At 62.9% G+C, this 57,671-nt stretch carries 47 protein-coding genes and 2 pseudogenes (1 of these 49 running past the window's edge); 17 read left to right on the plus strand and 32 right to left on the minus strand.

Annotated elements, in window-relative coordinates; translation table 11 throughout:
* Positions 1-181 precede the first annotated feature (181 nt).
* Both LUB09_RS08435 and LUB09_RS08440 read left to right on the plus strand, forming a co-directional pair.
* Complete coding sequence (locus tag LUB09_RS08435; protein WP_231422328.1) at positions 182-877, plus strand: thermonuclease family protein; 696 nt, start codon at positions 182-184, stop codon at positions 875-877.
* Between the two features lie 181 nt (positions 878-1,058).
* Complete coding sequence (locus tag LUB09_RS08440; protein ID WP_057008508.1) at positions 1,059-2,327, plus strand: malic enzyme-like NAD(P)-binding protein; 1,269 nt, start codon at positions 1,059-1,061, stop codon at positions 2,325-2,327.
* Positions 2,328-2,538: 211 nt separating this feature from the next.
* Here the strand turns inward: LUB09_RS08440 and LUB09_RS08445 are convergent, their stop codons facing one another.
* Positions 2,539-5,001: a penicillin-binding protein 1A gene (locus LUB09_RS08445; RefSeq protein WP_373460637.1), complete on the minus strand. Its 2,463-nt coding sequence runs from the start codon at positions 4,999-5,001 to the stop codon at positions 2,539-2,541.
* A gap of 220 nt (positions 5,002-5,221) precedes the next feature.
* On the opposite strand from LUB09_RS08445, the gene pilM reads away from it, so the two are divergent.
* The 10 genes and pseudogenes from pilM to hemE all read left to right on the plus strand — a co-directional run bounded on the left by pilM (position 5,222) and on the right by hemE (position 19,666).
* Complete coding sequence (gene pilM / locus LUB09_RS08450; protein WP_209987597.1) at positions 5,222-5,878, plus strand: type IV pilus biogenesis protein PilM; 657 nt, start codon at positions 5,222-5,224, stop codon at positions 5,876-5,878.
* The gene (locus LUB09_RS08455; RefSeq protein WP_209987600.1) at positions 5,875-6,426 is read left to right on the plus strand and encodes a PilN domain-containing protein; all 552 of its coding nucleotides are present in this window, start codon (positions 5,875-5,877) and stop codon (positions 6,424-6,426) included. The genes pilM and LUB09_RS08455 overlap by 4 nt, the downstream gene beginning before the upstream one ends.
* Positions 6,423-7,394, plus strand: a complete 972-nt coding sequence (locus tag LUB09_RS08460) for a pilus assembly protein PilP (RefSeq protein ID WP_231422329.1) — start codon at positions 6,423-6,425, stop codon at positions 7,392-7,394. The genes LUB09_RS08455 and LUB09_RS08460 overlap by 4 nt, the downstream gene beginning before the upstream one ends.
* Before the next feature lie 138 nt (positions 7,395-7,532).
* Positions 7,533-8,789, plus strand: a pseudogene (locus LUB09_RS08465) (type IV pilus secretin PilQ); the annotation flags it as partial.
* A 4-nt stretch (positions 8,790-8,793) separates the two neighbouring features.
* Positions 8,794-9,312: a shikimate kinase AroK gene (gene aroK, locus LUB09_RS08470; RefSeq protein ID WP_209987618.1), complete on the plus strand. Its 519-nt coding sequence runs from the start codon at positions 8,794-8,796 to the stop codon at positions 9,310-9,312.
* 114 nt (positions 9,313-9,426) lie between these two features.
* The gene (aroB, locus tag LUB09_RS08475) at positions 9,427-10,527 is read left to right on the plus strand and encodes a 3-dehydroquinate synthase (RefSeq protein ID WP_003237313.1); all 1,101 of its coding nucleotides are present in this window, start codon (positions 9,427-9,429) and stop codon (positions 10,525-10,527) included.
* A gap of 10 nt (positions 10,528-10,537) precedes the next feature.
* Positions 10,538-12,106 carry an SPOR domain-containing protein gene (locus tag LUB09_RS08480; protein WP_231422330.1) on the plus strand — a complete coding sequence of 523 codons (1,569 nt, stop codon included), beginning with the start codon at positions 10,538-10,540 and terminating at the stop codon, positions 12,104-12,106.
* A gap of 350 nt (positions 12,107-12,456) precedes the next feature.
* Entirely contained in the window at positions 12,457-16,902 is a 4,446-nt protein-coding gene (gene gltB, locus LUB09_RS08485) for a glutamate synthase large subunit (protein WP_231422331.1), read from the plus strand.
* Positions 16,903-16,934: 32 nt separating this feature from the next.
* Complete coding sequence (locus LUB09_RS08490) at positions 16,935-18,353, plus strand: FAD-dependent oxidoreductase (RefSeq protein ID WP_209987626.1); 1,419 nt, start codon at positions 16,935-16,937, stop codon at positions 18,351-18,353.
* 245 nt (positions 18,354-18,598) lie between these two features.
* A complete protein-coding gene (gene hemE, locus LUB09_RS08495) occupies positions 18,599-19,666 on the plus strand; it encodes a uroporphyrinogen decarboxylase (RefSeq protein ID WP_209987629.1) in 1,068 nt (355 codons plus the stop codon).
* A gap of 56 nt (positions 19,667-19,722) precedes the next feature.
* Here hemE and LUB09_RS08500 read toward each other — a convergent pair whose 3' ends face one another.
* The 3 genes from LUB09_RS08500 to LUB09_RS08510 form a co-directional block, all read right to left on the minus strand.
* Positions 19,723-20,364 carry a retron system putative HNH endonuclease gene (locus LUB09_RS08500; RefSeq protein ID WP_231422332.1) on the minus strand — a complete coding sequence of 214 codons (642 nt, stop codon included), beginning with the start codon at positions 20,362-20,364 and terminating at the stop codon, positions 19,723-19,725.
* Complete coding sequence (locus tag LUB09_RS08505; protein ID WP_231422333.1) at positions 20,361-21,632, minus strand: AAA family ATPase; 1,272 nt, start codon at positions 21,630-21,632, stop codon at positions 20,361-20,363. The genes LUB09_RS08500 and LUB09_RS08505 overlap by 4 nt, the downstream gene beginning before the upstream one ends.
* Before the next feature lie 76 nt (positions 21,633-21,708).
* A complete protein-coding gene (locus LUB09_RS08510) occupies positions 21,709-22,986 on the minus strand; it encodes an MFS transporter (protein WP_231422334.1) in 1,278 nt (425 codons plus the stop codon).
* 122 nt (positions 22,987-23,108) lie between these two features.
* On the opposite strand from LUB09_RS08510, the gene LUB09_RS08515 reads away from it, so the two are divergent.
* Positions 23,109-24,002, plus strand: coding sequence for a LysR family transcriptional regulator (locus LUB09_RS08515; RefSeq protein WP_231422335.1), 894 nt, complete (start codon positions 23,109-23,111; stop codon positions 24,000-24,002).
* Positions 24,003-24,135: 133 nt separating this feature from the next.
* Here the strand turns inward: LUB09_RS08515 and LUB09_RS08520 are convergent, their stop codons facing one another.
* The 19 genes from LUB09_RS08520 to LUB09_RS08610 all read right to left on the minus strand — a co-directional run bounded on the left by LUB09_RS08520 (position 24,136) and on the right by LUB09_RS08610 (position 41,233).
* Entirely contained in the window at positions 24,136-25,362 is a 1,227-nt protein-coding gene (locus LUB09_RS08520; protein WP_231422336.1) for a beta-ketoacyl-ACP synthase, read from the minus strand.
* Positions 25,362-26,090, minus strand: a complete 729-nt coding sequence (locus LUB09_RS08525; RefSeq protein ID WP_209987641.1) for a 3-ketoacyl-ACP reductase FabG2 — start codon at positions 26,088-26,090, stop codon at positions 25,362-25,364. The genes LUB09_RS08520 and LUB09_RS08525 overlap by 1 nt, the downstream gene beginning before the upstream one ends.
* The gene (locus LUB09_RS08530; protein WP_231422337.1) at positions 26,087-26,548 is read right to left on the minus strand and encodes a hotdog family protein; all 462 of its coding nucleotides are present in this window, start codon (positions 26,546-26,548) and stop codon (positions 26,087-26,089) included. The genes LUB09_RS08525 and LUB09_RS08530 overlap by 4 nt, the downstream gene beginning before the upstream one ends.
* Complete coding sequence (locus LUB09_RS08535) at positions 26,545-27,711, minus strand: beta-ketoacyl-[acyl-carrier-protein] synthase family protein (RefSeq protein ID WP_231422338.1); 1,167 nt, start codon at positions 27,709-27,711, stop codon at positions 26,545-26,547. Before LUB09_RS08535 ends, LUB09_RS08530 begins: the two co-directional genes overlap by 4 nt.
* Positions 27,708-28,190, minus strand: a complete 483-nt coding sequence (locus tag LUB09_RS08540) for a hypothetical protein (protein ID WP_209987650.1) — start codon at positions 28,188-28,190, stop codon at positions 27,708-27,710. Before LUB09_RS08540 ends, LUB09_RS08535 begins: the two co-directional genes overlap by 4 nt.
* Positions 28,187-28,921 (minus strand): class I SAM-dependent methyltransferase, encoded by a 735-nt coding sequence (locus LUB09_RS08545; RefSeq protein WP_231422339.1) that lies wholly within the window; start codon positions 28,919-28,921, stop codon positions 28,187-28,189. The genes LUB09_RS08540 and LUB09_RS08545 overlap by 4 nt, the downstream gene beginning before the upstream one ends.
* Positions 28,918-30,165, minus strand: coding sequence for an NAD(P)/FAD-dependent oxidoreductase (locus LUB09_RS08550; RefSeq protein ID WP_209987655.1), 1,248 nt, complete (start codon positions 30,163-30,165; stop codon positions 28,918-28,920). Before LUB09_RS08550 ends, LUB09_RS08545 begins: the two co-directional genes overlap by 4 nt.
* Positions 30,166-30,198: 33 nt before the next feature.
* Complete coding sequence (locus LUB09_RS08555; RefSeq protein ID WP_231422340.1) at positions 30,199-32,517, minus strand: MMPL family transporter; 2,319 nt, start codon at positions 32,515-32,517, stop codon at positions 30,199-30,201.
* Positions 32,501-33,184 carry an outer membrane lipoprotein carrier protein LolA gene (locus LUB09_RS08560; protein ID WP_231422341.1) on the minus strand — a complete coding sequence of 228 codons (684 nt, stop codon included), beginning with the start codon at positions 33,182-33,184 and terminating at the stop codon, positions 32,501-32,503. Before LUB09_RS08560 ends, LUB09_RS08555 begins: the two co-directional genes overlap by 17 nt.
* Positions 33,181-33,606, minus strand: a complete 426-nt coding sequence (locus LUB09_RS08565; RefSeq protein ID WP_209987661.1) for an acyl-CoA thioesterase — start codon at positions 33,604-33,606, stop codon at positions 33,181-33,183. Before LUB09_RS08565 ends, LUB09_RS08560 begins: the two co-directional genes overlap by 4 nt.
* Complete coding sequence (locus LUB09_RS08570; protein WP_209987664.1) at positions 33,599-35,140, minus strand: HAL/PAL/TAL family ammonia-lyase; 1,542 nt, start codon at positions 35,138-35,140, stop codon at positions 33,599-33,601. Before LUB09_RS08570 ends, LUB09_RS08565 begins: the two co-directional genes overlap by 8 nt.
* A complete protein-coding gene (locus tag LUB09_RS08575) occupies positions 35,124-36,059 on the minus strand; it encodes an LpxL/LpxP family acyltransferase (protein ID WP_209987666.1) in 936 nt (311 codons plus the stop codon). The genes LUB09_RS08570 and LUB09_RS08575 overlap by 17 nt, the downstream gene beginning before the upstream one ends.
* Positions 36,056-36,790, minus strand: coding sequence for a glycosyltransferase family 2 protein (locus LUB09_RS08580; RefSeq protein ID WP_231422342.1), 735 nt, complete (start codon positions 36,788-36,790; stop codon positions 36,056-36,058). Before LUB09_RS08580 ends, LUB09_RS08575 begins: the two co-directional genes overlap by 4 nt.
* Before the next feature lie 212 nt (positions 36,791-37,002).
* Positions 37,003-38,673 carry an acyl-CoA synthetase family protein gene (locus LUB09_RS08585; protein ID WP_231422343.1) on the minus strand — a complete coding sequence of 557 codons (1,671 nt, stop codon included), beginning with the start codon at positions 38,671-38,673 and terminating at the stop codon, positions 37,003-37,005.
* The gene (locus tag LUB09_RS08590) at positions 38,670-39,215 is read right to left on the minus strand and encodes a hypothetical protein (RefSeq protein ID WP_231422344.1); all 546 of its coding nucleotides are present in this window, start codon (positions 39,213-39,215) and stop codon (positions 38,670-38,672) included. The genes LUB09_RS08585 and LUB09_RS08590 overlap by 4 nt, the downstream gene beginning before the upstream one ends.
* Entirely contained in the window at positions 39,212-39,466 is a 255-nt protein-coding gene (locus LUB09_RS08595) for an acyl carrier protein (RefSeq protein WP_003187949.1), read from the minus strand. Before LUB09_RS08595 ends, LUB09_RS08590 begins: the two co-directional genes overlap by 4 nt.
* A 9-nt stretch (positions 39,467-39,475) precedes the next feature.
* Positions 39,476-39,745: a phosphopantetheine-binding protein gene (locus tag LUB09_RS08600; RefSeq protein ID WP_057008480.1), complete on the minus strand. Its 270-nt coding sequence runs from the start codon at positions 39,743-39,745 to the stop codon at positions 39,476-39,478.
* Positions 39,723-40,535: a lysophospholipid acyltransferase family protein gene (locus LUB09_RS08605; protein WP_231422345.1), complete on the minus strand. Its 813-nt coding sequence runs from the start codon at positions 40,533-40,535 to the stop codon at positions 39,723-39,725. The genes LUB09_RS08600 and LUB09_RS08605 overlap by 23 nt, the downstream gene beginning before the upstream one ends.
* Positions 40,511-41,233 (minus strand): beta-ketoacyl synthase chain length factor, encoded by a 723-nt coding sequence (locus LUB09_RS08610; RefSeq protein ID WP_231422346.1) that lies wholly within the window; start codon positions 41,231-41,233, stop codon positions 40,511-40,513. Before LUB09_RS08610 ends, LUB09_RS08605 begins: the two co-directional genes overlap by 25 nt.
* A 316-nt stretch (positions 41,234-41,549) precedes the next feature.
* Between LUB09_RS08610 and LUB09_RS08615 the strand changes: the two genes are divergently transcribed.
* On the plus strand, positions 41,550-42,320 hold the full coding sequence (locus LUB09_RS08615) for a ParA family protein (RefSeq protein WP_003237260.1): 771 nt from the start codon (positions 41,550-41,552) through the stop codon (positions 42,318-42,320).
* Positions 42,321-42,464: 144 nt separating this feature from the next.
* Here LUB09_RS08615 and trxC read toward each other — a convergent pair whose 3' ends face one another.
* Positions 42,465-42,899, minus strand: a complete 435-nt coding sequence (gene trxC / locus LUB09_RS08620; RefSeq protein WP_231422347.1) for a thioredoxin TrxC — start codon at positions 42,897-42,899, stop codon at positions 42,465-42,467.
* Between the two features lie 83 nt (positions 42,900-42,982).
* Here trxC and LUB09_RS08625 point away from each other — a divergent pair, with 83 nt between their 5' ends.
* Positions 42,983-43,384: a helix-turn-helix domain-containing protein gene (locus LUB09_RS08625; RefSeq protein ID WP_231422348.1), complete on the plus strand. Its 402-nt coding sequence runs from the start codon at positions 42,983-42,985 to the stop codon at positions 43,382-43,384.
* On the opposite strand, the gene LUB09_RS08630 is transcribed toward LUB09_RS08625, so the two are convergent.
* The 6 genes and pseudogenes from LUB09_RS08630 to LUB09_RS24040 all read right to left on the minus strand — a co-directional run.
* Positions 43,377-43,859: a GNAT family N-acetyltransferase gene (locus tag LUB09_RS08630; RefSeq protein WP_231422349.1), complete on the minus strand. Its 483-nt coding sequence runs from the start codon at positions 43,857-43,859 to the stop codon at positions 43,377-43,379. The two genes, LUB09_RS08625 and LUB09_RS08630, sit on opposite strands and share 8 nt — an antisense overlap.
* A 95-nt stretch (positions 43,860-43,954) precedes the next feature.
* Positions 43,955-45,418: a protein adenylyltransferase SelO gene (selO, locus tag LUB09_RS08635; RefSeq protein WP_231422350.1), complete on the minus strand. Its 1,464-nt coding sequence runs from the start codon at positions 45,416-45,418 to the stop codon at positions 43,955-43,957.
* Between the two features lie 48 nt (positions 45,419-45,466).
* On the minus strand, positions 45,467-48,850 hold the full coding sequence (mscK, locus tag LUB09_RS08640; RefSeq protein WP_209987698.1) for a mechanosensitive channel MscK: 3,384 nt from the start codon (positions 48,848-48,850) through the stop codon (positions 45,467-45,469).
* 51 nt (positions 48,851-48,901) lie between these two features.
* On the minus strand, positions 48,902-50,644 hold the full coding sequence (locus tag LUB09_RS08645; RefSeq protein WP_209987700.1) for a potassium/proton antiporter: 1,743 nt from the start codon (positions 50,642-50,644) through the stop codon (positions 48,902-48,904).
* A gap of 433 nt (positions 50,645-51,077) precedes the next feature.
* Positions 51,078-51,950 (minus strand): methyl-accepting chemotaxis protein, encoded by an 873-nt coding sequence (locus LUB09_RS24035; protein WP_373460638.1) that lies wholly within the window; start codon positions 51,948-51,950, stop codon positions 51,078-51,080.
* Positions 51,933-52,757, minus strand: a pseudogene (locus LUB09_RS24040) (MCP four helix bundle domain-containing protein); the annotation flags it as partial. The pseudogene LUB09_RS24040 and the gene LUB09_RS24035, both read right to left, overlap by 18 nt.
* Before the next feature lie 224 nt (positions 52,758-52,981).
* Here LUB09_RS24040 and LUB09_RS08655 point away from each other — a divergent pair.
* Both LUB09_RS08655 and LUB09_RS08660 read left to right on the plus strand, forming a co-directional pair.
* The gene (locus tag LUB09_RS08655) at positions 52,982-53,212 is read left to right on the plus strand and encodes a hypothetical protein (protein ID WP_209987708.1); all 231 of its coding nucleotides are present in this window, start codon (positions 52,982-52,984) and stop codon (positions 53,210-53,212) included.
* Positions 53,209-53,499, plus strand: a complete 291-nt coding sequence (locus LUB09_RS08660) for a cell division protein ZapA (RefSeq protein WP_057008469.1) — start codon at positions 53,209-53,211, stop codon at positions 53,497-53,499. The genes LUB09_RS08655 and LUB09_RS08660 overlap by 4 nt, the downstream gene beginning before the upstream one ends.
* On the opposite strand, the gene LUB09_RS08665 is transcribed toward LUB09_RS08660, so the two are convergent.
* Both LUB09_RS08665 and putA read right to left on the minus strand, forming a co-directional pair.
* The gene (locus LUB09_RS08665) at positions 53,496-55,298 is read right to left on the minus strand and encodes an acyl-CoA dehydrogenase (RefSeq protein WP_231422351.1); all 1,803 of its coding nucleotides are present in this window, start codon (positions 55,296-55,298) and stop codon (positions 53,496-53,498) included. The two genes, LUB09_RS08660 and LUB09_RS08665, sit on opposite strands and share 4 nt — an antisense overlap.
* 208 nt (positions 55,299-55,506) lie before the next feature.
* On the minus strand, positions 55,507-57,671 hold the 3' portion of the coding sequence (gene putA / locus LUB09_RS08670) for a trifunctional transcriptional regulator/proline dehydrogenase/L-glutamate gamma-semialdehyde dehydrogenase (protein WP_231422352.1). It continues 1,789 nt past the right edge of the window; 2,165 of the gene's 3,954 nt are visible here — the last part of the coding sequence; the start codon falls outside the window, past its right edge; its stop codon occupies positions 55,507-55,509.

Consider the following 57,671-nt stretch of genomic DNA (forward strand, 5'->3'; position numbering starts at 1 on the left):
TGGATGAGTCGGTGCTGATCTACAACGGGGAGCGGCCGCACTTATCCCTGAAATACAAAACGCCCGATGCGGTGCATCAGGCGTTTTGAGACTGAAACAGGTGTAAACCTATTTCAGGACTAGACACGGAATTTGGCTGTCCGCCGCCCAGGCCGAGGTGTTCTGTCCGGCGCCGGCCTCCGTGGCCCAGGTGCAGGTCAAGCGCGTGGTGGATGGCGACACGGTGCGCCTTACGGATGGCCGCAGCGTGCGCATGATCGGTCTCAATGCACCGGAAGCCGCCAGGAAAGGTCGCCCCGACGAGCCCTATGCCGTCGCTGCCCGTCAGCGTTTGCAAGCCTTGGTGCGCGCCAGTGGCGGTCGCGTGGGGCTGGTGCCGGGGCGCGAGCGCAAGGACCACTACGGCCGGACCCTGGCCCATCTGTACGGCGCCGATGGCAACAATCTGGAAGCGCAGTTGCTCGCCGAGGGCCTGGGGTTTCAGGTGGGCGTTGCACCCAATGTCGATCTCATCGCGTGCCAGCAGGCGGCTGAAAACGTCGCGCGCCAGCGTCGCCTGGGGCTGTGGCGCACATCGCCCGTGCGCAGCGTGGCGCAGGTCAGGCGCGCAGGGTTTGCCCTGATCAGCGGCCGGGTGAAAAAGGTCGAACGCAATCGCGGTGGCATCTGGATTCAACTGCCGGGTTCGCTGGTAGTGCGCATTGCGCCGAATGTGGCCGGGAAGTTCGACGCAGCCACGCTCAGTGGTCTGCAAGGCCAGACTGTCGAAGCGCGTGGCTGGGTGCAGGATCGCGCTCGACGTGGCCGTCTTGAAAACGGCCAGGCGCGCTGGCTGCTGCCGTTGAGCGATCCGGCCATGCTCAAGTCGTCTCACTGATAAAAATTGTAGACATTTAAAAGGTGCGATTGTGAACAGTTGCGCCCTTGTATCCCGTGGGCTGCGCCTAAAGTGCTTGATTGCGGGGACTAGAGGCCCGTGACTGCCCAGTCTTGTAGGGAAATTGCTTCGCGCGTATCCTCGGCGGTCCGTCGACCAACAGTAAAAGCGGAATGCCGATATGTCTGATTTGAAAACTGCCGCTCTCGAATATCATGCCCATCCTCGTCCAGGAAAGCTGAGTGTAGAGCTCACCAAAGCCACTGCCACTGCTCGCGACCTGTCGCTGGCCTACAGCCCTGGTGTTGCCGAGCCCGTACGTGAAATCGCCCGCGATCCTGAGCTGGCGTACAAGTACACCGGCAAAGGCAACCTGGTTGCAGTGATTTCCGATGGCACCGCGATTCTTGGCCTGGGTAACCTCGGCCCGCTGGCGTCCAAGCCCGTCATGGAAGGCAAGGGCGTGCTGTTCAAGCGCTTTGCCGGCATCGACGTGTTCGACATCGAAGTCGACTCCGAGAGCCCGCAGGCGTTCATCGACACGGTCAAGCGCATTTCCATCACCTTCGGTGGCATCAACCTGGAAGACATCAAGGCACCTGAGTGCTTCGAGATCGAAAAGGCGTTGATCGAACAGTGCGACATTCCGGTATTCCACGATGACCAGCACGGCACTGCGATTGTTACCGCAGCCGGCATGATCAACGCTCTGGAAATCGCCGGCAAAACCCTGGCTGAGGCGAAAATCGTCTGCCTGGGCGCCGGTGCCGCCGCCATTTCCTGCATGAAGCTGATCATCAGCATGGGCGCCAGGCTCGAAAACATCTACATGGTCGACAGCAAGGGCGTGATCCAGTCCGAGCGTACCGACCTGAACCAGTACAAGGCGATGTTTGCCCACCCGTCCTCCAAGCGCACCCTGGCTGACGCGCTCAACGGTGCCGACGTGTTCGTTGGCCTGTCTGGCCCGAACCTGCTGAGCGCTGAAGGCCTCAAGTCCATGGCGCCGAACCCGATCGTGTTCGCTTGCTCCAACCCGGACCCCGAGATCTCGCCTGAGCTGGCCCACGCCACCCGCAGCGACGTGATCATGGCCACCGGTCGTTCGGACTACCCGAACCAGGTCAACAACGTACTGGGCTTCCCGTTCATCTTCCGTGGCGCCCTGGACGTTCGTGCCAAGCGCATCAACGAAGAAATGAAAGTCGCCGCCGCCAATGCCCTGCGCGAACTGGCCAAGCTGCCGGTGCCACAGGACGTCTGCGACGCCTACGGTGGTGCTCCGCTGGCGTTCGGTCGTGAGTACATCATTCCGAAACCGATGGACAAGCGTCTGATCACTTTGATCTCCGACGCCGTGGCCAAGGCCGCCATCGAGACCGGTGTGGCAACCCTGCCGTATCCGAAGCACTACCCGCTGCAAAGCGTGGATGATGTGTTCAACGGCTAAGCCGTTGTAGCGCACCAACAAAAAGCCCCGGCTCGGATGAGTCGGGGCTTTTTTGTGACTTGGCGATCAACTTGAGGCCTGTGGAGATCCAAGTGTGGGAGGGGGCTTGCTCCCGATAGCGGTGGATCAGTCAATATATCCAGTGACTGTCACACTGCCATCGGGAGCAAGCCCCCTCCCACATTGGATCTGTATCAGGCCGCAGATCGGGTTAGAACAAGTCGATCGGTGCTGCCTCATCCGCCGGCAGCGGGCTGCCCGGTGCGACGCCGTTACCCAGTTCGTTGACCGACGGCGGCGTGTCTTCGCTCTTGAACAGTTCAAAGTACGCATTCGGCGTGCTCGGGGATGCGGCGCGGCCACTCACCGGGTCGATCCGCAGGCTGAGGATGCCTTCCGGTTCCGGCTGGGTGTGCAAAGGCTTGTCCTTCAGCGCGGCGCCCATGTAGCTCATCCAGATCGGCAGCGCGACGGTGCCGCCGAACTCGCGGCGACCCAGGCTTTCCGGCTGGTCGTAGCCGGTCCACACGGTGGTCACGTAGTCGCCGTTGTAGCCGGAGAACCAGGCGTCCTTGGATTCGTTGGTGGTGCCGGTCTTGCCCGCGATATCCGCGCGGCCCAGGGCCAGCGCGCGGCGGCCGGTGCCTTTCTTGATCACGTCTTCCAGGATGCTGTTGAGGATATAGGTGGTACGGCCATCGACAATGCGCTCGGCCACCGCAGGTGCCTGGGGTTCGGCCGGGTTGCCGGCATTCGTGGCCGGTGCTGCGCCCGGCGTCGGCTCGATGGTGATGCCGCCGTTGCTCGGCGCGGCCAGGCCATCGGTGGCAGCCACGCCATTGACCACGTCACCCGGCACGCGTGGCGGGTTGGCGGTGAACAGCGTATCGCCATTGCGGCTCTCGATCTTGTCGATCAGGTACGGCGCGATCTTGTAACCGCCGTTGGCAAAGGTGCTCCAGCCGGTGGCGATTTCCATCGGCGTGAGGGTCGCGGTGCCCAGGGCCAGGGACAGGTTGGGCGGCAGGTCCGACTTGGCAAAGCCGAAGCGCGTCATGTAATCGATGGTCTTGCCCACGCCCATTGCCTGCAGCAGGCGGATCGACACCAGGTTGCGCGACTTGTACAGCGCCTCGCGGATGCGGATCGGGCCGAGGAAGGTGTTGGTGTCGTTCTTCGGGCGCCAGACTTTGTCCAGGTACTCGTCGACAAACACGATCGGTGCATCGTTGACCAGGCTGGCGGCGGTGTAGCCGTTATCCAGCGCGGCGCTGTAGATGAACGGCTTGAAGCTCGAGCCGGGCTGACGCTTGGCCTGGGTGGCGCGGTTGTAGTTGCTCTGCTCGAAGGCAAAGCCGCCGACCAGCGCGCGAATCGCGCCGTTCTGCGGGTCCAGGGACACCAGGGCGCCCTGGGCGACCGGTACCTGGCTGAATTTGAGGCTGTCGTCCTTCTGGCGTTGCACGCGGATCAAGTCACCCACCTGCGCCACGTCCGACGGCTGCTTGGGCAGCGCGCCCATGCTGTTGGTGTTCAGGAACGGTCGCGCCCACTTCATGCTGTCCCAGGCCACGTGTGCTTCACCGGTGCGGGTCAGCACCTGCACGCCGTCTTTCTTCACCTGGGTGACAATGGCTGGCTCCAGGCCGCTGATCGTGCGCTGCTTGCCAAGCTCGGTGGTCCAGGCACTGAGGGTCTTGCCCGGCAGGCGCGATTCGGGGCCGCGGTAGCCATGGCGCTGGTCGTAGGCGATCAGGCCGGAGTGCACCGCCTCATTGGCGATGTCCTGCAGGTCGCTCGGCACGGTAGTGGTCACGCGGAAGCCTTCGGTGTACGCCTCGCTGCCATACCGGCCGACCATTTCGGCGCGGGCCATTTCGGCGATATACGGCGCGTTCACTTCCGGCGTCGGCACGTGGTAGCTCGCGTTCAGCGGCTCGGCCACCGCGCTTTCGTAGGCGGCCTGGTCGATCTTGCCCAGTTTGTACATGCGCCCCAGGATCCAGTCGCGGCGCTCTTTGCTGCGCGCCGGATTGGCCAGGGGGTTGAAGCGCGAAGGGGCTTTGGGCAGGCCGGCAATCATCGCCATCTGCGCCAGGCTGGCGTCACGAATCGACTTGCCGTAGTACACCTGCGACGCGGCTTCGATGCCGTAGGCGCGGTTGCCCAGGTAGATCTTGTTGACGTACAGCTCGAGGATCTCGTCCTTGGTCAGCTGACGCTCGATCTGCAAGGCCAGCAGGATCTCGGTGGCCTTGCGCGAAAAACTGCGCTCGCTGGTGAGGAAGAAGTTCTTCGCCACCTGCATGGTGATGGTGCTGCCACCGGATTGAATGTGTCCGCTTTTTACCAGCTGTGTGGCGGCGCGCACCAGGCTGCTGGGGTCCACGCCGTAGTGATTGGCGAAATTATCATCTTCTGCCGACAACAGCGCGCTAATGAAATTGGGCGGAATGTCGGCGAAACGGATCGGTGTCCGGCGCATTTCGCCGAACTCCGCGATCAGTTTTTCATCGCTGCTGTAGACCCGCAAAGGAATCTGCAACTGGATACTTCTGAGTGCCTCTACGGAGGGCAAACCCGGACTAAGGTAGAGATAGGCCCCGCTGAGGACGAGCAGGAGCCCGCAAACGATGGCGACAATGGAGTACCCGAAAAACTTCAGCAGACGAATCAAGGCTTTTGGATTTCCAGAGAAAAGAATGAGTTAGGCGCCGGGGCATGCATGACAAACGATGGATCGACCCGGGCAGCAGATAAAAGCGGAAAAAAACGCTGGGCATTAAAGCATTTTTCGACTTGGGGCGTCATTCGTGCCGGTTCAACAAGTCGACCGAATGCACGGTGCCCGGCGCCAATCAGGCGGTAAGACAGGCAAAGGTTTAGGGAGTTTTATGGGAAAGGGATTTTTCAGGCGAAAAGTCGACACCGTGCTCGGCGTCGACATCAATGACAGCGGGATCAAACTGATTGAACTGAGCCGTTCGGCCAGCGGCTATACCGTCGAAGGCTATGCCACGCAATCGCTGCCGAGCCGGGCGGTGGTCGATGGCAGCCTGCTCGACCTTGAACTGATCGGCCGGGCCCTGCACCAGGCTCTGCCGCGCCTGCGCACCTCGGCCCGGCAGGCGGCGGTGGCGGTGGCGAGCTCCTCGGTTATAACGCGGGTAATCGACCTGCAGGCACGGCTCAGCGAGCAGGAAATGGCCCGGCAGATCCAGTTGGAAGCCGACCAGTACATTCCTTACCCGCTGGACGACGTCGCCATCGACTTTCAAGTGCGCGGCCCTTGTGCCGACAACCCCGAGCGGGTGCAGGTATTACTGGCGGCGTGCCTGAAGGAACAGGTCGAAACCCGCGAGGCAGTTTTGGCCCTGGCGGGGCTGGTGCCGAGGGTGGTGGATGTCGAAGGGTTTGCATTGGAGCGCGCATGCAGTCAGGATTTCGCCAGCTTCACGCCGGGCCGTCGTGTCGATGGCGCACAATGGGCTGCGGATGCCCACGGGATGGGAGTGGCTTGCGGATTGGCCCTGAGGAGTTTCGCTGGATGACACGAATCAATCTTTTGCCCTGGCGCCAGGCGCTGGCGCAGCGTCGGCGCAAGTACTTCCTGGTATTTTTGCTGGCGTTCGCCTGTGTGGCGCTGGCGGCAGTGTGGCTGGCGGATCAGGTCATCGACCAGGCCATCGACCGCCAGGTAACGCGCAACAGCCATGTGGGCAAGGACGTGGCCGCCCAGGATGCACGGATCAAGACCATCGACGACCTGCAGGAGCAGAGCCAGCAACTGGCCGAGCGAATGAAGGTCGTGCAGGACCTGCACCAATCCCGTTCCGCCGGCACGCAGTTGCTGGACCAGTTGGCCCGCGCCGTGCCCGAGGGCGTGCATCTGCACGAGGTGGTTGCCCGGGGCGATAGTGTGAGCATCAGCGGCAGCGCCGAATCCAGCCAGGATATCGCCCAGTTGATGCGCAGCCTGGAGGCTTCCGCGGGTGCCCACGCTACCCGGCTGCAGCATGTGCGGGCGGAAGGCGCGGATGGCCGCAATGAATTTCAACTGATGGTGCGCCAGGGGGCATCCACCGAGGCCCAGCCATGAGCCTGCCCAGGCTCGATCTTTCTGCACTCACTCACCACGCTGCCAAATGGCCCTTGCCCGGCAAGGTTTTGCTTGGCTGCGCGCTGGCCGGGCTGGTGCTGGCGGTGGGCAACAGTGTGGTCCTGGCGCCGTCCCGCGAGCGGCTGCAGGTGCTCCAGACGCAGGAAGTGGCCTTGCAACAGGCGCTCGCGCAAAAGACCGATCTTGCCGCAAACCTTGAGCGTCGCAGCGATGAGGCCCAGGCGATGCAGGCGCGGGTTGGCGGGCTGTTCCGGCAATTATCCGCTGAGTCCGATATGCCCGGCCTGCTCGAAGACATCGCCCGGCTGGCCGCCGGTAATGGCCTGCTGGTCGAAGGCGTAAAGGTGTTGGACGAACAGCCTCGGCCGTTTTACATCGAAGCGCCGGTGCAGGTTGGCATGCTTGGCACCTACCATGACCTGGCGACCTTTGTGAGCGGCCTGGGCGGGTTGGCGCGGATCGTCACCGTGCATGATCTTGCGCTTGCGTCTGACGGGGCCTTGCTGCGTCTGGAGCTGTTGGCCAAGACCTACCGCAGTCTGTCGCCCCACGGCGAGCCTGGGCCGGTCGCGCAGTGGGGGCCGCGCTTTGCCTACAGCGCTGCGGCCCTGCGTGACCCGTTCCAGTCCTCGGCTATGCAGGTCGAGCATGCGCCCGGCAAACCTGCGTCCGCGCCGGACCTTTCACGGCCGCGCGGCGTGCTGGAAAGCCTGGCTGTCGACCAGTTCGAAATGGTCGGCACGCTGTCCCGTGGTGTTCAACGTTTCGTCCTGTTGCGCGCGGCCTCCAGCGTGCACCGCCTGGCGGTCGGCGACTACCTGGGGCCGAACCACGGCCGCGTCACGGCCATCCATGACGGCCACGTCGAGCTGGCCGAGTTGTTTCCCGATGAACAGGGCGCCTGGCTGCAGCGCTCACGAACCCTTGTGTTGAACGTCAACTCATAACGGAATCGAACAATGAAAAGGACTTTCTGGTCCTTCGGTGTGGCGCTATGGATAGCGTTCACGGCACCGATGGCTGCTGCTGTGCCCAATCGTGTAGACCTGATCCAGTTGCCGCCACCCGGTGGCGCAGCGTCGGGCGCCTATACCGGCGACACACTGAACCTCAATTTCCAGAACATCGACCTGCGCGCCGCGTTGCAGCAGATCGCCGACGTGGCGGGTCTCAATCTGGTTGCCAGTGACGAGGTGCAAGGCGCGGTCACCCTGCGCCTGAAGAATGTGCCCTGGGACCAGGCGCTGGACCTGGTGCTGCAAAGCAAGGGCCTGGACAAGCGGATGAAAGCCGGCGTGTTGCTGGTGGCGCCCGCCGACGAGCTGGCCGCGCGCGAACTGCTGACCCTGGAGGCGCGAAGGCAGATGGCCGACCTGGCGCCGTTGCGCCGCGAGCTGTTGCAGGTCAACTACGCCAAGGCGGCCGACCTGGCCAAGCTGTTCCAGTCGGTGAACGGCCTCGAAGGCACCCCCGACGAACGCGGCTCGGTGGCGGTGGATGATCGCACCAACAACATCATTGCCTACCAGACCGGTGAACGGCTCGAAGAGCTGCGGCGCATCGTGGCGCAGTTGGACATTCCGGTGCGCCAGGTGATGATCGAGGCGCGGATTGTCGAGGCCAATGTCGACTATGACAAAAGCCTGGGCGTGCGTTGGGGCGGGCGGCTCAGTCGCGGCAACTGGGGCGCCGGCGGTATCCCGAAATCCTTGGCCGAAGGCGCGAAGCCGCCGGAAAGCCCATCCGCCTCACCCTTCGTCGACCTTGGCTCGCTCGCCGGCGCGTCCGGGCTGGGCATCGCCTTCATCACCGATAACTTCCTGCTGGACCTGGAACTGAGCGCCATGGAAAAAACCGGCAATGGCGAAATCGTTTCACAGCCCAAGGTGGTCACCTCCGACAAGGAGACTGCGCGCATTCTCAAGGGCACCGAGATTCCCTATCAGGAGTCCAGTTCCAGCGGTGCCACCTCGGTGTCGTTCAAGGAGGCGTCGCTGTCGCTGGAAGTCACCCCGCAGATCACCCCCGACGGCTTTGTGATCATGGAGGTGAAAGTCACCAAGGATGAGCCCGACTATTTGAACAAACTCAATGACGTACCGCCGATCAAGAAAAACGAGGTCAACGCCAAGGTGCTGGTTCGGGACGGCGAGACCATCGTCATCGGTGGGGTTTTCTCCAATACCCAGAGCAAAGTGGTAGATAAAGTGCCATTTTTGGGCGATGTGCCGTATCTTGGCCGCCTTTTCCGGCGTGATGTGCTGGCGGAGAAAAAATCCGAGCTGCTGGTATTCCTGACTCCGCGTATCATGAATAACCAGGCGATTGCTGTGAGTCGTTGATTCTGTGCGAAATTTGATTCTTGTAGGGCCGATGGGCGCTGGAAAAAGCACCATCGGCCGTTTGCTGGCCAAAGAGCTGCGCCTGCCGTTCAAAGATTCCGACAAGGAAATTGAATTGCGCACGGGCGCCAATATCCCATGGATCTTCGACAAGGAAGGCGAACTGGGCTTTCGCGACCGCGAGCAGGCGATGATTGCCGAGCTGTGCGATTGCGACGGCGTGGTATTGGCAACCGGTGGTGGCGCGGTGATGCGTGATGAGAATCGTCGAGCACTGCATGCCGGTGGTCGGGTTGTGTATCTGCATGCGTCGGTCGAGCAGCAAGTGGGCCGCACCGCCCGCGACCGTAATCGCCCGTTGTTGCGCACGGCCAACCCGGAAAAAACCCTGCGGGATTTGCTTGCCCTGCGTGATCCGCTGTACCGGGAAATAGCCGATCTGGTGGTGCAAACCGATGAACGGCCGCCGCGGATGGTGGTGGTCGAGATTCTTGAGCGCCTGCATCGGCTGCCACCCCGTTAAAGCCTGGCCCGAAATGCGCTATTCTCGGCGGCGCGTCATCACCTTGAGGTGTGGCGTGGAGCCATCAGGCAGCGGACGTTGCCGGTCGTCAATCCATCTCTCACGCGGGGACACATGCAGACACTTAAGGTCGATTTAGGCGAGCGCAGCTACCCGATCCATATTGGTGAAGGCCTGCTGGACCAGCCTGACTTGCTCACGCCGCACATTGCCGGGCGGCAGGTGGCGATCATCTCCAATGAAACGGTCGCGCCGCTGTACCTTGAACGTCTGAGCCGCAGCCTTTCGGCGTACTCGGTAATTTCCGTGGTGCTGCCCGACGGCGAAGCCCACAAGAACTGGGAAACCCTGCAGCTCATCTTTGATGGCCTGTTGTCCGCGCGGCATGACCGCCGCACCACCGTGGTCGCCTTGGGCGGCGGCGTGATCGGCGACATGGCCGGCTTCGCGGCCGCCTGCTACCAGCGCGGCGTGGATTTCATTCAGGTGCCGACCACCTTGCTGTCCCAGGTCGATTCGTCGGTGGGCGGCAAGACGGGCATCAACCACCCGCTGGGCAAGAACATGGTCGGCGCGTTCTACCAGCCGCAGGCCGTACTGATCGACACCACGACGCTCAACACCTTGCCGCCGCGCGAGCTGTCGGCGGGGCTGGCGGAAGTCATCAAATACGGGCTGATCTGCGACGAACCGTTCCTCACCTGGCTGGAAGAGCATGTGGACGCTCTGCGCGCCCTCGATCAAGTGGCGCTCACCGAAGCCATTTCGCGCTCCTGCGCGGCCAAGGCGCTGGTGGTCAATGCCGATGAACGAGAGTCCGGCGTGCGCGCCACCCTCAATCTGGGCCACACATTCGGCCATGCGATCGAAACGCACATGGGCTATGGTGTGTGGTTGCATGGAGAGGCTGTCGCGGCCGGCACCGTAATGGCACTGGAGATGTCCCAGCGCCTGGGCTGGATCAGCGCCCAGGAGCGTGATCGCGGTATCCGTCTGTTGCAGCGTGCCGGTTTGCCGGTGATTCCACCCGCGCAGATGACCGAGGCGGACTTCCTCGAACATATGGCGGTAGATAAGAAAGTGATCGACGGTCGACTTCGACTGGTGCTGCTGCGCCGCATGGGCGAAGCGGTGGTGACCGACGATTATCCGAAAGAGATTTTACAGGCCACGCTGGGAGCGGATTACCGCGCCCTGGCCCAGCTTAAAGGTTAATAAGATCGCGATGACTAGTTTGCATGCCGACGAGGCGTTCCTCGGCCACTACCAGTTGAGCCACGACCCCTTCGCTCCACGGGTGCCTGGTTTCAAATTCTTCCCGGCCCAGCGCAAGCCGGTGCTGGGTCAGTTGCATCACCTTGCGCGCTACAGCCAGCTACTGCTGGTGGTGACGGGCCCGCTGGGCAGCGGCAAGACCTTGCTGCGCCAGGCGCTGGTTGCCAGCACCAACAAACAGTCGGTGCAGAGTGTGGTGGTGTCGGCCCGTGGTGCCGGCGATGCGGCGGGTGTGTTGCGTCAGGTCGCCCAGGCGCTGGACGTGGCCAACGCCGAGCCCAATGCCATTCTCAAGCAGGTGGTGCAGTTGGGCCTGACCGGTCAGGAAGTCTACCTGCTGGTGGACGACGCCGAGCAGCTCGACGAGTCCGCCCTTGAGGCGCTGCTGGCGCTGGCCGCCGGTACGCCGGAAGGCCGCCCGCATGTGTTCCTGTTTGGTGAGTCGTCGTTGATCGCCGATCTGGAGCAGATCAGCGGCGAACAGGAGCTGTTCCACGTTATCGAGTTGCAGCCCTACGAAGAAGAAGAAACCCGCGAATACCTGGCCCAGCGCCTCGAAGGCGCCGGGGCGGGTATCGAACTTTTCACGGCAAATCAGATCTCTGATATTCACGAAAGCTCCGATGGCTGGCCTGGAAACATCAATCAGGTTGCCCGCGATGCGATGATCGAAGCCATGATTGCCAGCCGCTCCGCGGTCAAGCGTCCAAAGATGGGGTTCACTATGCCTAAGAAGCACGTATTGGCCATTTCCGCTGTTGTCGTGGTCGCCGTTGCCGCCGCCTGGTTGATCCCGGGCCGCAGCAAGGCGCCGACCACGGCCGGCGCGCCAACGGAACAGGCGCAGTTGCCACTGGGCAAGCCCACACCGAACGTCGAGTTCGCCAACTCCGGTCAACCGACCAACCTGCCGATGGTCGGCCAGCCGGTGATGCGCGGTCCGCTCGCCGAAGAAGCCGGTGGCATCTCCGAAGGTGACGACGGCGTGCCGGTGGAAGGCTCCAGCGCCACTCCGCCGACCGTCACCACCACCGCACCGCCAGCCGGCGTACCGGCGGGCAAGCCTGCACCGGCACCTGCCGCAACCCCGACTCCGGCACCGACGGTCGCCACCGCCAAGCCCGCGCCGGTGACCAAGCCGGTCACGTCTGCACCTGCCGCCAAGCCCGCGCCGACCACCGCCGCCAAGCCGGCCGAGAAGCCAGCCACTGTCGCCAAGGCCGGCGCCGCCGGCAGCGGCTGGTACGCCAGCCAGCCTACCGGCAATTTCGTGGTGCAGATCCTGGGAACCAGCTCCGAAGCCAATGCCCAGGCGTTCGTGAAGGAGCAGGGCGGCGAGTACCGTTATTTCAAGAAAGTGCTCAACGGCAAGCCTCTCTACGTGATCACTTACGGCAACTTCACCAGCCGTGCCGCGGCTGATTCCGCGATCAAAACCTTGCCAGCGAAGGTTCAGGCTGGTAAACCTTGGCCTCGCACCGTTGCCAGCGTTCAACAAGAACTGGCAACTGCTCGCTGAAGATCCGGCGGCCTTACCCAGGCCGCCCTCCCGGCACCTCAAAAAAACTACAACAGCGTGCAGCCCTGAAGGCCGCGCGCTTTGTGGTGTCTGCGTCACGGTAGCTTTTGAGTCGTGGCAGTCAAAATTAAAAAAGTTTTGACTAGCACAGCATATCGCTTTAAACCTTTCATAAATGCGACATAGATTTGCGACATTTCGTCGCTAAATTTGTGAGCGTTCGTGTCGGTGTGTACAATGACCTCCCTTTTGCCCCCGCTAAGCCGGCGTACGTTCGGCGTGGAAGGTAACCGGTTGAATTGAAAAGAAATTTGCCTCGGTATAAGAGGCAGCCTGGTGAGAAAGTGTCTATGAAAGCAGGTCTGTACCAACCCGATGAATTCAAGGATAACTGCGGTTTCGGCCTGATAGCCCACATGCAGGGCGAGCCCAGTCATACCCTTTTGCAAACGGCCATCGAGGCCCTGACCTGCATGACCCACCGCGGTGGGATCAACGCCGACGGCAAGACCGGTGACGGTTGCGGCTTGCTGATTCAAAAGCCCGACCTGTTCCTGCGCGCTGTGGCCAAACAGCATTTTTCAGTCGACCTGCCCAAGCAATACGCGGTGGGCATGGTGTTTTTCAACCAGGACCCGGTCAAAGCCGAAGGCGCTCGCGAAAACATGAACCGCGAGATCGTCGCCGCCGGCCTGCAACTGATCGGCTGGCGCAAAGTGCCGATCGACACCAGCGTGCTCGGCCGTCTGGCCAACGAGCGCCTGCCGCAGATCGAACAAGTGTTCATCGCAGGCGACGGTCTGAGCGACCAGGACATGGCGATCAAGCTGTTCACCTCGCGTCGTCGTTCGTCGGTGCTCAACGCCGCCGACACCGATCACTACATCTGCAGCTTTTCCCACAAGACCATCATTTACAAAGGCCTGATGATGCCGGCGGACCTCGCCGCCTTCTATCCGGACCTGAGCGATGAGCGCCTGCAAACCGCAATCTGCGTGTTCCACCAGCGCTTCTCCACCAACACCCTGCCAAAATGGCCGCTGGCTCAGCCATTCCGCTTCCTCGCCCACAACGGCGAGATCAACACCATCACCGGCAACCGCAACTGGGCCGTGGCCCGTCGCACCAAGTTCGCCAACGATCTGATGGACCTCGAAGAGCTCGGCCCGCTGGTCAACCGCGTGGGTTCCGACTCTTCCAGCATGGACAACATGCTCGAACTGATGGTCACCGGCGGCATCGACCTGTTCCGTGGCGTGCGCATGATCATTCCGCCTGCGTGGCAGAACGTCGAAACCATGGACCCGGACCTTCGTGCATTCTACGAGTACAACTCGATGCACATGGAACCGTGGGACGGCCCGGCCGGCGTGGTCATGACCGACGGCCGCTACGCGGTGTGCCTGCTCGACCGTAACGGTCTGCGCCCGGCGCGTTGGGTCACCACCACCAACGGCTTTATCACCCTGGCCTCGGAAATCGGCGTGTGGGACTACAAGCCTGAAGACGTCATCGCCAAAGGCCGCGTGGGCCCTGGCCAGATCCTGGCCGTGGACACCGAAACCGGGCAGATCCTCGACACTGACGCCATCGACAACCGCTTGAAGTCGCGTCACCCCTACAAGCAATGGCTGCGCAAGAACGCCCTGCGCATCCAGGCGACCATGGAAGACAACGACCACGGCTCGGCTTTCTACGACGTAGACCAACTCAAGCAATACATGAAGATGTATCAGGTCACGTTCGAGGAGCGCGATCAGGTGCTGCGCCCGCTCGGCGAGCAAGGCTATGAGGCAGTCGGCTCCATGGGCGATGACACGCCAATGGCCGTGCTGTCCCAGCGCGTGCGCACGCCGTACGACTATTTCCGTCAGCAGTTCGCCCAGGTGACCAACCCGCCGATCGACCCGCTGCGCGAAGCCATCGTGATGTCCCTGGAAGTGTGCCTCGGTGCCGAGCGCAACATCTTCCAGGAATCGCCTGAGCACGCCTCCCGCGTGATCCTCAGCTCGCCGGTGATTTCGCCGGCCAAGTGGCGCTCGCTGATGACCCTGGAGCGTCCGGGCTTCGACCGCCAGATCATCGACCTGAACTACGACGAGAGTGTTGGCCTGGAAGCCGCCGTGCGCAACATCGCCGATCAGGCCGAAGAAGCCGTGCGTGCCGGGCGTACCCAGATCGTGCTGACCGACCGTCATATCGCGCCGGGCAAGCTGCCGATCCACGCCTCGCTCGCCACGGGTGCGGTGCACCACCGCCTGACCGAAAAAGGCCTGCGTTGCGACTCCAACATCCTCGTCGAAACCGCCACCGCCCGTGACCCGCATCACTTTGCGGTGCTGATCGGCTTCGGCGCTTCGGCGGTGTACCCGTTCCTGGCCTACGAAGTGCTGGGCGACCTGATCCGTACCGGTGAAGTGCTGGGCGACCTCTATGAGGTGTTCAAGAACTACCGTAAAGGCATCACCAAAGGCCTGCTGAAGATCCTGTCGAAGATGGGCATCTCCACCGTCACGTCCTATCGCGGCGCACAGTTGTTCGAAGCCATTGGCCTGTCCGAAGAAGTCTGCGAGTTGAGCTTCCGTGGTGTGCCGAGCCGCATCAAGGGTGCACGCTTCGTCGACATCGAAGCTGAACAGAAAGCCCTGGCAGCTGAAGCCTGGAGCGCGCGCAAGCCGATCCAGCAAGGCGGCCTGCTCAAGTTCGTGCACGGTGGTGAATACCACGCCTACAACCCGGACGTGGTCAGCACCCTGCAAGCCGCCGTGCAGCAGGGCGACTACGCCAAGTTCAAGCAGTACACGAGCCTGGTGGATAACCGCCCGGTGTCGATGATCCGCGACCTGTTCAAGGTGAAGACCCTGGACACGCCGATGGACATCGCCGAAGTCGAGCCGCTGGAATCGATCCTCAAGCGCTTCGACTCCGCCGGTATTTCCCTGGGCGCCCTGTCGCCCGAGGCCCACGAAGCCCTGGCCGAAGCCATGAACCGCCTGGGTGCGCGTTCCAACTCCGGCGAAGGCGGCGAAGACCCGGCGCGCTACGGCACGCTGAAAAGCTCGAAGATCAAGCAGGTGGCGACCGGCCGATTCGGCGTTACCCCGGAATACCTGGTCAACGCCGAAGTGCTGCAGATCAAGGTGGCCCAGGGCGCCAAGCCGGGTGAGGGCGGGCAACTGCCGGGCGGCAAGGTCAACGGCCTGATCGCCAAGCTGCGCTACGCAGTGCCCGGCGTGACGCTGATTTCGCCGCCGCCGCACCACGACATCTATTCGATCGAAGACTTGTCGCAGCTGATTTTCGACCTCAAGCAAGTCAACCCGCAGGCGCTGGTCTCGGTGAAACTGGTGGCGGAAGCCGGCGTGGGTACCATTGCCGCCGGCGTGGCCAAGGCCTATGCCGACCTGATCACCATCTCCGGCTACGACGGCGGCACTGGCGCATCGCCGCTGACCTCCATCAAGTACGCCGGTGCACCGTGGGAGCTGGGCCTGGCTGAAACCCACCAGACCCTGCGCGGCAACGACCTGCGCGGCAAGGTGCGGGTACAGACCGACGGCGGCCTGAAAACCGGCCTCGACGTGATCAAGGCCGCGATCCTCGGCGCCGAGAGCTTCGGCTTCGGCACCGCGCCGATGATCGCCCTGGGCTGCAAATACCTGCGCATCTGCCACCTGAACAACTGCGCCACCGGCGTCGCCACGCAGAACGAAAAACTGCGCAAGGACCACTACATCGGCACCGTCGACATGGTGGTGAATTTCTTCACCTACGTCGCCGAAGAGACCCGTGAGTGGCTGGCCAAGCTGGGCGTGCGCTCGCTGGAAGAACTGATCGGGCGCACCGATCTGCTGGAAATCCTTCAGGGTCAGACCGCCAAGCAACAGCACCTGGACCTCACGCCGCTGTTGGGCAGCGATCACATCCCGGCCGACAAACCGCAGTTCTGCGGCGTGGAGCGTAACCCGCCGTTCGACAAGGGCCTGTTGGCCGAGAAGATGGTCGATATGGCCGGCTCCTCGATCAATGACGCCAGCGGTGGCGAATTCGCTCTGGACATCTGTAACTGCGACCGTTCCATCGGCGCCCGCGTCTCCGGCGAAATCGCGCGCAGGCACGGCAATCAGGGCATGGCGAAAGCGCCGATCACCTTCCGCTTCAAGGGCACCGCAGGCCAGAGCTTCGGCGTGTGGAATGCCGGCGGTTTGCACATGTACCTCGAAGGCGACGCCAACGATTACGTGGGCAAGGGCATGACCGGCGGCAAGCTGGTGATCGTTCCGCCTGCGGGCAGCGTGTACAAGAGCCAGGACAGTGCAATCATCGGCAACACCTGCCTGTACGGCGCTACCGGTGGCAAGCTGTTCGCCGCCGGTACTGCGGGTGAGCGTTTCGCCGTGCGTAACTCCGGTGCCCACACCGTGGTGGAAGGCACTGGCGATCACTGCTGCGAATACATGACCGGGGGCTTTGTCGCGGTACTGGGCAAGACCGGTTACAACTTCGGTTCGGGCATGACCGGCGGTTTCGCCTACGTGCTCGACCAGGACAACACCTTCGTTGACAAGGTCAACCACGAGTTGGTCGAGATCCAGCGCATCAGCGGCGAAGCCATGGAATCCTACCGGAACCACTTGCAGCACGTGCTGGACGAGTACGTCGAGGAGACCGGCAGCGAATGGGGGCGTAACCTCGCCGAAAACCTCGATGATTTCCTGCGTCGTTTCTGGCTGGTCAAGCCCAAGGCTGCCAACCTGAAATCGTTGCTTTCCAGCATCCGTGCCAACCCGCAGTGATATGCGCCTGAAGAGTTTGATGAGGTTTTAACATGGCTGAACGTCTGAATAACGACTTCCAGTTCATCGATGTCGGGCGCAAGGATCCGAAGAAGAAACTGTTGCGTCAACGCAAGAAAGAGTTCGTGGAAATCTACGAACCCTTCAAGCCCCAGCACTCGGCCGACCAGGCCCACCGCTGCCTGGGCTGCGGTAACCCGTATTGCGAATGGAAGTGCCCGGTGCACAACTTCATTCCCAACTGGCTGAAATTGGTGGCCGAGGGCAACATCCTCGCCGCCGCCGAGCTGTCGCACCAGACCAACACCCTGCCGGAAGTCTGCGGCCGGGTGTGCCCGCAGGACCGTCTGTGTGAAGGTGCCTGCACCCTCAACGACGGCTTCGGTGCGGTGACCATCGGTTCGGTCGAGAAGTACATCACCGACACCGCGTTCGCCATGGGCTGGCGCCCGGACATGTCCAAGGTCAAGCCCACCGGCAAGCGCGTCGCGATCATCGGCGCCGGCCCGGCTGGCCTGGGCTGTGCCGACGTGCTGGTACGTGGCGGCGTGACCCCGGTGGTGTTCGACAAGAACCCGGAAATCGGCGGGCTGCTGACCTTCGGCATTCCCGAATTCAAGCTGGAAAAGACCGTACTGAGCCACCGTCGTGAAGTGTTCACCGGCATGGGTATCGAGTTCCGTCTCAATACCGAGATCGGCAAGGACATCACCATGGAGCAGTTGCTCGCCGAATACGACGCTGTGTTCATGGGCATGGGCACCTACACCTACATGAAGGGCGGTTTTGCCGGTGAGGACCTGCCGGGCGTGTATGACGCGCTCGACTTCCTGATCGCCAACGTCAACCGCAACCTGGGCTTTGAAAAGGCGCCGGAAGATTTCGTCGACATGAAGGGCAAGAAGGTCGTGGTACTCGGCGGTGGCGACACCGCGATGGACTGCAACCGCACCTCGATCCGTCAGGGCGCCAAGTCGGTGACCTGCGCCTATCGCCGTGACGAAGCCAACATGCCGGGCTCGCGCAAAGAGGTGAAGAACGCCAAGGAAGAAGGCGTGAAATTCCTCTACAACCGCCAGCCGATTGCCATCGTCGGTGAAGACCGTGTCGAAGGCGTGAAGGTGGTCGAGACCCGTCTCGGCGAACCGGACGCCCGTGGCCGTCGCAGCCCCGAGCCGATCCCGGGTTCCGAAGAGATCATCCCGGCAGACGCCGTGGTCATCGCCTTCGGTTTCCGCCCAAGCCCGGCGCCGTGGTTCGAGCAGTTCACCATCCAGACCGACAGCCAGGGCCGCGTGGTGGCCCCGGAACAAGGTCAATACAAGCACCAGACCAGCAACCCGAAAATCTTTGCCGGTGGCGATATGGTGCGCGGCTCTGACCTGGTGGTGACGGCGATCTTCGAAGGCCGCAACGCCGCCGAAGGGATCCTGGACTACCTGCAGGTCTGACTCCTGATCCCAAATTGAAACGGGATCAAAATGTGGGAGGGGGCTTGCTCCCGATGGCAGTGTGTCAGCCAATGAGTTTGGTGACTGATACACCGCAATCGGGAGCAAGCCCCCTCCCACATTTGTCTTGCGGTGTATTCAAGCTACCGCGACAAATTGACCCGATAGACAAAAGGCACGGTGCATTCCGTGCCTTTTGCGTCGTGCTCTGAGAAAATGCCCGCACTTTTTTTGCGGATGCCGACATGACTGCCCTCAAGAACGACCGTTTCCTTCGTGCCCTGCTCAAGCAGCCCGTAGACGTCACGCCCGTGTGGATGATGCGTCAAGCCGGTCGTTACCTGCCGGAATACCGGGCCAGTCGCGCCCATGCCGGCGACTTCATGAGCCTGTGCATGAACCCGCAATTCGCCTGCGAAGTCACGATGCAGCCGCTGGATCGCTACCCGCAACTGGACGCGGCCATCCTTTTCTCCGACATCCTCACCATCCCCGACGCCATGGGCCAGGGCCTGTATTTCGAGACCGGCGAAGGCCCGCGCTTCAGGAAAGTCGTCAGTACCCTGGCCGACATCGAGGCCCTGCCGATTCCCGATCCGCACAAGGATCTCGGCTATGTGATGGATGCCGTCAGCACTATCCGCCGCGAACTCAATGGTCGCGTCCCGCTGATCGGCTTCTCCGGCAGCCCTTGGACCCTGGCTACCTACATGGTCGAAGGCGGTTCGTCGAAAGACTTCCGCAAGACCAAGGCCATGCTCTACGACAATCCGCAGGCCATGCACCTGCTGCTGGACAAGCTGGCGCAGTCGGTCACGGCGTACCTCAACGGCCAGATCATGGCCGGTGCCCAGGCTGTACAGATTTTCGACACCTGGGGCGGCAACCTGTCGGCGGCGGCGTACCAGGAATTCTCCCTGGCCTACATGCGCAAGATCGTCAGCGGCCTGATTCGCGAACACGAAGGCCGCAAAGTGCCGGTCATCCTGTTCACCAAGGGCGGCGGCCTGTGGCTGGAAAGCATCGCCGACGCGGGTGCCGACGCCCTGGGCCTGGACTGGACCTGCGATATCGGCGAAGCGCGCCAGCGCGTGGGTAACCGCGTGGCGCTGCAAGGCAACATGGACCCGACCGTGCTGTACGCCAACCCCGAAGCGATCCGCAACGAAGTCGGCCGCATCCTGGCCAGCTACGGCAAGGGCACCGGGCATGTGTTCAACCTGGGCCATGGCATTACGCCGGAAGTGAACCCTGAGCACGCCGGCGCGTTCCTGCGCGCGGTGCATGAACTGTCGGCGCAGTATCACGAGTGATTGCAGCTCACTATAAGAACGCCCGGCTTATGCCGGGCGTTTTTATAGGCAAGTAATCATTGTCCGAGAAGTTGTTCGGCGTAGCGCGCAACCACATGATCAAACGCTTCGTGCTGACCGCTGATGGGGTGACGGGAGCGTTGCACGATTTTTTCCAACTCTTCCTGGGTGAAGTCCGCCAGAAAATCGTTATCGAAAATACCTTCGAGTTTTTCCTTGCGGCGACTGTTCAGGAACTCAATATCAAGCGCGAGGAGCTTGATCATGGTATCGGCAGTGACATCATCGTCACTACTTTCGATTTCACCGAGGAGAGTGAATCGAAACCGACGCTCGCAGTCATCAGCCAAAGGCGATATATGGGATTGCTCGCAGAAGTCGCTCCCTTTGCTGTGACCGCAGTGGGCAGGCGTGGGCGTTTCTGTCTCGCCCTGGCAGGATGCGTGAAGGTTTGAGTATTCCAGATCAAGGTGTTTGTAGTGTTTCTGAGGTCGAAAGTGCTCCACATGGCTGGAGTCCTGCGTGATTTTGTCGCCGCAATAGCAACACGCATAACCCTGTTCATGGAGCAGGCTGATATGCAGTTCGCCTTTTTGTGGGTGCCGAAGCTCGCGATAAGTCGGTACCCATTCCTCGTTTTCCAATGCCTTCCACTGTGTAAATGACGCGGGTTCAGCTCCTTTGATTACTCGCTTCATCGGCCGATAATCTCCTTGCGCCGCAGAAGTGCCTCGGCTCTCAGGAACTCTGGAAGGTCAGGCGCTTTTTCTCTGAGTGCTTGAAGTTGAGTTTTGGCTTTTTGGAAATCGTTATCTTCGATGGTGCTGAACAGTTCGCTCAACAGGTTTTCTATTTCTGGCTCGCGTTCGGAGACGCCCATGACTTCTTCGAGTACGCGACTGGAGTCGAGGCCATAGGTAACGCGTGGATGTGAAGATTCACGATCATTGAGCAGGATGACCTCAGCGGGTTGCAAACTGCCGATTATCTGTGGGGAATGGCTGGCTGCGATGAATTGCACCTTGGGAAATGCTGTCTTCAGTGCGGGAACAACACTGCGCTGCCAAGCGGGATGCAGGTGAATATCCAGCTCATCGACAATGATAATACCCGGGGTGTTTTTCAGAACGTCCTGACCCAGGTGCGGGTTCAAGATGCACATGCGTCGAGCGATATCAGCAAAGAGCGCGACCATGCCACGCTGGCCATCACTGAGTTCGTAGAAAGGGATGGTTTTATCGCCATCAAGACTGATCAACAGGCTTTGCAGCCTTATGTCATAACGCAGGCTATGTGCGCCTGGAATCGCGAACTGTATGGCTTGGTTAACCGATGCAAGTTCGTCGTCATACTGCGATGGCGTGGATTTCGCTTCCAACAGGTCTTGCATGCGTTCCAGCGTTCGACCAATCAGCCAGCTCTCGAAGTCTTTGAGTTTGGCGACGGCATCGAACCAATTGTTATAACCATCGAAACGAGAAGGGCGCTGTTGCGCGGCAAACTCGGCGGACACGTCGGCACTTTTCCAATGCCGATTTGCCCGATAAAACGCCAGGACCGGCAGGTCCACTCTTATAGCTGTGTTAATGCAGTTTTTGACGGTTTGAATTTGCTGATCAATCTCGGATTCGACAAGGCAGGGTTCTGTTTCTCCCGCGTGGACCAACTTCCATTCCGTCGCGTTAAAAATATGACCTTTTGCCGTCACTCGGACAGGATCAATGCGTTCGAGTCTCGTGCGTCCGTTAATGCTGTCGATCACAAACCGAATGTCTTTGGCCTGCAGGCACGGTTGTTTTGCACCTACATGCTCGCCAAATTCGAAAAATGAAGCGGCTATCGCCTGCAACAACGAAGTCTTCCCACTCCCATTAACCCCCACCACCAGGTTAAACCCCGGCTGAAAGTCAAAAGTGGCATCTTCGTAGCAACGAAAATTCTGAATATGAAGCTGGTCCAGGCGCATTCTGGCTTTCCTTTACCAAGACTGACGAATGCCGCCAGTGTACCTTGGCCCGTCAGAACCGCCAGAGGCTCGGGTGTTACGCGCTTTTTGCACGGCGCAGCGGCGCCAGCTTCGCCAGCCTCAGCGCCACCAGCAGCGCACCGATCAACAACGCCACGATAAACCCGCCAATTCCGTTCCAGCCGCCCAGGTGCCAGAAGAACCCACCTGCCGTCCCGGCAATGCTCGATCCCGCGTAATAGCTGAACAGATACAGCGACGAGGCCTGCCCCTTGGCCTTGACGGCGCGCCGGCCGATCCAGCTGCTGGCGACCGAGTGGGCAGCGAAGAAGCCGAAGGTGAAGATCAGCATGCCGGGCACGATCAGCCACAGCGGGCTGAACAGGGTCAGGACGAAGCCGGCCAGCATCAATACGATAGTGGCCCACAGCACGCGGCGGCGGCCGAGGCGGTCGGCCAGGGAGCCGATTTTCGCCGAGCTGTAGATGCCCGAGAGGTACACCAGTGACAGCAGACCGACCACCGCCTGGCTCAAGTCGTAGGGATCGGCCAGCAGCCGGTAGCCGATGTAGTTGAACAGCGTCACGAAGGCGCCCATCAGCAGAAAGGCCTCAAGGAACAGCCACGGCAGGCCGGCGTCCCTGAAGTGCATGACAAAGCCGTTCATCAGGCTGCGCGGCTTGAGGCTGCTGGCGCGAAAGTTGCGCGATTCGGGGAGGATCCTCCAGAACACGGTTGCCGCGATCAGTGCCAGGGCACCGATGATCAGCATCGCGGTGTGCCAACTGACGAAGTCGATCAATACGCCGATGATCAGACGCCCGCTCATGCCGCCAATCGCGTTGCCGGCAATGTACAGGCCCATCGCCAGGCCGATGTGCTGCGGGTGAATCTCTTCACTGAGGTAAGTCATCGCCACGGCGGCCAGGCCGCTGAGGGACAGGCCCACCAGCGCACGCATCAGCAGGATGCCCTCCCAGCTCGGCATCAGGCCGCTGGCAAACGTCGCCAGGGCCGCGCAAAACAACGCCGCCACCATCACCGGTTTGCGCCCCAGCCGGTCGGATATCGGCCCGGTGATCAGCAGGCCGAACGCGAGCATTCCCGTGGACACCGACAGGATCAGGCTGCTCTGCGCGGCATTGATGGCGAATTCATGGGACAACGCCGGCATCATCGGCTGCACGCAATACAACAAGGCAAACGTGGCGAAGCCACCACAGAACAGCGCCAGCACCGTGCGCATGAACATCGGCGTGCCTTTTTCGATGAACGCCTCAGTGAGTTCGGCGGCCACCTCATCCAAAGCGGTGGTCGGGACTTCCTGGGCGAACGGAGCGACAGCAGATTTCACGGGGACCTCGGAGGGCAAGACTGCCATGGCCGGCAATGCAAAAAAGAATATAGCTGGCTAATGATTCTTTCCAATATATTGTTCGACCTGTTTGATAGCTTCTGCGACTTAATGGTGAAGGGATGGAATTACGTCATTTGCGCTACTTCATTGCCGTCGCCGAGGAACTGCACTTCGGTCGCGCCGCGCAGGTACTGGGCATCTCGCAACCGCCGCTGAGCCAGCAGATTCAGGCGCTGGAACAGCAAGTGGGCGCGCGTTTATTTGAGCGTACCAACCGGCGCGTTGAGCTGAGCGAAGCGGGGCGCTTGTTCCTGCACGAGGCGCGCCTGGTGCTGGCGCAGGTTGACAAGGCGGCGGATGTAGCGCGGCGTGCGCACATGGGGGAGCTGGGTGAGCTGAAGATCGGCTTTACCTCCTCGGCGCCGATCAACGCCAGCATTCCCCAGGCGATCTATGGCTTTCGCCAGGCGTTCCCGGCCGTTCACCTGACGCTGCGGGAAATGAGCAGTACCCAGGTGGCCGAGGCCTTGGTGAACGAATCGATCCAGGTCGGTTTGATGCGGCCGTTGCCGTTGCCCGATTCCCTGAGTGCCGTCGAGCTGATGCGTGAGCCGCTCGTGGCCGTGTTGAACACCGGCCATCCGTTGACGGCAGGCAGTGAGCACGGCTTGCACCTGGCGCAACTGGCCGAGGAACCGTTCGTGTTTTTCCCGCGCAGCTACGGCAGCGGCCTGTACGCCCAACTGCTCGACCTGGCCCGCGACGCCGGCTTCAGCCCGCGCTTTGCGCAGGAGGCTGGCGAAGCGATGACCATCATCGGCCTGGTGGCGGCGGGGCTGGGGGTGTCGGTATTGCCAGCGTCGTACCAGCGCATCCGCATCGATGGGGTGGTGTATCGCACCTTGCTGGACCCTGCCGCGGTGTCAGCGGTATGGCTGGTGCAACGCAAGGGTGTGCAGTCGCCGATGGCGAAGGCGTTTGTGGCGTTGCTCACCCTCAGGACAACGCAATAACCCATGTGGGAGGGGGCTTGCTCCCGATGGCGGAGTGACAGTCGACAGCTGCATGACTGACATACCGCTATCGGGAGCAAGCCCCCTCCCACATTTGGATCTCATTGACTCTGAAAATCGTGTTTTTTGACGGCTAGCACCAGCGCCGAAAGATCAGCGAGGTGTTCACCCCGCCGAAGGCAAAGTTGTTGTTCATCACGTAGTCGTGGTGCATCTCGCGAAAGCCTCCTTGCAGGTAATCCAGCTCGCCGCATTGCGGGTCGACGGTGTCCAGGTTGAAGGTGTGCACGTACTGGTCGCGGTTCATCATCTCGATGCTGAACCATGATTCCAGCGCGCCGCACGCGCCCAGGGTATGGCCGAGGAAACTCTTCTGTGAGCTGATGGGCATGCGGCTGCCGAACAGGCTGCTGGTGGCCAGGGTTTCGGCGATGTCGCCCTGGTCGGTGGCGGTGCCGTGACCATTCACGTAGCCGATGGCGGACGGCGCGAGCCCTGCGTCTTCCAGGGCCAGTTCCATGGCGCGGCGCATGGTTTTCTGTTCCGGGCGGGTGGTGTGCTGACCGTCGGCATTGCTGCCGAAGCCGACCAGTTCGGCATGGATATGCGCACCGCGCGCCAGGGCGTGTTCCAGCTCCTCCAGCACCAGCATGCCGCCGCCTTCGCCGATCACCAGGCCGTCACGGCCGCTGTCGTAGGGGCGTGGGCTGGTCTGTGGGGCGTCATTCTTCAAGCTGGTGGCGTAGAGGGCGTCGAACACCATGGCCTCGGTGGGGCACAGCTCTTCGGCGCCGCCGGCGAGCATCAACGGCAGGCGGCCGAACTTGATTGCCTCGTAGGCATACCCGATGCCCTGGCTGCCGCTGGTGCAGGCGCTGGAGGTCGGGATCAGCCGCCCGGTGAGGCCAAAGAAGATGCTGATATTCGCCGCCGTGGTGTGCGGCATCATGCGCACGTAGGAGTTGGCGTTGAGCCCCTCGGCCACCGAGTTCAGCAGCATATTGCCGAACGCCTTGATCTCATCGGTGCTGCCGGTGGACGAGCCGCAGGCCACGCCCATGCGCCCGTCCTTGATGGAGGGATCGCCCAGCAGCCCGGCGTCCTGCAGCGCCTGCTCCGCCGCCCACACCGCCAGGCGCGAGACGCGGCCCATGCTGCGCAATTGCTTGCGCGTCCAGTGCGCGGGCACTACGAAATCATCGATCGGCCCGGCCAGGCGCGTGTTCAGCTCTATAAAACGGTCCCACTCATCCATGCGCCGGATGCCGCTGCGGTTGGCGCGAAAGTTGGCCGCGATGGTCTCCCAGTCGCAACCCAGGGAGGTCATGCCAGCCATGCCGGTGACAACGACGCGCTTCATCAGCACAGGCCTCCGTTCACGGCCAATACCTGGCGCGTGATGTAGCCGGCTTCGGCCGACATCAGAAAGTTCACGGCGCCGGCGACTTCCTCCGGGGTGCCCATGCGCTGCGCCGGGATCATCTTCATCAGTTCTTCCACCGGCACGTTTTCATCGAGCATGGCGGTGTCGATCAAACCGGGGGCGACGCAGTTGACGGTGATCTTGCGCTTGCCCAGCTCGATGGCCAGCGCCTTGGCCGCACCGATCAGCCCGGCCTTGGACGCGCTGTAATTGACCTGCCCACGGTTGCCGATCAGTCCTGAAACGGAAGTGATGCAGACGATACGCCCGGGCGCGCGGCGCCGAATCATTGGCATCATCACCGGGTGCAGCACGTTGTAGAAACCGTCGAGGTTGGTGCGCAGCACCACGTCCCAATCGTCTTCCGAGAGGGCCGGGAACGCACCGTCGCGGGTCAGTCCGGCGTTGAGCACCACGCCGTAATAGGCGCCGTGTTGCTCTACGTCGGCTTCGAGTATTTCGCGGCACGCGGCGCGGTCGGCGACGTCGAATTGCAGCACGCGGGCACTGCGTCCCAACGCCTGGATCTCGACCTGCACCGCATCGGCTTCGGCGCGCCCGCTGCGGCAGTGCAGCACGATGTCATGCCCGGCCTGGGCCAGGCGCAGGGCGATGGCGCGGCCGATGCCTCGGCTGGAGCCGGTGACCAGTACGGATTGAGTCATGACGTTGCGTCCTTCGATTCAGCTAAATAATTGGCCGCCTGGGGCGGTCGAAATACGTTCAGGCGCGCGCTGGCCTGGATGCCGCCGCCGGTCAGGTGGCATTCGAACACGCCCATGCCGTTGTCGTCTTCCAGCGAGCGCCGGCCGTGGATGGTCAGCTCGGCGCCGGCCGGGAAGCCATCCACGTTGCACTCGAACTTGCGTGTGCCGAGCAGGAAGCCCAGTTCCACCGCTTCGCCGTTCTTGCGTGCGCGGCAACCGGCATAGGCGGCGACGCTCTGCGCCATCAGTTCGATGCCTACCCACGCCGGCAGGCTGCCGTCCGCGCGGTTGAACAGGCCGCCGGGCTTTACGGTGAGACAGGTATGAATCTGCTCTTCATCGAACGACAGCACCTGGTCGATCAGGATCATGTCGCCCGCGTGGGGCAGCAGTTCGGCGAGTGGCCAATCAATCATGGGGCCTCTCCGATAATCAGGCTGACATTGTTGCCGCCGAAGGCAAACGAGTTGCTCATCAGGCGGGGGTGTTGCAGGGCGTCACCGCCGCGTGCCCACTGCAACGCGGGCAGTGCCGGGTCGGCCTGGCCGTCCCACACGTGCGGCGGCACCACACCGTGAGCCAGGCTCAGCCAGCAGAACGCCGCCTCCAATGCACCGGCTGCACCGAGGGTGTGACCGCTCATGGGCTTGGTCGACGAACACGCCACGCCGTGCGGGAACAGCTGAGCGACGGCCAGGCTTTCCATGGCATCGTTATGCTGGGTGGCGGTACCGTGCAGGTTCAGGTAGCCGATCTGTTCGGGGTTCAATGCGGCACTGCTCAAGGCCTTGCGCATGGCTTGCAACGCGCCTTTGCCGGTGGGTTCCGGCGCGGAAATATGGTGCGCGTCGCTGCTCGCGCCGCTGCCCAGCAGGGCAATGGGCCCTCGCTCGCGCGTCATCAGGAACAGCACCGCCGCTTCGCCGATATTGATGCCGTTGCGGTTCACCGAAAACGGATTGCAGCGCTCGCCCGACACCGCTTCCAGCGAGGTAAAGCCATTGAGGGTCAGCTTGCACAGGCTGTCGACGCCACCGCAGATCACCGCATCGCACACGCCCAGTTCGAGCAGGCGCCGGGCGCTCATCAGCGCCCGGGCACTCGAGGTGCACGCGGTGGAAATCACATAGGCGGGGCCGCTCAGGTGCAGCCAGTCGGCGAGAAAGTTGGCCGGCGCGCTGAGTTCCTGTTGCTGGTAGTCGTAATTGCCGGGGAACTGCCGTTCGCGCAGGTACTGGGCAATACCACGGCTGGCTTCGTCGATGCCCGAGGTGCTGGTGCCCAGCACAACCCCCACCCGCGAAGCGCCATAGGTCTGGATCGCCTGGCGCATCTCGTTCTCTATTTGCAGTGCAGCCTCCAGCAGCAGCTGATTGTTACGGCTGCTTTGCTGGCCCAGTTGCAGCGGGATCGGCGCCAGTTCACCGTGCACGGCGCCCACCGGCAGTACACGCTCCGGCACCCAGCCGCTCTCGGCGCGCATGCCGGCGCAGTCGCCGGCAAACAGGCTGCGCGCGACCTCGGCCTGCCCACGGCCGAGGGCACAGATCACGCCCAGGGCATTGAGATAGGCGGTCATCGCTCAACCCCAAGCGGCGTGATGCGATAGCTCAGCGGCTGGCCCGTCATGTTCACGCTGAACACCTCGGAGGACTGATAAACGATTTGCCAATGCCCTGGCAGGGTGCGCGTCAGGTCCCTGGCCTGGGCGCCCGGGTACAGGGCGCGCAGGTCGTCCGCCGAGGCCAGCGCAAACAGCAGGGCGGCGAACAGCTCGCGTGCCTGCGGATTGGGCGGCAGCAAGCCGTCGGCCTGCCACGCGCCATCGAGCAACTTTTGCCGCGCCTGGGGAATGCCCAGCGGGTCCATCATCGACCAGCGAATGGCGGCGCCCTCGCGCTGAATCACCAGCAGCCAGTCCTGGCGCTGATTGCCTTCCATGCGCTGCACATGCAATTGCAGCGGCAAATTCAGGACCGGGATTTTTTCCGGCAACGGCGCCTGGCTGGCGCACGCGCTCAGCAGCAACAGACAGCCGATCAGCAGCAGGCGCATCATGGTGCACTGCTCGCCAGCGGCTTGCGCGCCACGCAATTGACCAGGGTTTCTTCACGCTGGCCCACCGGCGGCGCCTTGCGCAGGCCCAGACGCTCCAGCAGGCCGAAATCCGTGGCACGGCTCCACCACAGATAGGGGTAGGAAACGTTCTGCGGGCCAAATTCAAAGCCCTGCTCGCGGATCATCGCCAGGTACGCCTCGGCGCTTTTCTGCACTTGCATGGGGTGGCGGAACAGCCAGCGAATCACCCAGGTGTCGATATAGGCTTCGGTGGACTCGGCAAACAGCAGGTAGCCGCCGGGCTTGAGCACGCGATAGAACTCTGCAAGGGCGCGATGCTGCTCCACCAGATGGTGGAACGTCTGGTGGCAGAACAGAATATCGACACTGTCGTCCGGCACTTGCAGGGTGGCGCAGTCGCTGCCGATCAGCTCGATGGCCAGGCCCTGGCGCGCCGCTTCGGCCTGGCTCTGGTCGAGGCTGTGGGGGTCGGCATCCAGGCCGATCAGCCGTTCCGGGGCGAACACCTGTTGCAGGTACGCAAAGGATTTGCCCTGGCCGCAGCCGGCGTCCAGCAACACCGGGGCGTGCGGCACAGGCTCGGTGAACAGACTGCGCAGGTCGTCGATGGCCACGCGCAACACATAGTGTTGCCAGGTGCGGCTGCGCAGAAACCAAAGGCCGAAGCGGGTTTCTTCGACGTAATGTTTACTCAGGTATTGGCTGCTCATACCGGATCACTCGCACAAATTTCCGACAACATCCGCAAGCGTCGCTTGGGCTCGCTGACAAACGGGTTGCGCTCGTCCCAGGCATAACCGGCGAGGATCGCGCTGATCATGCGGCGAATCTCCGGCGAACTGCCCGGGTGGAAAATGACATCCTGGAAGGTCCCGGCGTACCAGCCCTCCACGTAGCAGCGAAAGGTGTCGACGCCGCGCTTGAGCGGTTCGGCGAATTCGGTTTGCCAGTCGACGGGTTCGCCCGTGAGCTGACGATGCAGCACGCCGGCGGCCATGCTCGCCGAACGCATGGCGATGGTCACGCCGGACGAAAACACCGGGTCGAGAAATTCCGCCGCATTGCCCAGCAATGCAAAACCGGGGCCGTGCAGGGTTTTGACGTTGGCCGAGTAGCCGCCGATGCTGCGCGCCGGGGTATCCCACACCGCGTTTTGCAGCACGCCGGACAGGCTTGGGGTTTCAGCGATAAAACCGCGCAGGCAGGCATCGAGGTCGCTGTCGCGGCCGTCGAAATGCGTCTGCGCCGCCACCACGCCCACCGAACAGCGGCCGTTGCTGAACGGGATGGTCCAGAACCAGATGTCGCGCTTTACAGGGTGGGTGGTAATGAGGATTTTGCTACGGTCGAAACCTGGGTGTTCGATGCGATCTTCAACATGGGTGAACACCGCCCGGCGCAGCGGGAAATTCGACGGCGCCTCCAGGTCGAGCAGGCGCGACAGCACGCGGCCGTAACCGCTGGCGTCGAGCACGAATCTGGCCTTGAGGTGATACTCGCTGCCGTTTTGCCGGCGCACATGCAGGTAACGGCATTCGCCGCTGAAATCCGCGCCGACGATGGTTTGGCCATAGCGAATGTCTACGCCCTGCAGCGCCGCCTGATCGGCCAGCAGCTTGTCGAACTCGCCGCGCTGCACCTGGTAGGTGGTCGGCTTGCCGTTGCTGAACGTGTCGCCAAAATCGAACGCGCTGTAGCGCTCGCCCCAGGCGAACGCGGCGCCGGTCTTCACCTGGAAGCCGGCTGCCTGCACCGCCTCGAGCATGCCCGCTTCTTCGATAAAATCGATGCAGTGCGACAGCAGGCTTTCGCCAATCGAGAAGCGCGGGAAATGCTCGCGCTCGATGATCACGACGTCATGGCCCTTGCGCTTGAGCAACGCGGCGGCGATGGCACCGGACGGACCGGCACCGATCACCACCACCTGGCGACGTTCCATTTCAACTGTGGGCACTGAGGCTCCTTGCCGCATGGGCGATAATCACATTCATAGGGCGGGTTTGCGCGGCCCGGCCCAGGGCGCCAGCATAAAGCTGAATGCCAGGCCGAGGCTGACCGACAGGCCGAAATTACTCACCGCTGGCGTACTCGATACCGCCAGCAGACCGAACGACAGCCAGGTCGTCAACGCCGCCAGCAACGTGCCCAGCAGGCTGACCGCCGGGCCGCCGATCTGCTCGCGCATCAGGATCGCATAGTCGACGCTGATGGCCGTGACCAGCAGCAGGCCGAACAGGCTGAACAGGGTCAGCGGCTGGCCCAGCCAGCCCAGGCTGGCCAGGCTGCACAGCGCGGCCAGCAACGGCAGGGCGACGATGCGCAAGGCCCCGCCGAAGCCGAACGGCACCATCAGCAGCAACACGATCAGCACACACGACAGTAACTTGAGTTCGGCGGCGCTGATCTGTGTGGCGGCGAACACGCGGTTCAGGTCGCCCAGGCGATCCACCAGTTGCACACCAGGCAAGTCCACGGCCTGCACCCGCAGCAGCGCCGGGTTGTTCAGGCCCTGCAGGCTGACCATTGCTGCCACGCCGCCGTTGACCGGGCCCAGCCACAGCGTGCGCCAGGGTTCGGCCAGCGGACCTTTGAGGGCGGCGTCGATATCTTCGGTGGGCAGCGCCTGCAACTGCGCCACTTCGGCTTGCAGGGCGCTGGCCGGCACACCGAGGTCCACCAGCGGCTGCCAGTGTTGCGCCAGGTTGCCCAGCGCATCGCGCAGTTGCTGTTGCTCGGCCGGCAAGCTGACCAGTTGGTTGAGCGCCAGGTAACCCTGCAGCTTGTCCATATTCACCAGTTGCTCCAGGCGCTGGCCCAGCGCGGCCTGACGCTCCAGCAACTGTTGCTGGTTGTCTGCGCGCACCAGGAAGAACTGGCTGGTGGGCTGAAAGCCGGTAATCCGCGCCACGGCCTGGGCTTCCTGCAGCAAGTGGGGCGGTGCGCCGATCCACTGGCGAATGTCGTTTTTGCTGTTCAGGTGCCATACACCGCCAGCGCAGAACAGCAGCACCAGCGCCAGCAACAGCGGGCTCGGTACGCGCTGTAGCAACGATTCGCGCAGCCGCCACAGGCCCTCGGCAATCCGCAGCGGCCACTGCGCCGGGCGCAATTCAATGCCCTTGAGCAGCGCCGGCAGCAGGCACACGGCGCACAGGTAAGCGCCCACCAGCCCAGCGGCGGAAAACACGGCAATCTGCGTCAGTGCCGGAAACGGTGTCCAGGCCAGCGCCAGATAACCGATGCAACTGGTCGCCAGGCTCAGGCTCAGCCCCGGCAAGGTCAGGCGCAACGCCGGCCAGCTTTGCCACGGCTTCAGGCTCCAGCTTTTGGACAGGTAATGCAGCGGGTAATCCACCGCCACGCCGATCAGGCTGGAGCCCAGCACCAGGGTCATCACATGCACATGGCCGAACAGCGCCACACAGGCCACCGCACCGAACAGCATGCCTGTGACCACCGGCACGAAGGCGAGCAATACGCGCCAGCGGCGGAAGGCCAGAAGCAGCAACAGCAGAATGCCGACGGTCGCGCCGCCGCCGACCCAGGTAATTTCCCGCGTGGCTTGCTGCTGCCCATTGGCCGCGTAGAGCAGGCCGCTGGCCGCGAGCAGTTGCGCGCCGTGTTCGGCGGCCTCTGCGCGGCTGGCCTGGAGCAGGTCCGCCACTTGCAGCGGCAGGTGCATATCGAAGGCATTGCCGGTGGTGCGCGCGCGCAGCAGCACCCAGCTTTTGCCGTCGGCATCGGCGATCAGCGCGCCGCTGCCGATATCCAGTTGCACCGAGCCATGCTGTGGCTGGCTGTTCTGAATGCGCCCGGTGAGGCCCAGCCAGTCATCCTGGCTCGGCACCAGGCTGAAGCCGGTGAAGGGGTCGAACAGCGATTGCACGCGCTGCTGGATAAACGCCTCGGGATGCTCGATGAGTTGCTCGCGGTCCTTGGCCGCGAGCATCGCCAGTCGCCCGCGCAGCAGTTGCTCGCGCAGTGCCAGCAGGTCGGCCTGCAGGTTCCACTGCACCGTTTCAAACAGCCCGCTGGCCTGCCAGCGCGCGCCCAGCTGTTGCGCCACGGCCACCGCCTGCTGGCGGTCGGCATGCCCCACCAGCACCAGCATCTCGCGGTTGAGCGGCTCCTGCATGCGTTGTTCGGCTTGCTGTTCCAGCGCATCCGGCGCACTGCCCGGCACCAGCTCCATCAGGTTGGCCGACAGCGGCGCACCCTGGCGCCATTGCCAGCCGGCCAGCGCCAGCACGGCCACCAGCAGGATCAGGAACAGGCGCGGCAGCAGGCGCTCACTGGGCAAAGTCATGTTGCTCCGCGTCGGTCAGGGGCAGGCTCGCGGTGCTGTCCTGCATGCGCAGCACGGTGCTGTCGCCCTGGGTCTCCTGCAGTTCGATGGTGTGCACCAGCGCGCCGCCGTCGATATTGATTTGGTTGAACACCTGCTTGAGCAGCAGCGAACGCGGAGTCAGGGTCAGCTTCCACTGCGTGGACTCACCTTGCAGATGCAGCTCGAAATCACGCTGCAAGCCGCTGCTGTCGCCCTGCAGCACGGCGAGAAACAGACGGTTCTGCTCAGCTCCGGCACTCTTGTTCGGCAGCCATTGCCAGCCATTGCCTTCACGCCGGGCGATGCCCTGGGCGCTGATGCGGTAGTCCTGTTGCAACGGGGTTTTCAGCAACCAGAGCAGGCCGTGGTCCTTGGCAAGCACGAAGGTGCCCTTGCTGACCAGGGGCTGGGGCAGGGCGCGCAGGTGTTTTTCCTGGGTGAAGCTGCCGTGGATCACGGAGGGTTTGGCCAGTTGATCGCTGAGTTGTTGCAGGTCGAAAGCATGGGCGCTGAAACTCAGCAACAGCCCGATCAATGTGGGAGCGGGCTTGCCCACGAAAAACCGGAGGACGCTGCGCAGTGCATGGCGGATCGCATTAACGTTGGCGATTTTCGCGGGCAGGCCCGCTCCCACAGGACATCTCATTTCAAGGCCCTCTCGACGGCGTCGGTGAAGATTGTGGGGGAGGCCAGTTGCATCTCGCGGCTGGCGATTTCCACCGCCACCTGCACGGTGCTGGCGCGGGTCAGGCGCTCGCCGCTGGCGAGGTCGGTGATCAGGTAGTTGATCTTCAAGCGGTTCTCCCACTCCACCAGGCTGGCGCGTACGTTGATCGTCTGGCCGAACACCGCGCCGCGCACGTAGCGCAATTGCATGTCGATCACCGGCCAGGCGTAGCCCGCCTCGCGCATGGCGCTGTAGTTGTGGCCGATCCTGTCGAGCAAGGCGCAGCGTGCGACTTCCAGGTATTTGACGTAATGGCCGTGCCACACCACATGCATAGTGTCGACGTCGAAAAACGGCACGAGGATTTCAGTGTTGCAGTGCAACACGCCGGGGCTACGCATGCAGCCTCCAGTGCTGCGCGGCGATGCGTTGCAGGCACAGGCGCAATTCGCCTTCCAGGGCACGGTCTTCGATCACGGGCGGAAAGTCTTTGCCCAGCTCGACGTGCATGGCGGCCAGGGCCGGTGGCAGCGGGCGCGCAGCCTCGGCCCGGGCGCGCAGCCACACCCCTTGATTGGCGGCCAGCAGGGCGGCGGCGGCCACTTGTTCGGTCAGCTCCAGCACGCGGATCGCATCGCGGGCGGCGATGGTGCCCATGCTCACCTTGTCCTGGTTATGGCACTCGGTGGAACGCGAGAACACGCTGGCCGGCATGGTGTTTTTCAGGGCTTCGGCGGTCCAGGCACTGGTGCCGATCTGCACGGCCTTGAAGCCGTGGTTGATCATCGCGCGGTCGGCCGGTGCGCCGGACAGGTTGCTCGGCAGGCCGTGGTTGTAACGCACGTCCACCAGCAACGCGAGCTGCCGGTCGAGCAGGTCGGCGACGTTGGCCACCAGGGTCTTGAGGCTGTCCATGGCGAAGGCGATATGCCCGCCGTAGAAGTGCCCGCCGTGCAGCACGCGTTCCTGCTCGGCGTCGATGATCGGGTTGTCGTTGGCGCTGTTCAGCTCAATCTCGATGAATGAGCGCAGCCAGTTCAGGCTGTCGGCCAATACGCCGAGAACATGGGGCGCGCAGCGCAGCGAGTAGCGGTCCTGCAGGCGGTGCAGCGGCGCGGTGGGCGCGTCGATCGCCAAATCCTTGCGCAGCCACGCGGCGACCTGCATCTGCCCCGGGTGTGGCTTGGCGGCGAACAGGCGTTCGTCGAAGTGTTCCGGGTTGCCTTGCAGGGCCACCACATTGAGTGCGGTGATGCGCGTGGCCAGTTGCAGCAGGTAATCGGCGCGGGCGAAGGCCAGGCAGGCGAGGCCGGTCATCACCGCAGTGCCGTTCATCAAGGCCAGGGCTTCCTTGGGACGCAACACCAGTGGCGCCCAACCCAGCTCGCGGTGCACGTCGGCGGCCGGGCGCCGTTCGCCGTGGAACAGCACGTCGCGCTCACCGGACAAGGTGGCCGCCACGTAGGACAGCGGCGTCAGGTCACCGCTGGCGCCCACCGAGCCTTCCTCGGGGATCAGCGGCAGCACATCGTGTTCGAGGAAGGCATGCAGGCGCTCGAGCAACTCCACGCGTACCCCGGACACGCCGTGACACAACGATTGCAACCTGGCCGCCAGCACCGCGCGCGTGGCCTGGGCGTCGAGCAGCTTGCCCAGGCCGCAACCGTGGAAGGTGTACAGGTGACGCGGCAGCGCTTCGACGTGCTGCAACGGCACCGCCACCACGCAGGAGTCGCCGTAGCCGGTGGTCACGCCGTAGATCACGCCTTCCTTGTCCAGCAGCGAGTCGAGGAACTGCGCGCCCTTGGCAATGCGCTGGCGATAGGCTGCGTCTTCCTGCAACTGCGTGTGCACCTGACGGTTGGCCAGGGCCAGCACGTCTTCGATGCGCAGGGGGCGTTCGCCAAAGGTGACCGGCTCAGGATGCGGGATCATGGGTCTTCCAGAAGGGGTAAAAGTTGAACCATTGTTGGGGCGCCTGCAGGCAGAACTCGCCCAGGCGTGCGGCGTAACGCGCGGTCCACAGGGCGATTACCTGTTCGCGGGTGCTGCGCTTCCATTCGATCAGTTGCGCGAAGGGCTCGATGGTCAGGCGGTAGCGGCCCTGGTGCTTGAGGCACATCAGCAGGTTGACCCGGCATTGGAGCAGGCCGGCCAGCAGCCACGGGCCTTGGGGGAACGCGGCGGCATGCCCGAGAAAGTCCACGCGCACCGTGCGCCCGCCATGCAGCGGTACACGGTCGCCGGCAATCGCCAGCCATTCGCCATCGTCCAGGCGCTGGCTGAGCAGCAGCATGGTGGCCGGGTCCAGCTCGCTGACCTGGATCAGGCGCAGGTGGGTGGCACCGGCCTCGCCCAGCAGGCGGTTGAAGCGCTCGGCGTGCTTGGTGTGCACCAGCACGTTCATGGTCACCTGTTCGCCGATCTCCGCCAGCGCGCGGCACACCTCGAGGTTGCCCAGGTGTGCGCCCACCAGCATCTGCCCGCGCTCGCCGCGCAATTGCCCGCGCAGTTGCGCCGGGTCGTTGATTTCGATCTGTTCCAGACGCAGTTTGCCGTTCCACACGTCGAGCTTGTCGAGCAGGGAGTCGGCGAAGGCCATGAACTGGCCGAATACCTTGCGCCGGGTGGGGCGCAGCTCATCGCGCCCGCTCCACTGCGCCAGGCGCTGCTGGTATTGCCAGGCGCTCTGGCGCGCGGTGCGGCCGAACAGAAAAAAGTAGAACACGATGCTGTACAGCAATGGGCTCAGCAGGCGTCGGCCGAGCACCCGGGCGGCGACGGCGGTGAATTTCATCAGCCAGAAGCTGCCGCGTTCTTCGCGGTCGGCCCAGTGTTTGGTGTTGTCGGTCATGCCTGCCACCGTCGCCACAAGATCATCGGCGCGCGCACCAGCATGCCGAAAAACAGCCGGGTGTGCATGGCGCTGATGCGCAGGTTGTCGTGGAACAGGCGAAAGTGCGACAGGCCGTCGGCGGGGTAATGCACCTGGGTCGGCAGCCAGCGCATCGGCTGGTTGCGCCAGGCCAGGCGTACGAGGATGTCCGAATCGAAATCCATGCGCGTGCCGATGTAGGCCGAGTCCATCAGCGCCAGCACCGGTGCCAGCGGGTACACGCGAAAACCGCACATCGAATCGCGGATCTGCAGCGAGAGGGTGTTGATCCATACCCATACGTGGGTGAGGTAGCGCGCGTAGAGGCGGCCCTTGGGCACGCTGTCGTCGTATTCGGGGTAGCCGCAGATGATTGCGTCGGGGTGCCGGCGCGAGGTGTCGATAAAGGTTTCGACTTCACGCAGATCATGCTGGCCGTCGGCGTCGACTTGCAGCGCATGGCTGTAGCCCAGGCGTGCGGCCTCGCGGAAGCCGGCCATGACGGCGCCGCCCTTGCCGAGGTTGTGGGGCAGGGTGATCAGGGTGACGTGTTCCAGGGTCGCCAATTGCACCAGCACCGCCGCGCAGGCCGGGCTGCTGCCGTCGTCCACCAGCAGGCAGGGCAGGCCGCTGGCGAGCAGGCTGCGCACCACGGCGGGCACGGCGGCTTCATGGTTATAGACGGGGATCAGGGCGCAGGGGTTATGCATGGGGCTCCCACCGTGCGGGCAAATGCCCTGTGGCGAGCGGGCTTGCCCCGCGTTGGGCTGCGTAGCAGCCCCCATAAGGCTGCCGAGGTGTATCAGGCAGAGCTCCGTCGCCTGTTTTGGGGCTGCTGCGCAGCCCAACGCGGGGCAAGCCCGCTCGCCACAACAAGCCCATTAGCCACAACAAGCCCTTTAGCCATAACAGCTGCGACAGGTTAATCATTCGCCATCTCCAGCTGGATCCTGCCGCTGGAGCAGGCGGTGTCGGCATTGCGATAGGCGAAATACAGCTTGCTGCGTTGCGCGTCAAAGCGCAGGTGCAGTTCGATGGAATCGCCAGGGCGCACCAGTTGCTGGAACTTGAGCACTTCCATGCCGGCAAACCGGGTCGGCACGTCCATCAGTTGTTGGCTCAGGTTGAATGCCCACTCTACCTGCACCACGCCCGGCAACACCGGTGTGACCGGGAAGTGACCGCTGAAATAGGCGAGGTCCGGCGGGATGCTCAGTTGCAGGGTCCATTCGCCGTCGGCGTCGACCTGTTCCAGTACGTCGGGCGCTTTGGGCCGGGGCGCCAGTAACAGCGCGTCTATGTCGGCCTGGGGCAGCTTGCCCTGGCTGTTGAGCGGCAGCTGACGCAGCAGGCGCCAACGGCGTGGCAAGGCGAGGGCTTCGCAATGCAGGCTTAAATGCTGGCGCAGGGTTTGAGTCACCGCGCGTCGGCCCTGATTGCGCAGGGCATGCAGGCCTTCGGCGCTCAGTACCACCAGGGCGCCCAGGGAAGCACGGTTTTCCTGGACCACGCCCAAGCGGTTTTCGCTGACCCAGGGGTGAGCCATCAGGGCCTGTTCGAGCATCGGCAGGGAGATGCGTTTTTCTTCCAGCTTGACGATGCGGTCCAGTCGCCCCAGCAGTTCGAAACGGCCATCGGCATGGATGCGTGCGGCGTCGGCGGTGTGTTCGATATGCCCGGCAGGCAAATAAGGCGAGGCGATACGCAGCGCGCCGTCGGCATCCTGGCTCAGCTCAACGCCTGCAAAGGGCTGCCAGGGTTGTGCGCCCTGGCGCCAGGCGATACCGCCGGTTTCCGAACTGCCGAGGATTTCCGTCGGCCATTGCCCCAGGCGATCGTACAGGCTGCCGGCGGCCTCGACGGGCAATGCGCCGCCGGAGGAAAACACCCGCGACACTTGGCTCAGCGCCGGCCAGTCGAGGTTGTCGCCCATGCGCTTGAGCAGCGCGGGGCTGGCGACCCAGGCGAACCGGGGATGTTCGCGGCTGGCGCGCTGCAGGTCTTCGGAAAACGCCAGTTGGGTGCGACCAAAGCTGCGCCCGGCGCACAGCGGCCACAGCACGCGGAACAGCAAGCCGTAAATATGTTGAGTGGCAACGCTGCCGATGATGCAGGCGTCCTTGAGGTCGGCGCCCCACAGGGCTTCCAGCGCGTCGACTTCGTTGGCCAACTGGCGCAGGGTCTTGTCGATGCGCTTGGGTTCACCGCTGGAGCCGGACGTGCACAGGCTCAGTTGGCAGGCGTCCAGGTCGAGGGCGCCGCCGGGCAGGGGTGCCTGGTACAACGCGTCGAGGTCCGAAGCCTGGGTCAGCCAGGCATCAACGGATGCGTCCCAGCGTTGGCGCGTGTGCGGTTGCAGGTCGGCGGGCAGCAGCACGCTCACGCCGGCGCGCCAGGCGCCCAGCAGGGCAATCGCCAGCACGCCGGCGTCTTCCAGGTGCACCGCCAGGCGGCGGATACCGCGCGCCTGCAGGCCTGCCGCCAGGCTCAAGGCGTGCGCCCGCAGTTGGGCATGGTGCATCGCAGGCTCGGTGGTGACCAGGCGCTGCTCCAGTGGCTCAAGCAGCAGGTGCTCAAGTTTCAAACCTTTCATACGCGGCCTCGAACCCTTTGTCGTATCAGCCATTCCACGGCAAACAACAGTCCCATCAGCCCGTAGGCGATGAGGCCGTTGTACAACGTCCACCAGCTCAGCGGCGCCCACAGGGTGAGCGCAGCGGCGAGCAAGCCATTACACAGAAAAAACACGCTCCACACCACGGTGACCTGGCGCGTGTACGCAACCACTTTGGGCGCCAGCACAGGCTCGGTGATGCGCGCAATGCGCTCGACCATCGGCGGGCCGTATTTGAGGCTCAGGCCGAACAGCGCCAGCATGAACGCGCTGACCAGGCTTGGGTACCAGCGCAGCAGGTACGGATTGTCGAACCACGCCAGCAACACACAGAACAGGATCACCGCTACTGCCATCCAGCGGCTGCCGGGGCGTCGCGCACCGGTAACGGCGCGCAACAGCCACAGGCTGCCCAGCAGCAGGCCGAACTGCCACGGGGCAAAGTGCTCGGTGCCGTAGTACACCGCAAACGGGTACAGCAGCCCCGCCAGCAACAGGCCAAGGCCGATCAACCGGCTCATGCGGCGGGTTGGACCAGGCGGTACACCGCCTCAACCACGTCGTTGACGGTGCGCACCGCCTTGAATTCCTCGGCGGCGATCTTCTTGCCGGTCTGGCGCTTGATATGGTCGATCAGGTCCACGGCATCAATGCTGTCGATTTCCAGGTCCTGATACAGGTTGGCGTCGAGGGTGACGCGCTCCGGCGGCAGTTCAAACAGCTCCACCAGGGCATCGCGCAGGGTGTTGAAAATATCGTCACGAGTTTGCATGGTCCGGTCTCAAGCTGCCTGTCTGGCTGTGACGAACGCCGCAAGGCAGGCCACATTGGTGAAGTGGTTACGGGTGTCCTTGGCGTCCGCATCGATCTTGATGCCGTACTTTTTCTGGATCGCCAGGCCCAGTTCCAGGGCGTCGACCGAATCCAGGCCCAGGCCTTCGCCGAACAGGGTCTGTTCGCTGCCAATGTCGTCGACGCTGATGTCTTCCAGGCCCAGGGCCTCGATGATCAGCATCTTTATGTCGCGCTCAAGGCGTTGTTGGTCGCTCATCTTCGGCGAGCTCCTTAATGAAATAGTGGTGCAGGTAATCGTTGAGCTTGCGCGAGGCCTGGGGCGCGGGCCCCAGTGAGGCGAACGCCTGTGGTTCTATATCGGCACCCACGCGCAAACTGAAGTGAAATCGACGTTTGGGAATGCGATACCAGGGTTCGGCCTTGGTCAGGGTGGTGGGGCTGACCTTGATCACCACGGGCGTGATGACCGATGCGCCACGCAGCGCGATGGCGGCGGCGCCGCGATGAAAGGCCGGTGGCGCGCCCGGCGTGGTGCGGGTGCCTTCGGGAAAGATGATCAGGGTCTGGCCGGCGCGCAGGGCGTCGGCGGCGGCATCGAGCATGTCGGCGCTGCCGTCGTTGCTCAGGTAGCCGGCATCGCGCACCGGGCCGCGGGTGAACGGATTTTGAAACAGGCTGCGTTTGATCACGCAGTTGGTCTGGCGCATCAGGCCAATCAGGAACACCACATCGATCAGCGACGGGTGGTTGGCGACGATCATCTGGCCGGGGCGCCCGAGTTTTTCTGCGCCTTCGACGCTGTAGGTCAGCACCCCGACGCGCTGCATCAGGCGAATGAAGAACCAGAACAGCCGGCTGATGGTGTGGCGGGCGCGGCGCTGATGCTTCGTCGCTCCGCCGGGCAGGCAACTGAGCAGCGGAAACACCAGCAGGCGTAGGCACAGGCCGCCCAGGCCGAACAGAAAAAAGCTCGCGGCGGTGGCGAACAGGCGCCAGTAGTAGGCGTCCCGGGGTTTGTCGGTCACAGCTTGCGTTGCCAATTCCATACTCGGTTCTTCCAGGCATGTTGGCAGGCCCCCTGTTCGGTGAGCAGGGTGCGCAGCAGGTTCAGCGCGTGGGGCCACTGGGCGGCGGTCGAGGGTTGGACAGTGCTGTCGGTGAGTTCCAGCTGCCACTCGTCGCCCGGGGTCAGCAGCAGGCCGAGGGCATAGGGGAACGGTACGTCGTGGATCCAGCCGGCGTAGGCGGCGGGCGGCTGTTCTTCGGTGATCACCAGCAACACCGCCGGCGCGCCTTCGTTGAGCAGTGCGGCGGCTTCGAGTACACCGTGTTCGAGACCGTCGCCGGCGGCGGCGAGGGCGGTCATTTCGCTTGTCTCATTGCGCAGGATCGACCACAGCCCTACCACCGCGTTGTGCACCGACAGGCTGAACTGGGTGGGTGACAGGGGTTCGTCATTGGCCAGGTCGCTGAGGATGTCGAGGGTGCGCGGGGTTTCGCCATGCCGGGAAATGAACACCAGCGGCAGGTCCTGCAGGCCCTCTGCCAGCGGCCAACCCACGCTGAACGCCATGCGCGCCAGGCGGCTGAGGCGCCGACGCTGCATGGCCGGTAAAAATGACACGTCAGGGGAGGCTTCGCTGGCGGGCAGCAACACCGGGGCCCGGCACCAGGCGTGCCAGTCGTCCGCGCTGTCGAGGCCGGGAGCCCAGGCGCGCCATTGGGCGATGCTGAAATTGATCACTGAGAAGTTATCCCGCCCCTGCGGGCTTCCATGTGCCACCGATGCCCCGGTTTTCCGGGACAGCGCAGGGCCGAATGGCGCGCATTATCCCGGTGCTGCGGGGTTCTAGCAAACATTGGTAAATAATTGTTCACGGTTGATTGAATTTTGCCTGGGAAGGGTTACGGATTGTGCTTGACCGCCGACTCAATGGGATCGTCGGACCTTTCTTATTTGCTCGTATGGAGCCGGCTTGCACTGCATTGATCAGCGAGGTAGCTAACAGGCGCTTTTGCCCTCTACACTCGGGCATTCATTGATACCCGGAGGTTTCCCCATGCGGCGTGTGGTGTTCAATCAAAAAGGCGGGGTCGGCAAGTCCAGCATCGCCTGCAACCTGGCGGCGGTCAGCGCCAGCGAAGGCTATCGAACCCTGTTGGTGGACCTCGATGCACAAGCCAACTCCACCCAGTACCTCACCGGGCTGACCGGCAACGATATCCCCATGGGAATCGCCGATTTTTTCAAGCAAACCCTGTCTTCCGGACCGTTTTCCAAGAAGAACAAGGTAGATATCTACGAAACGCCGTTCGACAACCTGCATGTGATTACCGCAACGCCGGAGCTGGCCGACCTGCAACCCAAGCTCGAAGCCAAGCACAAGATCAACAAACTGCGAAAGTTGCTGGACGAACTGAGCGAAGATTACGACCGCATTTACCTCGACACGCCGCCGGCCCTGAACTTCTATGCGGTCTCGGCGCTGATCGCTGCCGACCGTGTGTTGATCCCCTTCGACTGCGACAGCTTTTCGCGCCAGGCCCTCTACGGCCTGCTGGCGGAAATCGAAGAATTGAAGGAGGACCACAATGAAAGCCTCGAAGTGGAAGGCATCGTGGTCAACCAGTTCCAGGCCCGGGCGAGCCTGCCGCAGCAGATGCTGGACGAGTTGATTGCCGAAGGGTTGCCGGTGTTGCCCGTGTACCTGGCCAGCTCGGTGCGCATGCGCGAGTCGCACCAGGAGAGCAAGCCGCTGATTCACCTGGACCCACGGCACAAGCTGACGCAGCAGTTTGTGCAGTTGCATAACTTGCTTGAGAGCACTTGAGGCAAGGTTCAGACACAACGCAAAAAACTGTGGGAGGGGGCTTGCTCCCGATGGCGGTGGATCAGCTACCGGTGTGCTGACTGACCCACCGTCATCGGGAGCAAGCCCCCTCCCACATTGGCCTGCGCCGGTTTCAAGGGCGGGTTACACCCCTTGGCTTCGCAGCCAGCTCATCAACTGCGGCAATGGAAACGCGCCACTCTGGCGCGCCACTTCCCGGCCATTCCTGAACAGGATCAAGCTCGGAATCGATCGAATCCCCAACTGCGCCGACAGTTGCTGGTTCGTTTCACTGTCCAGCTTGGCCAGCCGGCATTTGCCCTCGAGCTGCCCGGCCGCCTGCTCAAACACCGGCGCAAACGACTTGCACGGCCCACACCACTCGGCCCACACATCCACCAGCAACGGCAAGTCGCCCTTGATCTGGCTGGCGTGATCGCCCTGTTTCAGCTCAAAGGGCTTTTTCAGCAACACCGGCTGTTTGCAGCGCCCGCATTTTGGGGCATCGCTCAGGCGTTCACCGGGGATGCGGTTGAGGCCATTGCAATGAGGGCAGGGGATTACAAGCGGTTCGGACATGGTGGGCTCCTCGGATTTGGCCAATGGGTTCAATCTGGAGCCAGACGGTCGGTTTATCAAGCTTCTACAAGAAACGACAACCCATGAACGACGATCTAAAACTCGCGATTGAACACTGGCCCTTTGTTTCATCGCTGCTGACCAAGCCCCAAAACGAACGCGACTACGACGGCTTGGTGAAAGCGCTCGATGATTTACTCGATATTGTGGGCGAAAGCGAAGCTCACCCGCTGAAAGGGCTGCTGGATATCATGGCTGACTGGATCGAAGGCTACGATCATGAGCATCGCCCAATGCCCGTCGCCAGCGGGGTCGACGTATTGCGCTCGATGATGCGAGAGCATGGCCTGAGCCCCGGCGATCTTTCGGGTATTGGCACCCAGGCCTTCGTCGCTGAAATCGTCGACGGCAAACGCCAGCTCAACCTGCGGCAGATCCGCTGGCTGGCGGATCGTTTTGGCGTGTCGGTGGAAACTTTTATCTAGACGCGCCTTTGAACACATACACACAGGTGTCGTCCACCACCCCAGCATTGTCGATCCGCGCATTGGACAGCACCGCCTCGCATTCGAACCCGCATCGCTCTGCCACGTTGATGCTGCGGGTATTGCGGCGGGCGGTGGTGAGGTCGATTCGTTTGGCGTTGAAGAACTCAACGGCGAGGTCGCGCACCAGGGCGCAGGCTTCGCTGGCGTAGCCTTTGCCCATGCTGTCGGTGCCGATCCAGTAGCCGATTTCCAGGTGCGGGATGCGCAGGTCGCGGATAAACAGGCTGATGCAGCCGACCAGCGCGTCGGAGCTGTTTTCGATAATCAGGAACTTGTATTCGTGCTGATCGGCGTTGAAGTTATCCACAGCCGTTTGCAGGTTGGCGCGGGCATCTTCCAGGCTATTGCGGCCGTTTGCCCACACCAGAAAGTCGGTGTGGGGTTGGGTGAAGTCCTGGATCAGCCGGTGCATCTGCTCTGCTTTGGCGATTGTCGGCGCGGCAAGCTGTAAATGGGTGCTGCGTAACAGTGCTGCTGGTATGTCGGAAAATCTCACCATCCGTCTCCTTACGACGAACAACTAATCTCCAAATGCTTACCCCAATCCGGCGGGCGCTGTGCGTATTGCTCCATCCCGGCCTGCTCTTCAAAAGGCCGGCTCAACACTTCATGCAGCCTGCGCACCTCGCTGTAATCGCCTGACTCGGCGGCGGCGATGGCGTTCTGGGCCAAATAGTTGCGCAAGATATACAGCGGGTTGACCGCGTGCATCCGCTCACGGCGTTGCGCCTGGCTGTACTCGCCATCGCGCGCAACGCGTGCCTTGTACAGCTCGGCCCAGGCATCAAACCCGGCCAGGTCGACAAAATCATCGCGCAACCGCGCCACGGCCAGTGCGGCCGACTCATCGCCCAAGCGGCGGAAGAACAGCGTGTAATCCACGCCGCTGTTCTGCATCAGCGCGAGCAGCCGCTCCACCAGTTTCTGATCATCCTCTTCGGCGGTCGTGAGCCCCAGTCGGCGGCGCATCAGGTCCAGATAGTGGGCCTGGTACAGCGGCAGGTACAGGCCCAGCGCCTCTTTCAAGGCATCCACGCTGATAAATGGCGTGAGTGCCTGGGCCAGTGCGCTGAGGTTCCATTGGCCGATGGGCACCTGATTGCTGAAGGAGTAGCGCCCTTCGTGATCGGAATGGTTGCAGATGAAGTGCGCATCAAAGTCGTCAAGAAACGCGAACGGGCCAAAGTCGAAGGTGATGCCGAGGATCGACATGTTGTCGGTGTTCATTACGCCATGGCAGAAGCCGTAGGCCTGCCACTTGGCGATCATCTCGGCGTTGCGTTCGACGATTTCGCGGAACATGGCCAGGTACGGCTCGGGCTGCTCGCGGCATTCGGGGTAGTGCAGGTTGAGCACATGTTCGGCCAGTTCGGCCTGCTGCTCGGGCTTTTTGGTGTAGTAGAAGTATTCGAAATGGCCGAAGCGGATATGGCTCGGGGCCAGGCGCAGGACCATCGCGCCGCGTTCCTGTTTTTCGCGCCACACCGGCGTGCTGGAGCCGATCACGCACAGCGCGCGGCTACTGGGGATGCCCAGGGCATGCAGGGCTTCGGAGGCAAGGAATTCGCGAATCGAGGAGCGCAGCACGGCGCGACCATCGCCCATGCGCGAGTAAGGCGTCATGCCGGCGCCCTTCAAGTGCAGGTCCCAGTGCTCGCCCGCCGCGTTATACACCTCGCCCAGCAGCAGTCCGCGCCCATCGCCCAGTTGCGGGCTGTAGCCGCCGAACTGATGCCCGGAATAAACCATCGCCCGCGGTTCTGCGGCTTCCCACAATTTATGGCCGCTGAACAGTTCGGCGAATACCGGCGTTTGGGCCACGGCCGGGTCGAGGTCGAGCAACGCCATGGCGGCATCGCTCGCCACCACAAGGCGCGGTTCGTCGAGGGGGTCTGGCAGCACGTGGGTTGAGAACGCATCGCCCAGGCGTGCGAAGCGGTTGTCGAAGGTCAGTTCGTCGAGGGCTTTCACCGGCCATCTCCAGCAGAATGTCCGAGCATTCTGCTGGGGAAGGGCGGTTTAGTCGAGTTTGCTCGGCGGCGGTTCCGGTGCGTCCACCACGTTGGCGGCAGGCGGCTCGGGTACTTCAGGCTCCGGAACCGGGCCGACAAGGGTCTTGCGCTCGTCTTCCACGGGCACCAGTTTGTATTCCTGACCGTGCATGTTTTTCAGGTACACCTCCATCTGGCGGAACGAGATGTTGATGTGCTGCTTTTTGAATTCGCTGTTGATGTAGCGGTTGACCTCGTCCAGCACCGGGTTGCGGTCGCCCAGGTCGCGCACGTGCATGCGCAGCTCGTGGTCGAGGGTGCTTTCGCCGAAGTTGAGGAAGTACACATGAGGTTCCGGGTCTTTCAACACCCGTGGGTTTTCCCGCGCGGCCTTGAGCAGCAATTCCTTCACCAGGTCCAGATCGGAGCCGTAGTCCACGCCCAGCTTCAAGGTGACGCGGGTGATGGTGTCGGTCAGCGACCAGTTGATCAGTTGCCCGGTGATGAAGGTTTTGTTCGGGACGATGATGTCCTTGCGGTCGAAGTCGGTGATGGTGGTGGCGCGGATGCGGATCTTGCTCACCGTGCCCGACAGGTTGCCGATGGTGATGGTGTCGCCAATGCGCACCGGACGCTCGAATAGAATCATGATGCCGGAGATGAAGTTGGCGAAGATTTCCTGCATCCCGAAACCGATACCCAGTGACAGCGCCGCGACCAGCCACTGCAACTTGTCCCAGCTCACGCCGAGGGTGGCGAGGGTGGACACAATGCCGAAGCCGGCAATCACGTAGGACAGCAACGTGGTGATGGCGTAGGCGCTGCCCTGGGCCAGCTCCAGCTTGGACAGCACCAGCACTTCCAGCAGGCCAGGCAGGTTGCGCGCCAGGGCGAAGGTGATGCCGACGATGATCAGCGCGCCGAGCAGGTCGCCGATGCTGATGGGCACCATGCTGATGTTGGCGCCGGTGCCGCTGGTGTATTCGTAAAGTGTGACGTTGTCCAGATAGGAAAATACCGAGATCAGGTCCGACCACACCCAATACAGCGCGGCGATAAAGCCACCCAGCAGGGCCAGGCGAATCAGGCGCAAGGACTGTTCGTTGACCTTCTCGATGTCCAGGGTCGGCTCTTCAACCACCGCTTCGCCTTCACCGGCTTCCTTGGCGGCCTGGCGTTTGGCCAGGGCCCGCGCGTAGGCCAGGCGCCGCGCGGCCACGCTGAGCCAGCGCACGAACGTGGCTTCGATCACCAGCCACAGCATCAGCAGGTACAGGGTGTTGATCAGGCGGTCGCTGAGCTTGAGCGCGGTGTAGTAGTAACCGAAGCACACCGCGACAAACAGCGCGACGGGCAGGGCGGTAAACAGAATGCCCGCGACCTTGCGAAACAGTGAGGCTTTCTCATGGGTCGGGCTGTTGAGCAGCAGGCGGCTGAGCAGCCAGGCCATCAAGGCGTAGCAGGTGAGCACCACGCCGATGCCCAGCACATCGTCGGCCAGCGCCGCCGGTTGGTGTTCGGCAATCGCCACCACCGCCACCAGCGCCAGCACCACCAGCCCGAGCTTGCGTACCCAGCCTTGCAGGAATTGAACCTGGGGTTTCTCCCAACGAAAGTGCAGTTCGGCCACGCCGCCCGGCGCGAGGATGCGATAGGCGGTGTAGAACACCAGCCACGCCTGGGCGAGCTGCAGCAGGGCCGAGCCGAGGTTGGCGTTTTGCCCACGGGCGTCGATCTGCAGCGCATAGCCGCACAGCGCGAGGCCCAGGGACACCGGCATCGCCAGCAGGATATTGATCAGGATGGCCTGCGGCGTGTGCCACTGGCTGTCGCGCTTGAAGTGGCCGATGTCCAGGTGGACCCGGTTCAAGCGGTGGTACAACGCCTTGCGCCGCCACAAAAGCGCGCCGATCAACAGCAGCAACGGCAGAAACAGCAGCGGGCGCTGGGTCAGGCCGTCGTACAGTTCGCTGACGCTGGAGGCCCATGGCAGCGTGGTGACCTGCTTGCTCAGGTGTGCCGGCACGGTTTCCAGCCACTCGGCGTCCAGCGGCTTGTTGCTGGGGATCCAGAACATCTGCTCATCGAGGGTGGCACGCAGGGTGGTGGCGGTGCTCAGCAATTGTTTCTGGTTCAGTTGCAGGGTGATGGATTCATTGAGCAGGGCGCTCAGCTCGCGGCTCAGGCGTTCGAGCAGGTCGCTACGGGTCACCGCCAGTTCCAGCAGGGTGCGCCGCAATTGCGGGGTGACATCATCCGGTGGCTGGTTGGCCAGCAGGTTATCCACATAGGCAGTGGGCGAACTGATCAGCTCGCGCTGCTGGTTGACCTCAAACTGGTACAGGCGAATGTTGGCGATGTCGTCGGCCAGGTCGCGGTCCACGGTGAGGTGGGGCAGGGCCTGCTTCTGTTTATAGAGAATCTTGGAGAGCAGCAGGCTGCCCTTGAGCACGTTGATCTGCTCGTCCAGCGCCGAATCGCTTTGGGTGACGGTGTCCAGTTGCTGCTTGGTCTGCAGGTTTTTCTGGGTCAGGTCGTTGAGGCGGTCGGTACTTTTGAGCAGGTAGTCGGAGAGCTTCAGGTTCTCGGCGCTTTCGGTCGCGAGGATGCTGCTGCCACCGGCTTTCTGCGCTTCGATGGACTGTTGGGTCACCGTCTGCTGCGACTGGGCCAGGCGTTTCTGGTTGATCAGGGTTTGCAGGTCCTGGATTTCCTGTTCCAGGCGTGCGGTTTTTTCCTGGATCAGGTCGTGCCGGCTGTTGCCCAGGTCCTGCAGTTGGCTGTTGCCGGCCAGCTCCTGGCGGCGCAGGGGGATCAGCGCATTCAGCGCGGCGAGTTCGGCGTTCAGCTGGTTGCGCTGGTCGGCGTTGATCGCCTTGCCGTTGTCCTTGCCGGTCTTGAGGATCGAATTGATCTGCAGGATGCGCGTCTGGCTGCTGCTGATCTCGGTCTGGGCGCGTTCCGGGCGGGTCTGGGCGGCGATGGTCAGGCTGTTGGCGTCGGCCAGGGCCTTTTGCAGATCGCCTTGCTGCGTGGTGCGTTGCACCAGCAGTTGCTCCAGCTGCGACACGGGCTGGTTGGCGTAGCGTTGGGCCACGGGGATCGGCTTGGTGGCCTTGAGGCGCGCCAGCTCGCGCTGATTGTCGATGGTCTCGCGCGGCGCTTCGGCCAGCTGGCGCTTGAGGTCGGCGAGGCGCTGCTCGTAATCCTGCTGGTTGCCCAGGTAGGTCAGGGTCTGTTGCAGGATGCCCTGCAACGCCTTCATGTCGGCGTCGGGCAGCTTGCGGTCGGGCAGCTTGTCCAGGGTTTGCTGGATGGCGTCGGCGCTGGGCGGTTCGGCAGCGTTGACGGTGCCGACACAAAGGGTCAGGCCGAGCAGGGCAGAGGCAAAAAAAGTGCGCAGGGTTGGCATAGAGACCGGTCGTGCTAGGTGAAAAATCGGGGGGCGTTGTGGCCCCGCAGTTTAGAGGAAGAGTCCGGGACCCGGGCGACTTCCTTCGGGGAATTTGACGCCGACTTTTCCGATTCTGTTCCCGTCCATGGCCGCGACTGTCCACAGGGTGTTGTTCCACTCCACCTGGTCGCCCACCACCGGCGCGCCGCCGACCTTTTGCGTGATGAAGCGGCTGAGCGGCATGTCCGGGTCGATGCCGTCGAGCTTGAGCCCGTACAGCGCCGAGACCGCGCCCAGCTGGGCGTCGCCTTCGAGGACGAAGTCGCCGAAGAAGCGCAGGTCGAGGCCCCGTTGCGGCGCCTGGCTGAACAGCTTGCCGAGGGCCGGCAGGTTGTGCTCATGGCCGATTACGCAGAGCAGATCGCCGACTTCCAGCACCGTACTACCCGACGGATGGAGCAGTTGCTGGCCTCGGAACAGCGCGGCAATCCGCGTGCCCTCGGGCATTTTCAGCTCGCGCAGGGCTGCGCCGATGCACCATTTTTCCGCGCCCAGGCGGTAGACGAACAGCTCCCACTCGCTGGTGACGTGTACTTCCAGGGCGGCACGGGAGATAGGCGCGGGGTCTGGCGGAACGGTGACTTTGAGCAGCTTGGCTACCCACGGCAGGCTGGTGCCCTGCACCAGCAGCGACACCAGCACGATAAAGAACGCCAGGTTGAAATACAGCTGTGCATGGGGCAGGCCGGCCATCAGCGGGAACACCGCGAGGATGATCGGCACCGCGCCACGCAGGCCGACCCAGGCGATAAAGGCTTTTTCGCGGCCGTGGAAGGCCTTGAACGGCAGCAGGCCGACCATCACTGACAGCGGCCGCGCAAACAGGATCATCCACAGCGCCAGGCCGAGGGCGGGCAGGGCGATCGGCAGCAGGTCGTGGGGGGTGACCAGCAGGCCCAGCACCAGGAACATGCCGATCTGCGCCAGCCAGGCCATGCCGTCGAGCATATGCAAAATGCCATGACGGCTGCGCACCGGCCGGTTGCCGATCACCAGGCCGCACAGGTACACGGCGAGGAAGCCGCTGCCGTGCAGGGCGTTGGTCAGGGCGAACACGAACAGGCCGCCGGCGATTACCAGGATCGGGTACAGGGCCGCCGCCAGGTTGATGCGGTTGACCATCTGCAGCATCAGCCAGCCGCCGCCCAGGCCGATGATGCCGCCGATGCCGAACTCGCGCACCAGGTGTGTCAGCAGGCTCCAGTGCAGGCCGGTCTGGCCGCTGGCGAGCATGTCGATCAGGGTGACGGTGAGAAACACCGCCATCGGGTCGTTGCTGCCGGATTCGATTTCCAGGCTGGCGGTGACCCGCTCGTTCAGGCCCTTGCCGCCCAGCAGCGAAAACACCGCGGCGGCGTCGGTGGAGCCGACAATCGCGCCGATCAGCAAGCCTTGAATGATATTGAGGTCGAACAGCCAGGCCGCCGCCATGCCGGTAAGGCCGGTGGTGATCAGCACCCCCACCGTGGCCAGCGACAATGCCGGCCACAGCGCCACGCGAAAGCTCGCCACCCGCGTGCGCAGGCCGCCGTCGAGGAGGATCACGGCGAGGGCGAGGTTGCCCACCAGGTAGGCGGTCGGGTAGTTATCGAAGATGATGCCGCCGCCGTCGACGCCGGCGACCATGCCCACGGCCAGGATGATCACCAGGATCGGGATGCCCAGGCGGGACGAAAGAGAACTCACCAGAATGCTCGCACTCACCAGCAACGCGCCGATCAAGAACAGGCTGTTGATGGTTGTCGCATTCAAAGGCAGTTACTCCGTGAGCAAAAAGGACAAGGCGCAAACTGACCATGCAGTCTGCGTGCCAGGGATTCTAACCTGTTGAATTGCTGCGCTGTCAAAAAGCTTTTTCTGATTTGCACAGATCAAATATGGGAGGGGGCTTGCGCCTGATAGCGGTGTGTCGGTATCAAATGTATCGACTAACTATTTCAGTAAACCCATATCCCTGTGGCGAGCAGGCTTGCCCTGCGTTGGGGTGCGAAGCGCCCCCAATCGAGCAAAACGCGGTGTACCTGATACGGCTCAGCGTCTGGTTTTGGGGCTGCTGCGCAGCCCAACGCAGGACAAGCCTGCTCGCCACAGGGAATCTGCGCTTGACTGAACGGCATTAGGGCAAGCCCGCTCGCCACCGTTCGAAGATTTTGAGGGTCCCACATTTTTCAACCGGTGCCGTCAGTCAGAGGCGGAAGCGGCCGACCATCCCGTTCAAGTCCACCGCCAGGCGCGACAGCTCGCTGCTTGCCGCGCTGGTCTGGCTGGCGCCGGTCGCCGATTGCACCGACAGGTCACGGATATTCACCAGGTTGCGGTCCACTTCCCGCGCCACCTGCGCCTGTTCTTCAGCGGCGCTGGCGATCACCAGGTTGCGTTCGTTGATTTCCACAATCGCCGTGTTGATGGTATCGAGCGACAGCCCCGCGCCCTTGGCGATGCTCAAGGTCGATTCGGCGCGTTCGGTGCTGTTGCGCATCGAATCCACCGCGTGCTCGGTGCCGGCCTGAATGCTGCCGATCATGCGTTCGATTTCGCTGGTCGATTGCTGGGTGCGGTGGGCCAGCGCGCGCACCTCGTCGGCCACCACGGCAAAGCCACGCCCGGCTTCGCCGGCACGCGCCGCTTCAATCGCCGCGTTCAGCGCCAGCAGGTTGGTCTGGTCGGCCAGGCCACGGATCACGTCGAGCACCTTGCCGATATCGCGCGATTCATTGGCCAGCTCGCCGATCAAGGTGGCGGTGGCTTGCACATCACCGCTCATGCGCTCGATGGCGCTGACGGTTTCCTGCACCAGGTCACGGCCGTCACCGGCGGAGGCGGTCGCGTTGCGCGACGCTTCGGAGGTGCTGACGGCATTGCGCGCGACTTCCTCCACGGCGCTGGTCATCTCGTTGACGGCGGTGGCGGCCTGTTCGATTTCGTTGTTCTGCCGGGTCAGGCCACGGGCGCTTTCGTCGGTCACGACGTTCAGCTCCTCGGCTGCCGACGCAAGCTGGGTGGCGGAGCCGGAAATGCGTTGCAGCGTGTCGCGCAGTTTTTCCTGCATTTTGGCCATGGCCGCCAGCAGGCGACCGGCTTCGTCGTTGCCGTCGACCTTGATTGGACGCGTGAGGTTGCCTTCGGCGATTTCTTCGGCGGCATCCAGGGCCTGGGAGATCGGCGAAGTGATGCTGCGGGTCAGCAGCCAGGCGAACAACACGGTCATCAGGGTGGTGATCGCCAGCAGGCCCACCACCAGATTGAAGGCCGAGCTGTACTGGTCCGCAGCCTCCTGATTGGTGGCCAGGGCCATCTTGTTATTGAGGTCGAGCAAGCGCGCCAATACCGCGTTGACCTGCTCGGAGTTGCTCAGCAGCTCGGTGTTGAGCAGCACGCGCAGCTCATCGGTCTGGTTGGCCCGGGACAGGCTCTTCATGCGTTCTTCGATCTGGCGGTACTGGCCGAGCAAGCGCACGTATTCGTCGTAGGCGGCACGTTCTTCCTGGCCTTCGATCAGTTTTTCATAAATGCCCTGGGCCGAGCGGATCTGCTGGTTACGCAGTTCGAAGGCTTCCAGGGTTTTCTGCTGCACGTCGGGCTCGCGGTTGGTCAGCAGGCGGTACGACAGCACCCGCAGGCGCAGGGTCAATTGGGTGAAGTCATCCAGGGCGCGAATGCTGGGCACGCTGGCCAGGGTGATGTCTTCGGTGGCCGCGCGGATCTTGCTCATCTGGTTCAGGGCGAACACGCCGAGAAACAACATGAGTGCACCAATCAGCGCAAAGCCCAAAAAGGCGCGCGGCGCGATATTCATATTACGAAGAGACATGCTGGAGTCCTGGGGTGAAGCGCGATCCATGCGGCCATGAGACGGGGTGTGCATGCGCTATCGGCGCAGTGGCCGAAGTCTGAAGCGGGCGTGCGCTTTTGTCGCAGCTGGTCAGGGCGTTGACCGATTCAGGAACCAGATGGGGTAATTGCAGTCACTAAGGCTCGAAAGCGCAGCCCGGCCCCGGAATATCGGGCTGCGCGCCGGGGGATAACCCTGGCATCCGAGGTGAATTTTCTTTATCGTCACCGCCCTTTTAAAAAGCTCGAGAAATCAAAATGTTAGAAGCATCCCTCAGCCAACTGGAACAACTGGTCAGCGACCTGGTACAGCACAATCAAGAGCTGCTGAGCAACAACGAATCCCTCAAGGCCGAACTGGCCAGCGCCAGGGATGAAAACGACAGCCTGCAACTGAGCCTGATGGAGCAGGAAGAAAAGCACGGCGCTACCGCCGCGCGCATCCAGGCACTCGTTGAGCGTGTGAGCGCAGGGCCTGTCAGCGCATGAACGATGGGATAAAGGTCGTTTCGATTCTCGGTGAGGATTACTCGATCAAGGCGCCGGCCGGGGAAGACCAGACCCTGTTGCACGCCGTGACGATGCTCAAGGCATCCCTGGCCACTACCAAGAAAAAGTACCCGACCCTGATCGGTGACAAGTTATTGGTACTGGCCGCGCTCAATCTGTGCGCCGAGCAGATCGAGATGCAGCAGCGTCACCAGCAGGAACTCGACCGTTACCAAGAGCAAGTCAGCGCCACGGTCGAGGTGATTTCCAAGGCGATCCAGTCCTAGAACCACTCATCCTGCATCCCCAGGCACGTGTCGTCGCGCGCCTCCAGAATGTCCAGTTCGTGATGGCAACCCGGTACTTCCCAGGTCAGGAAATACCGGGCGGCCTGAAGCTTGCCTTTATAGAAGGCTGCGTCCGCGGCATTGCCTTTGGCCAGCCCTTCCTCGGCGCGAATCGCCTGTTCCAGCCAGCGCCAGCCGATCACCGTGTGCCCGAACACTTTCAGGTACAGCGCCGAGTTCGCCAGGCTGCTGTTGACCTTGCCCTGGCCAAGGTCGGTGAGCAGTCCCAGCGTTACGCCTTGCAGACGGGTGACCAACTGCTCCAGCGGTTCACGCAGCGCGGTCAGTGACGAATGTTCCTGGGCCCGTGCGCCCGTCTCGGCGATCAATCGAATCAGCTGCTTGAGGCCTGCGCCGCCATTCTGCGCGAGCTTGCGCCCCAGCAAGTCCAGCGACTGAATACCGTGGGTGCCCTCGTGGATCGGGTTCAGGCGGTTGTCGCGGTAGTACTGCTCCACCGGGTATTCGCGGGTATAACCGTGGCCGCCGAGGATCTGGATCGCCAGTTCGTTGGCCTTGAGGCAAAACTCCGACGGCCAGGATTTGACGATGGGGGTGAGCAGGTCCAGCAGCTCATGGGCCTGTTTGCGCTCGGTGTCGGTGGCCAGCGTGGTGGTGTCATCGAACAGCCGCGCAGCGTACAGGCCCAGGTCGAAGGCGCCTTCGACGTAGGCTTTCTGGGTGAGCAGCATGCGCTTGATATCGGCGTGCTGGATGATCGACACCGGCGCGGTGCCCGGGTCTTTGCTATCCGGCAGACGACCTTGCGGGCGCTCGCGCGCGTAGTCCAGGGAATACAGATAACCGGCGTAACCAAGCATCACGGCGCCCATGCCCACGCCAATCCGCGCTTCGTTCATCATCTGAAACATACAGCTCAGGCCCTGGTGCGGTTTGCCCACCAGATAACCGACGCAGTTCCCGTTATCGCCGAAGTTGAGCGCGGTTGATGTAGTGCCGCGCCAGCCCATCTTGTGAAACAGCCCGGCCAGCAGCACATCGTTGCGCTCGCCCAGGCTGCCGTCGTCGTTGACCAGGAATTTGGGCACGATAAACAGCGAAATGCCCTTCACCCCGGCCGGCGCATCCGGCAGCTTGGCCAGCACCATGTGCACGATGTTTTCCGACAGCGGGTGGTCGCCGCCGGAGATGAAGATCTTGTTGCCCTTGAGGCGGTAGCTGCCGTCAGCCGCAGGCTCGGCACGCGTACGAATATCCGACAGGGACGAACCGGCGTGGGGTTCGGTGAGGGCCATGGTGCCGAAGAAACGCCCGTCGATCATCGGCTGCAGGAAGCGCTGCTTCTGCTCCTCAGTGCCGAAACTCTCGATCAGGTTGGCGGCGCCCATGGTCAGGAACGGGTAGGAGGTGGACGCAGCGTTGGCCGACTGGAAATGCGCGAAACAGGCTTGCGACAGCAGGGTGGGCAGTTGCATGCCGCCCGCTTCGAAACTGCGTGCTGCGTTGAGAAAGCCGGCTTCGAGGAACGCATCCACCGCCGGTTTCACTTCCGGAATCAGGATTGCCTTGCCGTCTTCGTAGCGCGGTTCGTTTTCATCGTTTTTGCGGTTGTGCGGTGCGAAGTACTTTTCGGCGATGGAGCGCGCGGTGCTGATGGCCGCGTCGAAGGTTTCGCGGTTGTGCTCGGCAAACCGCTCGCGCTGGGTCAGGCCCTCGGCATCGAGGACTTCATACAGCTCGAAAGCCAGATTGCGGGAACTGAGCAGCGTCTCGGACATGGCGGCTTACCTTCTAAGGGAATGGCCTGAGTCTAAGTGCGCCAATAGAGGCTGGATAGCAAGATTGATTTGCGTGATGGAAGGGCAGAACGCAGACCCAATGTGGGAGGGGCTTGCTCCCGATGGCGGTGTGTCAGTCTTACAAGGGTGACTGACACACTGCCATCGGGAGCAAGCCCCCTCCCACATTTTTAGCGCATTTCGTCAGTTAGCCGATGGTCATCAGGCTGGCGTTACCGCCTGCCGCGGCGGTGTTCACGCTCAACGCGCGCTCGATGACCAGGCGTTCCAGGGCAATCGACGTTTCGCCCTGTGACAAGCCATGCACTCCGACAATCGCCCCGCCACGCTGCGCCACTTGCTGGCAGACCGCGCGCAGTTGGTCGGAGTCGCCATGGTGCAGGACCGCGTCGAACACCACCTCGTCTTTGGTCCAGTCGGCCACGCGCTTGATCTTTGCCTGAATCTCCTTCGGCAGGCGTGGGAACAAGGCCTTGGTCAGGTCGGTTTCCGGCCATACCGCCGAGCCGCCTACCGCCAATACCGCCGCCAGTTGGGTCAACAGGTCGCCCTCTATTTGCGCCAGGCACAGCACGTGCTCGCGGGGCAGGATGGCGTAGCTGTTGCGTTCGCCGGTCGGGCCAGCCAGTTGGCGGGTGATACCGCTTTGCGATTGCGCGGCGAACTGGGTGCACAGAGCTCTCAGTTCGCTGAAGGTGTGGCTGTCGGCCCAGCTTTTCAGGGCGTTCAGTGGCTGGCTCATGGCATCGCGCAGGCGTACGTCCGGGGCGGCCAGGTTGTCGCAACGTACGAAGGACTGCTCGATGGCATCCGTAGGACGGGTCGACAGCAGGCGGTACAGGTACAGCGGTCCACCGGCTTTCGGACCAGTGCCCGACAAGCCTTCGCCGCCGAACGGCTGCACGCCGACCACGGCACCCACAATGTTGCGGTTGACGTAGACGTTACCGGCATTGACGTTGTCGATCACCTTGGCGATGGTCTCGTCGATGCGGGTGTGCACGCCCAGGGTCAGGCCATAGCCGGACGCATTGATCTGGCCGATGAGCTGGTCGATCTCTTTGCGTTTGTAGCGCACCACGTGCAGCACCGGGCCGAAGATCTCCCGTTGCAGTTCGTCGAAGCTTTCCAGCTCGATCAGGGTGGGCATCACGAAGGTGCCGCGCTTGATTTCTTCGCCGTCGGCAATCGCCACCTGATACACGTTGCGGCCTTTGTCACGCATGGCCTGGATGTGTTTCTCGATGCCGGCCTTGGCTTCGGCGTCGATCACCGGACCGATGTCCACCGACAGGCGTTCCGGGTTGCCCAGGCGGCATTCAGCCATGGCGCCCTTGAGCATTTCGATGACACGGTCTGCCGAATCTTCCTGCAAGCACAGCACACGCAGGGCCGAGCAACGTTGGCCGGCGCTGTCGAAGGCCGAGGACACCACGTCGATCACCACTTGTTCGGTGAGCGCCGAAGAGTCAACGATCATCGCGTTCTGGCCGCCGGTTTCGGCGATCAGCGGGATCGGGCGGCCCTGGGCATCGAGGCGACCGGCGACATTGCGTTGCAGCAAGCGTGCGACCTCGGTGGAACCGGTGAACATCACCCCTTTGACGCGCTCATCGCCCACCAGACGGGCACCCACGCTTTCGCCCTGGCCCGGCAGCAGTTGCAGCACGCCTTCAGGTATGCCGGCTTCGAGCAGGATGCGCACGGCTTGGGCGGCGACCAGCGGCGTCTGCTCGGCTGGCTTGGCCAATACCGGGTTGCCGGCGGCCAGTGCGGCAGCGACTTGACCGCTGAAGATCGCCAGCGGGAAGTTCCACGGGCTGATGCACACCACCGGGCCAAGGGGGCGATGGGCGTCGTTGGTGAAATCGTTGCGCGCCTGCACCGCGTAATAACGCAGGAAGTCCACGGCTTCGCGCACTTCGGCAATGGCATTGGCGAAGGTCTTGCCGGCTTCGCGGGCCAGCAGCCCCATCAGGGGCTGGATTTCGCCTTCCATCAGGTCGGCGGCGCGTTCCAGGATCGCAGCACGTTCGGCGGGCGGGGTGGCCTGCCAGATCGGGCCGGCGCTGATGGCGCACTGGATTGCATTGTCGACGTCTTCGACGGTGGCTTCCTGCACATGGCCGACGATGTCACGCAGGTCGGACGGGTTGAGCACCGGCGCCGCCGCCTGATCGCTGGAGGCGCAACCGAGCATCGGCGCGGCTTTCCAGTCGTTGTGGGCCGTGGCGAGCAGGGCGCAGGACAGCGACGCCAGCCGGTGTTCGTTGGCCAGGTCGATACCGGCCGAGTTGGCGCGATCGCTGCCGTACAGGTCGCGCGGCAACGGGATACGCGGGTGCGGCAGGC

It is taken from the genome of Pseudomonas sp. Leaf59, assembly GCF_920984685.1.
In the GTDB taxonomy this organism is placed as follows: Bacteria; Pseudomonadota; Gammaproteobacteria; order Pseudomonadales; family Pseudomonadaceae; genus Aquipseudomonas.

Coding starts and splice junctions, on each gene's coding strand:
- LUB09_RS08440 (WP_057008508.1), top strand. CDS start 1,059: ATGTCTGATTTGAAAACTGCCGCTCTCGAATATCATGCCCATCCTCGT.
- pilM (WP_209987597.1), top strand. CDS start 5,222: ATGGGAAAGGGATTTTTCAGGCGAAAAGTCGACACCGTGCTCGGCGTC.
- LUB09_RS08455 (WP_209987600.1), top strand. CDS start 5,875: ATGACACGAATCAATCTTTTGCCCTGGCGCCAGGCGCTGGCGCAGCGT.
- LUB09_RS08460 (WP_231422329.1), top strand. CDS start 6,423: ATGAGCCTGCCCAGGCTCGATCTTTCTGCACTCACTCACCACGCTGCC.
- aroB (WP_003237313.1), top strand. CDS start 9,427: ATGCAGACACTTAAGGTCGATTTAGGCGAGCGCAGCTACCCGATCCAT.
- LUB09_RS08480 (WP_231422330.1), top strand. CDS start 10,538: ATGACTAGTTTGCATGCCGACGAGGCGTTCCTCGGCCACTACCAGTTG.
- gltB (WP_231422331.1), top strand. CDS start 12,457: ATGAAAGCAGGTCTGTACCAACCCGATGAATTCAAGGATAACTGCGGT.
- LUB09_RS08490 (WP_209987626.1), top strand. CDS start 16,935: ATGGCTGAACGTCTGAATAACGACTTCCAGTTCATCGATGTCGGGCGC.
- hemE (WP_209987629.1), top strand. CDS start 18,599: ATGACTGCCCTCAAGAACGACCGTTTCCTTCGTGCCCTGCTCAAGCAG.
- LUB09_RS08500 (WP_231422332.1), bottom strand. CDS start 20,364: ATGAAGCGAGTAATCAAAGGAGCTGAACCCGCGTCATTTACACAGTGG.
- LUB09_RS08505 (WP_231422333.1), bottom strand. CDS start 21,632: ATGCGCCTGGACCAGCTTCATATTCAGAATTTTCGTTGCTACGAAGAT.
- LUB09_RS08515 (WP_231422335.1), top strand. CDS start 23,109: ATGGAATTACGTCATTTGCGCTACTTCATTGCCGTCGCCGAGGAACTG.
- LUB09_RS08520 (WP_231422336.1), bottom strand. CDS start 25,362: ATGAAGCGCGTCGTTGTCACCGGCATGGCTGGCATGACCTCCCTGGGT.
- LUB09_RS08525 (WP_209987641.1), bottom strand. CDS start 26,090: ATGACTCAATCCGTACTGGTCACCGGCTCCAGCCGAGGCATCGGCCGC.
- LUB09_RS08530 (WP_231422337.1), bottom strand. CDS start 26,548: ATGATTGATTGGCCACTCGCCGAACTGCTGCCCCACGCGGGCGACATG.
- LUB09_RS08535 (WP_231422338.1), bottom strand. CDS start 27,711: ATGACCGCCTATCTCAATGCCCTGGGCGTGATCTGTGCCCTCGGCCGT.
- LUB09_RS08540 (WP_209987650.1), bottom strand. CDS start 28,190: ATGATGCGCCTGCTGCTGATCGGCTGTCTGTTGCTGCTGAGCGCGTGC.
- LUB09_RS08545 (WP_231422339.1), bottom strand. CDS start 28,921: ATGAGCAGCCAATACCTGAGTAAACATTACGTCGAAGAAACCCGCTTC.
- LUB09_RS08555 (WP_231422340.1), bottom strand. CDS start 32,517: ATGACTTTGCCCAGTGAGCGCCTGCTGCCGCGCCTGTTCCTGATCCTG.
- LUB09_RS08560 (WP_231422341.1), bottom strand. CDS start 33,184: ATGAGATGTCCTGTGGGAGCGGGCCTGCCCGCGAAAATCGCCAACGTT.
- LUB09_RS08565 (WP_209987661.1), bottom strand. CDS start 33,606: ATGCGTAGCCCCGGCGTGTTGCACTGCAACACTGAAATCCTCGTGCCG.
- LUB09_RS08570 (WP_209987664.1), bottom strand. CDS start 35,140: ATGATCCCGCATCCTGAGCCGGTCACCTTTGGCGAACGCCCCCTGCGC.
- LUB09_RS08575 (WP_209987666.1), bottom strand. CDS start 36,059: ATGACCGACAACACCAAACACTGGGCCGACCGCGAAGAACGCGGCAGC.
- LUB09_RS08580 (WP_231422342.1), bottom strand. CDS start 36,790: ATGCATAACCCCTGCGCCCTGATCCCCGTCTATAACCATGAAGCCGCC.
- LUB09_RS08585 (WP_231422343.1), bottom strand. CDS start 38,673: ATGAAAGGTTTGAAACTTGAGCACCTGCTGCTTGAGCCACTGGAGCAG.
- LUB09_RS08590 (WP_231422344.1), bottom strand. CDS start 39,215: ATGAGCCGGTTGATCGGCCTTGGCCTGTTGCTGGCGGGGCTGCTGTAC.
- LUB09_RS08595 (WP_003187949.1), bottom strand. CDS start 39,466: ATGCAAACTCGTGACGATATTTTCAACACCCTGCGCGATGCCCTGGTG.
- LUB09_RS08600 (WP_057008480.1), bottom strand. CDS start 39,745: ATGAGCGACCAACAACGCCTTGAGCGCGACATAAAGATGCTGATCATC.
- LUB09_RS08605 (WP_231422345.1), bottom strand. CDS start 40,535: ATGGAATTGGCAACGCAAGCTGTGACCGACAAACCCCGGGACGCCTAC.
- LUB09_RS08615 (WP_003237260.1), top strand. CDS start 41,550: ATGCGGCGTGTGGTGTTCAATCAAAAAGGCGGGGTCGGCAAGTCCAGC.
- trxC (WP_231422347.1), bottom strand. CDS start 42,899: ATGTCCGAACCGCTTGTAATCCCCTGCCCTCATTGCAATGGCCTCAAC.
- LUB09_RS08625 (WP_231422348.1), top strand. CDS start 42,983: ATGAACGACGATCTAAAACTCGCGATTGAACACTGGCCCTTTGTTTCA.
- LUB09_RS08630 (WP_231422349.1), bottom strand. CDS start 43,859: ATGCACCGGCTGATCCAGGACTTCACCCAACCCCACACCGACTTTCTG.
- mscK (WP_209987698.1), bottom strand. CDS start 48,850: ATGCCAACCCTGCGCACTTTTTTTGCCTCTGCCCTGCTCGGCCTGACC.
- LUB09_RS24035 (WP_373460638.1), bottom strand. CDS start 51,950: ATGGCCAAAATGCAGGAAAAACTGCGCGACACGCTGCAACGCATTTCC.
- LUB09_RS08655 (WP_209987708.1), top strand. CDS start 52,982: ATGTTAGAAGCATCCCTCAGCCAACTGGAACAACTGGTCAGCGACCTG.
- LUB09_RS08660 (WP_057008469.1), top strand. CDS start 53,209: ATGAACGATGGGATAAAGGTCGTTTCGATTCTCGGTGAGGATTACTCG.
- LUB09_RS08665 (WP_231422351.1), bottom strand. CDS start 55,298: ATGTCCGAGACGCTGCTCAGTTCCCGCAATCTGGCTTTCGAGCTGTAT.